A 57,671-nucleotide genomic window follows, 5' to 3' on the forward strand; every position below is an offset into this window, starting at 1 on the left:
GTCCATGGCGTGTCCGTCTTTGGTCGGATGTCATCGGGGCGTCTTCAGGTCGGGCGACTGTTTCACCGGCATCGCCAAAGCGCAATCGCGCAATCGGCGGGTGCGGGAGAGAGGGCGATTGACCGGCCGGACGGCAGAGGTCAGTCTGCCGCCAACCAAGGAGGACCCCATGCCGAGCGGAACTGCATATCCCTATGACGCCGAAGGCACAGCCTGCATCGGCTATCTCGCCCTGCCCGACGGGGAGGGGCCCTTTCCGGGAATCCTCGTCTCCCCGGCCTTTGGCGGGCTGTCGGACATGGACCGCGCGACATGCGATCGACTGGCCGCCGAGGGCTATGTCGCACTGGGCGTCGACTACTACTCCGACGGGCGGCACTCGACGGACCGGGCGCAGGCGGCGGAGTGGATGGCGGAGTTGCAGGGAAACCGCCCCCTGCTGGCCGTGCGGATGCAGGCGGCGCTGCGCACCCTGCGGGAGGTGCCGCAGACCGGCGCGCGGATCGGCGCCATGGGCTATTGCTTCGGCGGCAAGTCGGTGCTCGACCTCGCCCGCTCCGGCGCGCAGTTCGATGCGGGAGTGACACTGCACGGGGTCTATGACGCCCCGCCCGAAGGATCGCAGAAGATGACCCCCGCGCTGCTGATCTGCGACGGATGGGATGACAGCCTCTGCCCGCCCGAGGCCAAGGTGGCGCTGGCGGCGGAGCTGACCGCGCATTGCGACGACTGGCAGATGCTGGCATTTGGCCATACCGGCCACGCCTTCACCAATCCGAAGGCCGCCGTGGGCAATGGCTTCGGCTATTCGGCCTCCGCGGACAGGCGATCCTGGCGGGCTTTGACGGGGTTCTTCGACGAGGTTCTGCGGCCGGAGGGATAGCCCCTACAGCGGCCAGAACACCAGGATCGACGGGATCGACACGGCGATCACGATGATCTCCAGTGGCAGCCCCATGCGCCAGTAATCGCCAAAGCGGTACCCACCCGGGCCGAGGATCAACGTATTGTTCTTGTGTCCGATCGGGGTCAGGAAGGCCGAGGAGGCCGCGACCGCCACAGCCATCAGGAACGGGTCCGGCGAGACGCCCAGCCGGTCCGCCATCTGGATGCCGATCGGCGCGGCGACGATGGCCGTGGCGGTGTTGTTCAGCACATCCGACAGCGACATGGTGACCACCATCAGCGCCGTCAGGATCGCCCAGGCAGGCCAGCCATCGGTTACCCAGATCAGCCAGTCCGCGATCAGCGAGGTGCCGCCGGATGACTCCAGCGCCTGGCCGAGCGGGATCATGGAGCCGAGCAGCACCACCACCGGCCATTCCACGTGATCGTAAAGCTCCCGCAGGGGAATGACCCGCATCAGCACATAGGCGATCACGACGAGGCCGAGGGCGATGGCAAGATCCAGGAGGCCGACACTGGCGAGGGCGACCGCCCCTGCAAACAGCCCGATGGCCGCCCAGGTCTTGGTATCCTGTGTCACCGCAAGGCCACGGTCCGCCAGGGTCAGGCAGCCCAGCCAGTCCGCCACATCCGGCCCGGTGTCCTTCTGCACCAGAAGCAACAGGATGTCGCCCGGCTGCGCCACCGTCTTGCGCACCTGCGAGGTGATGCGCCGCCCCTGGCGGGAGATCCCCAGCAGCACCGCGCGCTGCCGCCAGGACAGGCCGATGGCCTGGGCGGTCTTGCCCGCGATGCGGCTCTCATGGCTGACCACCAGCTCCAGAATGTCCAGGCCCTCACTATCGGCCTTCAGCAGCTCTTCGCGCCGGTCATCGGAAAAGTTCAGCGACAGGGCGGCCCGGAATTCGTCCAACGCTTCGGGCGTGGCCTCCAGCACCAGGGCGTCGCCCTCCTGCAGCACGTTGTTACGCGCATTGCCGTAAAGGCGCTTGCCCTCCCGGATCAGACCGATGATGGCCACATCGGCCTTGTCCGCGGTCTCGGTCAGCTCGCCGACGCGCTTGCCAATCTGCTTGTTGCCTTCCGGCACGGTCAGTTCGGCGACATAGTTGGCCAGATCGGACTGGCGCACCACCGCATCCTCCCGCACCGGGATCAGCCGCCAGCCGATCAGCGCCACGAAGATCAGGCCGACAATGGCCGTGATCCCGCCGACCGGGGCGAAATCGAACATGCGATAGCTTTCGCCCAGGCTGTCATTGCGGATCGTCGCGATGATGATGTTGGGCGGGGTGCCGATCAGCGTGGCCATGCCGCCCAGGATGGTCGCGAAACTCAGCGGCATGAGCGACAGGCCCGGCGCGCGTCCGGCCTTGCGCGCGGTCTGGATGTCGACCGGCATCAAGAGCGCCAGGGCCGCAACATTGTTCATGAAGGCCGAAAGCACGCCGCCGATCCCGCCCATCAGGACGATATGGCCGCCCAGGCGGCGCGAGCTGTCCACCAGTGTCCGGGTGATCAGGTAAACCGCCCCGGACCGCACCAGTCCCGCCGAGACGATCAGGACAAGCGCCACGATCAGCGTCGCCTCATGGCCGAATCCGACGAAGGCGTCGTGTGGGTCCACAGCCCCCAGGACCACCGCCACCATCAGCGCGCCGAAAGCCACGATATCATAGCGCCACCGCCCCCAGAGGAGGAGAGCAAAGACCGCGCCGAAGATGGAAAACAGGATGATCTGATCTGTCGTCATGGCGCCAATCTAACGCGGGATTTCACAAAGGACAGGGGCGCGTTTCAGGCGCCCGCAATCAGGACCTGCACGGCCTCGATCACATTGTCGACGGCGACGGCGGCCAGGACCATGCCCATGACCCGGCTGACAATCGCGGCGCCACTGCGCCGGATCACCCGCAGGATCGGTGCGGCCAGCAGCATGCAAAGCAGCGCAAAGGCCAGAACCACCAGCATGACCGCAGCGGTCACCGCCTGCTCGGGCACGGAAAAGCGGTTGTTGTCCGTCAAAAGCACGATGGCGAGCATGGCCCCCGGCGAGGCCAGAGAGGGCACGGCGAGCGGGAAGATCGCCGGCATCCCCTCGCCCCGCTCCTGGGTGGCCCCCGCCCCGTTGGTCGGCTGGCCGAAAATCATCGTCAGCGCGAAGAGAAAGAGGATCAAGCCCCCTGCGATCTGGAAGGCCGGCAGGGATATGCCGAGCGCGTCGATCAGGAACTGCCCCAGGACCAGGAAGAACCCCAGCACCAGCGCGGCGACCCCCGCAGCCTGCAAGGCGGTGCGGCGCAAGGCCTCCGGGGCCATGCCCGCGGTGACGGCGACAAAGACGGGGATGGTGCCGATCGGGTCGATGACGACCCAGAGCACGACGAATTGTTCGAATATCGGGGCGGGCATGGGGCCTTTTTCTATGATGAAGTCGGGGGGCGTCACAGGCAGATAGCGCGCCTTGCCGACAAGGTCCAACAGCTACCCGCTTGCCTGCCCCCCGACCGGTGAACTATAGAGCAGCGGACCAATTTCCGGGCAATCGAAGGGGACTCCATGGCCGGCCATTCAAAATGGGCAAACATCCAGCACCGCAAGGGCCGTCAGGATGCCGCGCGGTCGAAACTGTTTTCCAAGCTGTCGAAGGAAATCACCGTCGCAGCCAAGATGGGTGACCCCGACCCCGACAAGAACCCGCGCCTGCGCCTGGCGGTGAAGGAAGCCAAGTCGAACTCCGTCCCCAAGGATGTGATCGACCGCGCGATCAAGAAATCGCAGGCGGGCGAAGGCGACGATTACGAAGAGATCCGCTATGAGGGCTACGGACCTAACGGCGTGGCGGTGATCGTCGAGGCGATGACCGACAACCGCAACCGCACCGCCTCCAACGTGCGGTCCACCTTCACCAAGAACGGCGGCAACCTGGGCGAGACCGGGTCGGTCGGCTTCATGTTCGACCGCAAGGGCGAGGTCTCCTACCCGGCGGATGTGGCCGATGCAGATACGGTGATGATGGCGGCGATCGAGGCCGGGGCCGAAGATGTCGAAAGCTCCGAGGACGGGCATTTCATCTACTGCGCCGACACCGATCTGAACGAGGTCTCCTCCGCGCTGGAGGCGGAGCTGGGCGAGTCGGAGTCGACCAAGCTGATCTGGAAGCCGACCACGACGACGGAACTGGACCTGGAGAGCATGCAGAAGCTGATGAAGCTGGTCGATGCGCTGGAGGACGATGACGACGTCCAGCGGGTCACGACCAATTTCGAGGCCAGCGACGAGGTCATGGCGCAGCTCTGACCGCCTTCGCCTTTCTGAAATCCGAAACGCCGGGCCAGGGGTCCGGCGTTTTCCATTCTGCTGTCCCGCTCTAGGCTCCGCCCCGGGCGGCGCGCGCCTCTCCCCGGGAAAGTGCCGACAAAAAAACCCGCGCCCTTGTTTCTCTTTGCCCGAAATATCCCGGGAGGTCCGGAGGGCAGCGCCCTCCGGCGGTGGCAGGTGTCACATCGGCCAGATCAGCGGGATCACGGCAGAGACGATCAACCCCATGGAGAGGTTCAGCGGAATGCCGATCTTCATGAAGTCGGTGAAGCGATAGCCGCCGGGGCCATAGACCATCATGTTGGTCTGATAGCCGATCGGCGTCGCGAAACTGGCGGAGGCGGCCACCATGACCGCGACGACCAGGGGCCGGGGGTCGATGCCGGCGGCCTGGGCCAGACCGATGGCAATCGGGGTGACCACGACGGCAACGGCGTTGTTGGAGACAAGTTCCGTCAGGACCGAGGTCAGCAGATAGATCGCCCAGACGATGAAGAAGGGCGAGAGGCCCATCAACAGCGGGGCGATGGCGTTGACGATCAGCTCCACCGCACCGGAGTGCTCCAACGCCGCGCCGACGGCAAGCATGGCAAAGATCATGGCCAGCAGCCGCCCCTCGACGAAGGAGAAGGCCTCGTCCGCGTCGATGCATCGGGTCAGCAGGACAACCGCCACAGCCAAGAAAGTCATCAGGAAGATCGGCGCGACGCCCAGGCCCGCCAGGGCGACGATGGCGATCAGCGCGACGATGGCGATCGGCGCATGGCCCCGGCGGAAGGCGCGGGCGGCGGGCTGGGTCACGTCGACCATCTCCATCTCGGCCGACAGGCGGCGGATGTCCTCCGGCGCGCCTTCCAGCAGCAGGGTGTCGCCGACGCGGACCACGGTTTCGTCCAGTTGACGGCCGATGTTCTGGTTCCGGCGGTGCACGGCCAGCACGTAGACCCCGTAACGGCGCCGCAGGCGGAGCGAGCCGAGCTGCCGCCCTACCATGCGACAGCCGGGGGCGATCAGCGCCTCGACCGTGGTGGTTTCCACGGCGGAGATCTGGTCGACGCGTTTCAGGCTCTTAGTGGCCTGCAGGCTCAGCAGTTCGGTGATCTGGCTGCGCAGCACCACGATATCGCCGACCTGCAGCACCACGTCCTTGAGGTTGCGGCGCAGCGAGACATCGCCGCGCACCACGTCGATCAGGCGCACGCCCTCCCGTTTGAAGAGCTGGACGGAAAGGACCTCACGCCCGACGAGGTTGGATTCGGGGGGGATGACCGCCTCGGTGAAGAACTTCATCCGCGAGCGGTCCGACAGCATGTCGGCCATGCTGTCCCGGTCGGGCAGCAGCCAGCGGCCCACGACATAAAGGTAAGTCATCCCCCAGAGCACAACGACCAGGCCGATCGGTGTGACCTCGAAGATCGAGAAAGCCGGCAGGCCCCGGGCCTGGGCCACACCATCCACCAGCAGGTTGGTCGAGGTGCCGATCAAGGTCAGCGTGCCGCCCATGATCGCCGCATAGGACAGCGGGATCAGCAGGCGTGAGGCGTTGATGCCGAGGCTGCGCGCCAGTTGCACGAAGACCGGGATCATCACGACCACGACGGGGGTGTTGGCGACGATGGCGGAGGCGACGATGACAAAGGCCATCAGCGCGGCAATCGCCAACTTGGGTCGATGCGTGCGGCGGGTTGCCATCTGGGTGAAGGCGTCCAGCGCCCCGGTGCGCACCAGCGCGCCCATAACGATGAACATCGCGGCGATGGTCCAGGGCGCGGGGTTGGCCAGGACCGGCAACGCGGCCTCGTAGGGCAACAGGCCCAGCACCAGCAGGACGGCCACCCCGGCGATGGCCACGACCTCCGTCGGGTAGACCTCGCGCACGAAGAGGAGGAACATCGCCCCGACGACGGCAAGGGTCAGAACGGCCGAACCGGTCTGCGAAAGTCCGAGTAGCTGGATCACCTGATCGCTCCTGTCCCCGGCGGGAGAGTCGTTGCCCGCGCCGGCGCCTATCTAGGCGTCCGGGGGCACTCCCGGCAAGGGCGGCGTTGTCTCATCGGGGTCGCGCGGCTGCACCAGTGCCATTCCGGCCAGCATCAGCGCAAGCGATGCCCAGATCGCGGGCGCATAGCGTTCGTCCAGCAGGACCATGGACCAGACCATGCCGAAGATGGTGACGAGGTAACTGACCTGCACCGCAAAGACCGGGCCTGCCCGGCCGACCATCCAGACATAGCCGGAATAGACCAGCGCATGCACGGCGGCTGACGTAATCAGCGCCGCCTCGGGCGCGCCGATCGTGCGCGGCAGGATGAACTGGCCGGAGGAGAGTGCTAGCGGCAGCGAGATAACCGCCCCGATCAGCGAGGCGAGGCAGAGCGTCTGCACCGCATCCATGCCCGCGGTGCCGAGGCGGGCGACCAGGTTGCCCTCCAACGCATAGAACGCCGGGGCGACCAGCGCGACGGGGACGAAGATCAGCATGGCGCGGTCCGGCAGGCTGGCCTCCGGCAGGACGATCAGCAGGGTTGCGGCCAGACCCAAAGCGAGGCCCAGAAGGCGGGCGGGCGCGAAACGGTCGGTGCCCATGGCCAGCGCCATGGGAAAGGCCATCATCGGCACGAGCGAGAGCAACAGCGCGATCACCCCCGCAGGCAGATGGGCCGCCGCGCGGTAGGAAAAGGCATTGGGCAGCAGCGTGCCGGTTAGCGCAATTATCAGCGCGATGACCCATTGCGCGCGACTGGGGCGGAAGCGTTTGCCGTTCAACGTCAGGATCAGGCCCAGAAGCGCGGTGCCGATCACGGTCTGCCAGAAGATCAGGCCTATCGGTTGGTAGCCGGTGGAGACGGCGATCTTGGCCAGCGGAATGGTCAGCGCCCAGCCCGCCCCGATCACCAGGAGCGCCGCCCCCAGGAGCAGCGCCCGCTGCATCGCTCAGCCCTTGCCGATCTCGGGCACCGGGGCCGGGCCGGATTGCGAGAGGCGGCCGCCCTGGCGCACCATCTCGACCCGCGTGGCAAGGCCGGTGCGATCATCGGTTTCGACATAGATGCCCGACAGGGTCGCTTCGCCATCGGCCGGTGTGAAGCGCCCCTTGGACATGCCGGTGACAAAACGGCGGAGCGGCTCCGCCTTGTCCATTCCGATGACGGAGTTGTAGTCGCCGCACATCCCCGCGTCGGACATATGTGCCGTGCCGCCGGGCAGGATCTGCGCATCCGCCGTGGCAACATGGGTATGGGTACCCACCACGAGCGAGGCCTTGCCATCGCACCAGTGGCCCATGGCCATCTTCTCCGACGTGGCCTCGCAATGCACGTCGATTATGGAGGCCTGAACCAGCCCGCCCGGGGGATGGGATTTCAGCACCGTCTCAATGGCCGAAAACGGATCGTCATAGGGCCGCGACATGAAGACCTGCCCCAGCACCTGCGCCACCAGAACCTTGCGCCCGCCCGGAGCGTCAAAGATCCGATACCCGCGTCCCGGGGCGGAGCGGGCGAAGTTGATCGGGCGGATGATGCGCGGTTCGCTGTCGATGAAGGACATCATGTCCTTCTGATCGAAGGCATGGTCGCCCAGGGTCAGCACATCGACACCGGCCTCCAGCAGCTTTTTCGCATGGTCCGGCGACAGGCCCGCGCCATTGGTAGCGTTCTCGCCATTGACCACGACAAAGTCGAGCTTCCAGGCCTTGCGCAGCGCAGGAAGGTTTTCGGCAACGGCATTGCGACCGGACCGGCCGACGATATCACCCAGGAAAAGCAGTTTCATGAAGACGGGGTATGTCGCACAGGCGGAAAGGGCAAGAGGGATGCGGCGGCAGAGGCGGGCGTGCAGGTGAACCCCGGCGTGACCTTAACCGGTATTCGGGCCGTCCAGGGTGATCCGGCCATCGTGCAGGAAGCAGCACCGGTCAAAGAGACCCAGGTCCAGGGGATTGGGCAGGCGGATATCTGCCGGCCCCGGCATGGCCTTGACGCTGAGATCAAAGGCGCGATGGACCTGGGACAGCATCAGACATATCGCGCCATGGTCTTTCACCGCTCGGCGCAGGGCCGTGACCTGGGGTTGCAGGGCCGGCGTGCTGCGCCGTTGATCCAGCAGTTGCATGTAGTCGACCGCCAGAACCACCTTGCCATCCGTCCCGGCCAGCCAGCGGATGATGTGATCCGCGTCTATCTCATCCGAGGTGTCGAGATGGATCGGGGCGGCCTTCGCCACCCCCAGCTCCGCCAGGCGCGCGGTCACCTCTGCCTCGTGGTAGTCCAGACTGAAGACCGCCCCCGCACGTCCGATCTCTCCAGCACGGGCGGCCATTTCCAGTGCCAGAAGCGTCTTGCCCTGTCCGGGCCGGGCGGCCATGAGCACCATGTCGCCGGGGCTGAGCCGGGTCAACAGCTGCGCCGCCGGGCTGGTTGCGGTGGCGGCGGCGGAAAGGTGGCTCCAGCTGCGGAACCCGATCCCGGCGGCGGTGCGGTCCAGCGCCTGATGCAAGGGGATCGCGTCCTGACGGGCCAGACGCTTTGCCTGCCGCTTGAGGCGATAGAGGGGGGTGGTGAGATGCATGTCTGATCCTTCCCGCCGGGCCGTCGATGCAATCCCCCCTTATGCAAAGCCCGAAAAGTCAGGTTCAGTTGGTAACGCTCTGCAGGACAGCTGCTTCCCGAACGGAGGGCGGAGGCCCGAGCCGGGCCTGTGAGGACCCTACCCTCCCCCGCCTCCGCGCTCAATATCTCCCGGCGCCTTCCGGTCAGAAATACTTCGGGGGCCGAGGGGCAGCGCCCCTGCCCCGCCTCACCGCAGGATCGGCGGCTTGTCGGGGTCGCTGCCGGGCGCAATCCTCTCGGTCCGCTTGGGCTGCTCCGGTTCGGGCAGGTCAAAACGCAGCCCGTGGCGGGCCAGCGCCGCCGCGGCCGCGTCATGGGCGGCAAAGAACCCCACATCCAGCACCCCGGCCTCCAGCCCCGAAAAGGTCAGCGCCTCGCCCGTGGCCTTGGCCAAGGCGGCTTCCGCCCCCTCTTTCGCATCAATGAAGGCCAACAGATGCCCCTTCGCCCCGCTTTCCGAGGTCGTCCCGACGAGGTAGGCGCTGCGCGCGAGGCCCGCCGCCAAGGCGAGCTTCTGATCGAGGGCCGACAACAGATCCTCCGGCAGCGCCCGGGGGGCGGTGAATTCGGCAATCTTCTCTTCGACCTCCGCCGGGGCGTCGGCCAGCGTCGCGGCCAGCCAGTCGACCGCCGGGGGCGGAATCAGGATCGCCGACGGCGCGACCTCCAGGTTCAGGCCCAGGCCGATCCCCTGCCCCGCCAGCATCCCCGCCAGCGCGCGTCCCGACAGCGCGACATAGGGCACCGGGCGCTCGGCAAAGGCCGACAGCCGTTCTTCGCGGTCGAAGACGAGGGCAAAGGTCGCCTCGGGCAGGTCGAACAGATCGGGCGAGATTTCGTCGTCGCGCGGCTCTTCCTTAAGCATCAGGAACAGCTCGCTGTCGGCCAGGCGTTCGTAGAAACGCAGGCGCGCGGTGTCATTCTCAGGCGCGGCCTCCATCGCCGCATGGGCGGTATCGAGGGCGGTTGTCTCGGTCATGGTGCCTCAATCATTCAGGGCCTCGGCCACACGGGTGCGCAGGACGGGCAGCAGATCGGTTTCGAACCAGGGGTTCCTCTTCAGCCATCCGGTATTGCGCCAGGAGGGATGAGGCAAGGGGATGGTGCCCGGCAGATGGTCGCGGAAGGCGCGGACGGTTTCGGTCATCGGGCCTTTTGCGCCCAGGTGCCAGCGCTGCGCATGAGCGCCGATCAGCAGGCGCAGGCGGATGTCCGGAAGGGTGGCGAAGACGCGGTCGTGCCATGTTTCGGCGCAGATTCTCGGGGGCGGCAGGTCCGATCCCTTGGCGTCGTAGCCGGGAAAGCAGAAGGCCATGGGGATCACGGCAATACGGGTGAGGTCGTAGAAGGTGTCGCGGTCGATCCCCATCCAGTCGCGCAGCCGGTCGCCGGAGCGGTCATCGAAGGGGCGGCCCTTTTCATGCACCTGAAGACCGGGGGCCTGACCGGCGATCAACAGCCGCGCGGTCGGGCGGAACCAGGGCACGGGCCGCGGGCGGTGGCGCGTGGCGGTCGCCGCGAAACGGTCGGCGCAGAGGCGGCAGGCGCTGATGTCGGCGGGCAGGTCGGTCATGGGGTGATGATGCACCGTCGCGAGGTCGGGTAAAGGGGGGCGCGGGATTCGGAGGCTCGGATTGGCGGGAAGAGGTCCCGGCGCGGGGGCCGGGACGGGCGGTGGTCGTGTGTTGCGGGGTCTTGGCGCGGGCCGTTACTCATGTGTTGCGCGGTCCCGGCGCGGGCCGTTGCTAATGGGTTGGGCGGTCCCGGCTCGAGGCCGGGACGTGTCGTGCCCCGGCCTTGAGCCGGGGCCGCTTTCCGTTCAACCACTCCCCCGCGCGGGGACTTCTCCCCATACCACGCCCGGCCCCCGCGCCGGGGCCTCTCGCTATTCAGTCCCCGCCCCCGCGTCACGCCCTCCCCCGCCTGCATTTTCACACCTCTCGAAATATCCCTTGCCGACGCGCCAAAGCTTCGATATTTCTAGAATCATGAAAATGACTCCAGATACAGATCTGCGCCTCGAACGCGCTGCCTCCACCTTTGCCGCCCTGGGGAGCGAACAGCGCCTCACGGTCCTGGGCACTCTTGTCCGGGCCGGGCCCGAGGGGCTGAGCATCGGGGAGCTGGGCGCGCGGTCGGGCGTCACCGGATCGACCCTGACGCACCACATGAAGATCCTCGCCCAGGCGGGGCTGGTGACACAGGAAAAACAGGGCCGCAGCATCATCTGTGCCGCGGTCGCCTATGAGGAACTGGAGGCCCTGGCGGGCTTCCTGCTGAAAGAATGCTGCGCGGATGCAACTTGCGTGGCGGAGGGACATGAGCATGGCTGACACACATACGCACGAACCGGCCGGAGGCGGGCTTGGCCCGATCTGGAAGAAGATCGACAAGGCCTGGCTCGCAACCGGCGTGATCTTTGCGGCAATCGCGTTGTTCGTGCCGGACCGATTGGGCGACAGCGTCACGACAACCCTGCGTGCCCTGCTGAACACCGCGCCGATGATCGCGTTTGCCGTGCTCTCCATCGGATATCTGAAAGCGAGCGGGGCAGAGACCGTCATCGCGAAAGCCTTCACCGGGCGCGAGACCCGGATGATCGTCATGGCCGCGCTGGTCGGCGGCGTCTCTCCCTTCTGCTCCTGCGAGGTCATTCCCTTTGTCGCCGCCATGCTGGCGCTTGGCGTGCCGCTGTCGGCGGTGATGGCCTTCTGGCTGGCCTCCCCCATCATGGACCCCCCGATGTTCCTGATCACGGCCGGCACGCTCGGACTGAACTTCGCGATTGCCAAGACGCTGGCGGCGGTGCTGATCGGGCTGGGCGGCGGCCTGCTGACGATGCTTGCCAAATCCTCGCCGATCTTCGCGGACCCGCTCAGGGAGAAACCGCAGGTCGGCGGGTGCTGCGGCGTGAAGCAGCCGTTTTCGGGCAAGCCGGTGTGGGATTTCCGCGCCGATCCGGAACGGCGCGAGACCTTTCGCAAGGCCACGCTCGAGAACGCGGTCTTCCTGCTGAAATGGCTGACCCTCGCCTATGCGTTGGAATGGGTGATGATCACCTATGTACCGGCGGAGTGGATTGCCGGGGTTCTGGGCGGCACCGGCCCGATGCCGGTCATCCTCGGGGCCCTCGTCGGCGCTCCGGCCTATCTGAACGGCTATGCGGCAGTACCGCTGGTCTCCGGGCTGATCGAGCAGGGAATGACGCAGGGCGCGGCCATGTCCTTCATCATCGCGGGCGGCATGACCTGCATCCCGGCGGCGGTGGCGGTCTGGGCGCTGGTGAAGCCGCGGGTCTTTGCGGCCTACATCGGGCTGGCCGTGATCGGCGCGCTGATGGCCGGCTTCGCCTGGGGCGCGGTGGCCGGGGTTATCTGAGGTCCGGCGTGCAAGGCCCATGAGGGCGGCGTCAGGGATGCCGCCCTTTTTCGTACGCGAGTGCCAGTCTGGCGCGACCGCGCGCCAGGCCGATCACCACTGCACGGCGGTGTCCATCGCCGGGCCAGACCAGCCACCCAATCGCAGGTTGTGACACGGAAACATATGCCCTAATCCATCCTGCACGAACGGGGTGAGGGCCGCATGTATCGCGTCTGGAATTTTCTGACAAACTACTCGCTTTTGCTGATCCTCGGTGCGGTGATGGCGCTGATCTGGGCCAACCTGAACGCCGAGAGTTATCGTGCCTTCGTACACTTCGTCATCTGGGAACACGCGCCGATCGGACATCTGGATGACGGCCACCGGACGCTGACGCTGCACTACCTTGTGAACGATGTGCTCATGGCCCTGTTCTTTGCCATCGCGGCGAAGGAAGTGTGGGAGGCGGTGATCCTCAAGCAGGGGGCACTGAGGGGGCGCAAGGCTGCCACCCCGCTGGTTGCCACCCTGGGCGGGATGCTGGGGCCGGTGGCAGTCTATCTGGGCCTCGCCACGCTCATGGGGTCGGAGACCTATTCCGCCGTGGCCAATGGCTGGGCCATCCCGACGGCGACGGATGTCGCGTTTTCCTATCTGGTCGGACGGATCGTCTTTGGTGCCGGACACCCGGCGGTGCGGTTCCTGCTGCTGCTGGCCATCGCGGATGACGCGGCCGGGCTGATCATCCTCGCGATCTTCTATCCCTCGGCAGAGCTGGCGCCGGAATGGCTGCTGCTGTCGCTGGCTGCTGCCGTCGCTGTCTTTGCCCTGGCGAACTGGCTGCCGCGCAGGCTGGACACTGGCAATCAGGACCGGCCGAATTCGACCTGGGTGCGGCAGAAACTGTCCTTCTGGCCCTATCTCCTGGCCGCCTGCGCCTCCTGGTACGGCTTTCAGGAAGCGGGGATCCAGCCCGCGCTCGGCCTGCTGCCGATCGTGCCGACGATCCCCCATGCGGACCGGGCTTTCGGCCTCTTTGCGGAGGCGGAGCAGTATCTCACCGATCTGCTGAACCATATCGAACACGCGCTGAAACACCCGGTTGAGGTGGTGCTGTTCCTCTTCGGTCTGCTCAATGCGGGGGTGGAGGTCACCGCGATCGGGGATGCCACATGGCTGGTACTAGCCGGCCTCCTCATCGGCAAACCCTTCGGCGTGCTGCTGATGGGATGGCTGGGGGCGCGCGCGTTCAAGTTCGGCCTGCCTGCGGGGATGCGAATTGTCGATCTCTTCGTGATCGGCTGTGTCGCCGCGATCGGCTTTACCGTCTCGCTCTTCATCGCCTCCGTCGCCTTCGATGCCGGACCGGTGCAGGATGCGGCGAAGCTAGGCGCGCTCCTCTCTTTCCCCGTCGCGATCATCGCCGTTGTCGCGGGCAGGCTCGCGGGTGTGGTCAGGGTCGGCAACTGACGTATTGGCGCAACGCTTGTTTGAATGGCCCGGCTATCCGCAGAGGTTGACGGGCTTTTTGCCATATTTTCGTCGTGTTGGCTTGGCATGGCGGGCAAAAATCCGGCATATTGCCCAAAATACAAAGACGCCGTTAACCATGCTCCGCTAAGGCGTGCGGAAGAGCAGACCCCGGAGCGAGCCGATGCTCGAATTCGAGAATGTCAGCAAGTCCTTCTGGACGGGCTCCAGACGCAAGGTGATCCTCGACAAGGTCTCCTTCCGGGTGGAGCTTGGCCGGTCGCTTGGCATTCTCGCGCCGAACGGCACGGGCAAGACCACGCTGATCAACATGATGGCGGGGCTGGAAAAACCCGACGAGGGCGAAATTCGGCGCGGCTGCCGCATCTCCTTCCCGCTCGGGTTCATGGGTGGCACGGTCTCCAAACACTCCGCGATGGAAAACTCGCGCTACATCGCCCGGATCTACGGCCTCGATCCGGACTATATCGAGGCCTACTGCCGCTGGCTCTGCGGGCTGGGCGAATATTTCGATCAGCCGCTCGGCACCTATTCGTCGGGAATGCGGGCGCGGTTCCACTTCTCGCTGATGCTGGCGCTGGATTTCGACATGTATCTGATCGACGAAGGGATGCCGTCGTCGACCGATGTCGACTTTAACCGCAAGGCGGGGGAGATCCTTCAGGAACGGCTGCGCACGACCACGGTTGTGATCGTCTCGCACAAGCCGGATGTGCTACAGAAGTTTGCGAGCGAGGCAGCCGTGCTGATGGATGGCCAGCTGCACATGTTCGACACCTTGGAAGAAGCGAAACAGCTCTATGACTATGAAACCCAAGGCTAGGAAGTTCCGCATCACGCGGACCGCCGGACCCGACCAGACCCGCCCCGAGGCTGAGGACGACAGCGGGGAGGAGGCCGTGGAGGACACCCGGGATCAGGCGTCGCAGGACGGCGCAACGTCGGCTGAGGGGAACCACGCCGAGGCGGGCCGGGCAGGCAGCGATGTCGCCCGCCGCCGCGCCGCAGCCCTGGCCGCGCTGAAAGAGGGCAAGGTCACCCGAAACGCCGCAGGCGAGGCACAGACACAGACCCGGTCCGGAGAGGTGTCGTCCGCCACCGAAGTACGAGCCGAAACGGATCTGGACGCGATCAAGCAGGAGGGGCTGACCGGTCGCCAGCTGCGCATGGCGCGGCGCGTGGCGCAGAAGCACGGGCTTGCCCCGACCTCCGACTATGACGCGGTACGACAGCTGCGCGCCAAGGGGATCGACCCGTTCAAACCGACCAACATGCTGGAATTGGTGGTGCCCGGCTCCGGCGGTCAGGCGGGCGGGGACGAGGCCCGCACGGGCGAGGCGGGCCTTCCGGCCAGAACGCAACAGACCCTGCCGCGGACCGTCCCGCTGGATCAGGCGCAACTGCCCTCGACGGAGGTCAACCCGGCCGACCGGCGCGCGCGGGAAATCATGGAAGTCCAGCGCGATATCGCCCGGCGGCGGCGGCGGCGGCTCATGCTGCTGTTCACGCGGCTGGCCTTCTTCGTCTTCGCCCCGACGGTGCTGGCCGCCTATTATTTCTATGCGGTGGCAACGCCGATGTATGCCTCCAAGGCGGAGTTTCTGATCCTGCAGGCCGACAATGCAGGCGGAACGGGTATCGGCGGGCTGTTGCAGGGCACGCAGTTCGCCACCAATCAGGACGCCATCGCGGTGCAGAGCTATCTGCAATCTAAGGACGCCATGGTGCGGCTGGACGATGACATGGGGTTCAAGGCCCATTTCAGCCAGCCGACCATCGACCCGATCCAGCGGCTGAGCAGCGATCCGACCAATGAAGAGGCCTACAAGGTCTACAAGAAATACGTGAAGATCAGCTACGACCCCTCCGAAGGGGTGATCCGGATGGAGGTTTCCGCCGCCGATCCGCAGGTGGCCGCGGGCTTTGCCAGCCACCTAATCACCTTCGCCGAGGCCCGGGTGGACGAGCTCTCGCGCCGCAAGCGCGAGGACAGCATGCGCACCGCACGGGAAAGCCTGGAAGAGGCCAAGATCGACCGGCGCGAGGCGCAAGAGGCCCTGGTGAAGCTGCAGGAAGACAACTTTGTCGATCCCGAAGGCTACATCGCGTCGCTGCGCCAGCAGATCAACAATTACGAGGTGCAGCTGCAGGAGAAGGAGCTGCAGCTGCAGGCCCTGCTCGACAATGCCCGCCCGAACCAGAGCCGGGTCGAAGGGGCCCGCGGCGACATCCGGCGGTTGCAAGCGCTGCTGGACGAGCTGAACTCCAAGATGACAGATGCCACTACGGGCGAGACCTCCCTGGCCGAAAAGGCCGCGCGGATCCAGATGGCCCAGGCGGACCTCGCGACGGCGGATCTCTTCCTGCAATCGGCGCTGCAGAACGAAAAGCAGACCCAGCTGGAGGCGAACCGCCAGGTCCGCTACCTGACCACCTCGGTCAACCCGGTGGCCGCCGAAGACCCGAGCTATCCGCGCAAGTTCGAGAACACCCTGCTCGCTTTCCTTATCCTGTCGGGCGTCTACCTGATGTTCTCGCTCACCGCCTCTATCCTGCGGGAACAGGTGTCGGGTTGACGATGAATTTCCCGGCACCCCGTCCAGTTTCGGGGCGCCGGTACCAAAATGGCGTCCGATGCAGCGCCGGGGCCCGCCCCCGGAGTGGATCTGACCCGGATTGTACAAGACCAAGAGGCAACCCTGCTGCGGGTGCCTGACAGAGAGAAGTGAGATTGACGTGACCAAACCGATTGCCGACGTGACCCCCAACTCATGGGAATTCCTGCGCGACCCGATGATCAAGCCGACGGGCTTTCGCGAATACGACGCGCGCTGGAAATACCCCGAGGAGATCAACCTGCCCGGCATGACGGCCCTGGGCCTGGGCCTCGGCACACAGATGATGAAACGCGGGCTGAAGCCGGTTATCGCGGTCGGCAACGACTATCGCGACTATTCGCTGACTATCAAGAACGCGCTGATCCTCGGGCTGATGCGCGCGGGCATCCAGGTCAAGGACATCGGCCCCTGCATCACCCCCATGGCCTATTTCAGCAGCTTCCACCTCGGCGGCTGCGCGGTGGCGATGGTCACCGCCTCGCACAACCCGAACGGCTGGACCGGGGTTAAGATGGGCTTCGACATGCCCCTGACCCATGGCCCGGACGAGATGGCAGAGCTGAAGGACATCGTGCTGGAGGACAAGGGCGAGGCGCGCGAGGGCGGCTCGTATGAGTTCGTCGACGGCGTCTGGGATGCTTATATGGACGACCTCGTGGGGGATTTCAAAATGTCCCGCAAGCTCAAGGTCGTCTGTGCCACCGGCAACGGCACCGCCTGCGCCTTTGCCCCCGAACTCTTCCGCCGGATCGGGGTGGAGGTGGTCGAAAGCCACAACACGCTCGACTACACCTTCCCGAACTACAACCCGAACCCCGAAGCGATGGAGATGCTGCACGACATGTCGGACAGCGTGAAAGCCTCTGGCGCGGATTTCGCACTTGGCTTTGACGGCGACGGCGACCGCTGCGGCGTGGTGGACGACGAGGGGGAGGAGATCTTTGCCGACAAGGTGGGCGTGATAATGGCCCGCGATCTCAGCAAACTCTATCCGGGTTCGACCTTCGTGGCGGATGTGAAATCCACCGGCCTCTTCGCGTCGGACCCCGAACTGATCGCCAATGGCGTGAAGGCCGACTACTGGAAAACCGGCCACAGCCACATGAAGCGCCGCGTGCACGAACTTGGCGCGCTGGCGGGCTTCGAAAAATCGGGCCACTACTTCATGGCCGACCCCGTCGGGCGCGGCTACGACGACGGGATGCGCGTGGCGGTGGAGATCTGCAAACTGATGGACCGCAACCCCGACAAGACCATGTCGGACCTGCGCAAGGCCCTCCCCAAGACCTGGTCGACACCGACGATGTCCCCTTATGCGGCGGATACGGAGAAATACGACATTCTCGACCGGCTGGTTGAAAAACTGGTCGCCAAGGGCGAGGCAGGCGAGACTTTCGCGGGCCGTGCGATCAAGGAGGTCGTGACGGTGAACGGCGCTCGAGTGATCCTAGACAACGGATCCTGGGGTCTGGTGCGGGCCTCTTCGAACACGCCGAACCTCGTTGTGGTCTGCGAAAGCTCCGACTCGGAGGAGGAGTTGCGCGCGATCTTCAAGGAGATCGACGATGTGATCCGCACCGAACCCGGCGTCGGCGACTACGACCAGACGTTCTGAAGTAAGGGGGCCTTGCCCCCCCGCGCTGCGCGCTCCCCCCAAGATACTTCCGGCAAAAAGAAACGCCGGGCGCCCGTCTTTCTTTTTGCCTCAAGTATCTCGGGGGTCCGGGGGCAGCGCCCCCGGCTGTCTCCGCCGCGCGAAGAACACCTTCAACAGCGCCTCGGCCTCCTCGGCGCAGATGCCGTCCAGTACCTCGGGCCGGTGGTGCGCCTGCGGATGCGAAAAGACCCGCGCGCCGTGGGCCACGCCGCCGGATTTCGGGTCCTCGGCCCCATAGACCAGTCGCGCGATCCGCGCGGCGGCGATGGCGGCGGCGCACATGGCGCAGGGTTCCAGCGTGACATAGAGCACATGACCGGGCAGCCGTTCTGACCCGGCGGCGGCGCAGGCCTGCCGGACCACCAGCATCTCCGCATGGGCGGAGGGGTCCGAGAGTTCGCGGGTCCGGTTGCCCGCCCGCGCCACGACCTGCCCCTGCGGGTCGAGCAGCACGGCGCCCACAGGCACCTCGGCCCGGGCGGCGGCGGCGCGGGCCTCCTCCAGCGCGGTGGACATATGCGATGTAAAGCTCATCCCACTTCCCTGCCCCACGATCCGCGCTTCCGCAAGCGCGGGAAAGCGGATAAGCCGGGGGTATGAGCCAGGATGCCCCCAAACCGAAAAAATCCCCCCCCGGTGACCGGATCGCCAAGGTGCTGGCGCGGGCAGGCGTGGCCTCGCGCCGGGATGCAGAGAAGATGATCGTTGCGGGGCGCGTGTCGGTGAATGGCACGGTCATCGAGAGCCCGGCGCTGAACGTCACTGCGCGCGACCGGGTGGAGGTCGACGGTCGGCCGCTGGATGCGCCGGAACCGGCGCGGCTCTGGCTGTATCATAAGCCGACGGGGCTGGTGACCACCGCCAAGGACGAACAGGGGCGGCCGACGATATTCGACGACCTGCCCGAGGACATGCCGCGGGTGATGTCAGTCGGGCGGCTCGACCTGAATTCCGAGGGGCTCTTGCTGCTGACCAATGACGGCGGGCTCAAGCGGCGCCTGGAACTGCCCTCGACCGGCTGGCTGCGGCGCTACCGTGTGCGGGTGAAGGGCAATCCGACCGATGCCACGCTGGAGCCCCTGCGCGAGGGGATCGTGCTGAACAAGGAAGAATTCCAGCCGATGCAGGTGGTGCTCGACCGGCAGCAGGGGGCGAATGCCTGGCTGACGGTGGGCATCCGCGAGGGCAAGAACCGCGAGATCCGCCGCGCGATGGAAAGCATCGGGCTGAGCGTGAACCGCCTGATCCGGATTTCCTACGGCCCGTTCCAGTTGGGGCCCCTGCCCGTTGGCGAGGTGGAGGAGGTGCGGCGGCGCGTGCTGCGCGATCAACTGGGGCTGGAGGCGGAAGACGGCCCGGCCAAGCCGCGCCCGACGCGACAGCGAGGCAAGGGCGGCGGTCCCGAGTCCCGGCCCCGCGCCGGGACCCCGCCGGGCGGCAAGCGGGGTGGTGCGAAGGTCGCCGGAGGCCCCGGCGCGGGGGCCGGGGCAAGGGGTGCGGGCGGTCCCGGCGCGGGGGCTGGGGCTGCGAAACCGGCAAAACGGGATGCGAAACCTGGTCGCGGCAAAGCTAAGGGGAGTGATGCGCCCTGGGAAACGGGCAAACCCCGGCTCACCCGACGTCGTCCGAAAAAGGACTGAGGCTTTGCAGGGGTATGGCATTGGTGTATGCCTTCCCTATATGTACCGGGACGCCGAAATGACGAGGGTGGCATGACCGGAAGCGGTTTACAGAAACTGGCCTTTTTCCTGCTGGTGGCCCTGATGCTCTATGCAACGCTGACGGCGTCGGGGGTGTGATGGCACAGCGGTACGGCGGAGAGCACAGCCCCCAGGGACGCGCATCGGGCGCTCCCGACCCTCATATCGAAGCCACATCCGATTTCCGCGGCGCCCGCCGGTCGCGCGCGGGCGGGCGGGTGAACCTGCTGTTCCTCGCCCCCTTCCCGCTGGCCTGGAAGGCCTTCCTGTCGCCGCCGGTCATCATGGCCCAGCACCTCGTCGCCTTCGGCCTGCTGATCCTGGCCGCCTGGCTGACCCGCGAGGGGATCAAGGCGGAGGAGGCCTATGACGCCCGCAAGGTCGCCCGTCGCCCGGCCCTGCCGCGCAAGATGCTGGCCTCCGCCCTGACGGGGCTGGGCCTCGGGCTGGTCGGGTTTGCCGGTCACGGGGTGATCGAGGCGGGGATCTTCGCTGTCCTCGGCGTTGCGCTGCACGGCATGGCCTTTGGCCTCGACCCGTTGCGTGACAAGGGGATGGACGGCGTCGACCTGCATCAGACCGACCGTGTGGCCCGCGCTGTGGACCGGGGGGAGGCAAATCTGAACGCCATGGCCGAGGCCATCAAACGCTCCCACGACCGGCATCTGGAGGCGCGGGTGGAGCGGTTCGCGGGCGTGGCGCGCGACCTGTTCCGGACGGTGGAGAATGATCCGCGCGATCTGTCGGCGGCGCGCAAGTATCTGGGCATCTACCTGCAGGGCGCGCGGGACGCGACCGTCAAGTTCGCGGATCACTACAGCCGCAGTCGTGACCCCAAGGCGCGGTCGGATTACGAGGCATTGCTGACGGATCTTGAGCAGAATTTTGCGGCCCGGACGGACAGGCTCTTGTCCGATGACGCCGGAGACATGACGGTGGAAATAGAGGTGCTGCGCGAGAGGCTGCAGCGTGAGGGCGTCCGCCCGCAATAGTGGAGTGAATTGATGTCGGAAAACATTCGCGCCAAGGCGGCGGAAACCCTCAAGCAGGTCGAAGAGGTGACGGCGGTCGTCCTGCCAGAACCGAAAGCCCATGATGCGCTGGTGCCCCTGGCCGAGGCGGATGAACCGACAAGCGCCGAGATCGAGAAGCGGATTGGCGAGCTCGACATGGGCGACACCGGGTCGATCGTTCGGTTTGGCTCGGGCGCGCAGGCGGAGTTGCAGACGATTTCCCAGGCCATGCTGGCGGATGTGCGCAACAAGGACGTCGGGCCTGCCGGCGACAGCCTGCGCAATATCGTGACGACGATCCGCGGCTTTTCGGTCAGCGAGTTGGACGTGCGGCGCGAGCGGACCTTCTGGGAGAAACTCCTGGGCCGCGCCGCGCCCTTTGCCAAGTTCACCGCGAAGTTCGAAGAGGTGCAGGACCAGATCGACCGGATCACCGAAGAGCTGCTGAGCCATGAGCATACGCTGCTCAAGGACATCAAGTCGCTTGATATGCTCTATGAAAAGACGCTGGATTTCTACGACGAGCTGGCGCTCTACATCGCCGCAGGCGAGGAAAAGCTGAAGCGTCTGGACGAGACGGAGATCCCGGCCAAGGAAGCCGAGGTCAACGCGTCGCCCGAGGGCGATCAGGTGATGAAGGCGCAGGAGCTGCGGGATATCCGCGCCGCGCGGGACGACCTGGAACGGCGCGTGCATGACCTGAAGCTGACGCGGCAGGTGACGATGCAGTCCCTGCCTTCGATCCGGCTGGTGCAGGAGAATGACAAGTCGCTGGTCACCAAGATCAACTCGACCCTCGTCAACACCGTGCCGCTGTGGGAAACGCAGCTGGCGCAGGCTGTCACCATCCAGCGCTCGGCCGAGGCGGCGGCGGCGGTGCGCGACGCCAATGACCTGACGAACGAGCTCTTGACCTCCAACGCCAAGAACCTGCGCGACAGCAACAGGATGATCCGGCAGGAGATGGAGCGCGGGGTCTTTGACATCGAGGCCGTGAAACAGGCCAATGCGGACCTGATCGGCACGATCGAGGAAAGCCTGCAGATCGCGGACGAAGGCAAGGCCAAGCGCGTCGCGGCGGAAGAGGACCTGAAAAAGATGGAGGCCGAGCTGCGCGACACGCTGGCGTCGGCCAAGGCACGGGCGGACGGGACCGGCGACAATGTCGCGACGGCGGTCCCCAAAAACTGATCACGTCCGGGGAGGGCGGCTGGTGAAATTGCGGTATTGCCTATGGCCCGCGCTGGCGGCTCTGGTCGCCCTGGCGGGATGCCAGTGGACGGAGACCCCGGTGTCTCTCAAGCCGCAGGCGCGCCCGGCGGGGGCTGCTGTCGTGGCGGAGGCCGGACCGTCGGAGGCAAGCCAGGCGCTGAGCCGGTACTACGCGAGTTTCCAGGCGGATCTGCTGGCCCAGGGTCTGCTGCGCCGCGATGGCGGCGGGCCGGACACGCCCTATTCGGCCGTCGATCTGGCGCGGAATTTCGAGCAGATCGTCTTTTACGACGAATACGTCCGGGGCGGCGGGTTGCGTGGCGCGCGCGACAGCGCAGCGCGGTTGCGCCGCTGGCCCGACCCGGTGCGGATCGCGGTGGAATTCGGCGACTCCGTCCCGGACGACATCCGGCGGGAGGATATGGCGACGATCCGCGACTACACCGCACGGCTGAACCGCGTAACGGGGCATCCGATCAGCCTTTCCACTGCCGGGGCCAACTTCCATGTTCTGGTGATGGGCGAGGATGACCGGCCCGAGGTCGTGCGGCGGGTGAAGGAGATCGTGCCGGATATCTCTGCAACCTCCTTGGGGATCTTCCAGCGCCTGCCCAAGGCGATCCATTGTCTGGTCGTGGCCTTTTCCAAGGACGACAGCACCGAAGGCTATGGCGAGGCGATCGCCCTGGTCCGCGCCGAACACCCCGATCTTGTCCGCCGCAGCTGCTATCACGAGGAAATGGCGCAGGGGCTGGGCCTGGCCAATGACAGCCCAAGGGCGCGGCCGTCGATCTTCAACGACGACGACGAATTCGCCCTGCTGACCAGCCATGACGAGATGCTGCTGAAAATGCTCTACGACCCGCGCCTGCGGATCGGGATGAGCGCGGAGGAGGCGCGGCCGATCGTGTTGCGCATGGCACGGGAGCTGAAGGGCGGCGAGAGTTGAGAAAAGGATTTTGACATGGGTATTCTGGATTTCCTGAGCGGACAGTTCATCGACGTCATCCACTGGACGGATGACACGCGCGACACGCTGGTCTGGCGGTTCGAGCGCGAGGGGCACGAGATCAAGTATGGCGCCAAGCTGACAGTGCGCGAGGGTCAGGCGGCGGTCTTTGTCCATGAGGGGCAGTTGGCGGATGTGTTCACGCCCGGGCTCTACATGCTTGAGACGAACAACATGCCGATCATGACCTCGCTCCAGCACTGGGACCACGGGTTCAAATCGCCCTTCAAGTCGGAGATCTACTTCGTCTCCACCAACCGCTTCACCGACCTCAAGTGGGGCACCAAGAACCCGATCATGGCCCGCGATCCGGAGTTCGGGCCGGTCCGACTGCGCGCTTTCGGGACGTATTCGATCCGCGTCACCGACCCGGGCCGCTTCCTGACCGAAATCGTCGGGACGGACGGCGAATTCACCATGGACGAGATCAGCTTCCAGGTGCGCAACATCATCGTGCAGGAGTTCAGCCGCGTAGTAGCGGGGTCCGGCATTCCGGTGCTGGACATGGCCGCCAACACCGCCGATCTGGGCAAGCTGGTCGCGAAGGAGATCAGCGCCACCATCGCCGAGTACGGGATGGAGCTGCCGGAGCTTTATATCGAAAACATCTCCCTGCCGCCCGCGGTGGAGGAGGTGCTGGACAAGCGGACCTCCATGGGCATCGTCGGCGATCTGGGCCGCTACACGCAGTTCTCCGCTGCCGAGGCGATGAGCAAGGCCGCCTCCAACCCCGGCGGGGATGGCGGCATGGGCGCGGGCCTTGGCATGGGGATGGGCATGGCGATGGCCAACCAGCTGTCGCAGACTGGCCCCTGGGGCGCACGCCCGCAACAAGGGCACACCCCGGCCCCCGCGCCGGGGCCTCACACCGCCCCGCCGCCGCCTCCCCCGCCGGTCGAACACGTCTGGCATATCGCCGAGAACGGCCAGACCACGGGCCCTTTCTCCAAGGCTCGATTGGGCCGGATGGTGACCGAGGGTGGGCTGACCCGTGACACGATGGTCTGGACCGCCGGTCAGGATGGCTGGAAGCGGGCCGAGGATGTGCAGGAGCTGGCACAGCTTTTCACCGTGATGCCGCCGCCGCCACCGCCGGGGGTGTGATGCCTGAAGACCCGGAGGTCACCACTTCTGGCGATTGCGGGAACTCGCCAAAGAACGCCCGGGCGCAGGATATCGCGCTGGCCCTCATGGGGGCCGGTACGCTTGATTCCGACCTGCTGGCCGAAAACGCGGTCTGGGAACGGCCCGGCGGCGCGGTCACCGGGCGCAAGGCTATCCTCCGGGCGTTGCAACGGGCCAAGGCCCCGGTGCGGATCGAGGTGGATCAGGTGGTGACCCATGGCAAAAGCGGCTCCGTTTCGGGCCGGTATGTGCTGGCGGAGGGGGAAGAGCGGCTGTTCTGTCATGTGCTGCGGTTCACCACGGCCACCATGCGGGAGGTCGCGCAGATGGTGAGTTTCGAACATCGCGTGAAGGCGCGGTGATACGGGGTGCCATACGGAACGGCGTCTTCCCCTGACTTGATCAGAGGATCTCCCCCCACCCCGCGCCGCCTGTGGCTGGAGATCCTCGGGTCAAGCCCGAGGACGACGGGGTGCATGGTGTGGCGTTCAGGCAAAACAACAACCGAAATCACGGTTTTCCTCCGCCGCCATGCACACTAGCTTGGCCCTGCATCAACCGGGACCCGTTCATGACCGAAGAGCATCGTTTCCCCTGCCCCCAATGCGGCGCCGATTATCGTTTCGCCCCCGCCCAAGGCCAGCTGATCTGCGACCATTGCGGCCATTCGGAGCCCCTCGCCGAAGAAGAGCGGCCCACGGGCGGCATTCCGGAGCTGGATTTCCGCGCCGCTATCGAGGCACGCCTGCCGGAGGCGGAGATCGAGGAGACCCGGGTTTCCAAATGCCCCAACTGCGGCGCGCAGGTGGAGTTCGACGCAAATACGCACGCCAAGGAATGCCCCTTCTGCGCCACCCCCGTTGTCACCGACACCGGCACGCACCGCCATATCAAGCCGCGCGGTGTCCTGCCCTTCGCGCTGAACGAACCGGAGGCGCATGACGCCATGGCACAGTGGCTGAGTCGGCTGTGGTTCGCACCGAACGGGTTGAAGGATTACGCCCGCAAGGGGCGCAAGATGGACGGGATCTACGTGCCCTACTGGACCTTCGACGCCGATACCAAATCGAGCTACCGGGGCGAGCGCGGCACGGTCTATTACGTCACTGAAACCGTCATGCGGGATGGCAAGCGGGAACAGGTGCAGCGCCAGAAGATCCGCTGGCGGCCGGCTTCGGGCCGGGTGGCGCGGTTCTTTGACGATGTGCTGGTGCTGGCCTCGAAATCCCTGCCCAAGACCTACACCGACGCGCTGGAACCCTGGGACCTGTCGGAGCTGAAACCCTATGCGCCGGAGTTTCTGGCCGGGTTCCGGGCCGAGGGGTATCAGGTCGAACTGTCGGACGGCTATGCCGAGGCCCGGGCGATCATGGACAGGACCATCGACCGGGATGTCCGTTTCGACATCGGCGGCGACCGGCAGCGCGTGCATGACATCCAGACGCAGGTGTCGGATGTGACCTTCAAGCATATCCTGCTTCCGGTCTGGATGGCCGCCTACAAGTTTCGGGGCAAGACCTATCGCTTTGTCGTCAACGGGCGCACGGGCCGGGTGCAGGGCGAGCGGCCCTGGTCGGCCTGGAAGATCGGTTTTGCCGTGGTGCTGGGCCTGATCGTGGCCGGGGTGGTCGGTTATTTCTACGCGCAGAACGGGGGCTGAGATGAGCGATTTTGAGACCTTGATGGGCCTGCTGACGGCCCGTCACTCCTGCCGGGGATTTCTGGAAAAAGAGGTGCCGGAGGATCTGATCGCGCAGGTGGCGACCGCGGCGGGCCGCGCGCCCTCCTGGTGCAATGCCCAGCCCTGGCAGGTGATCGTCACGCGCGGCGCGGAGACGGAACGGCTGCGCAGCGCGCTGGTGGAGGCGGCCACGACGCGGCCGGAGAGCCCGGACGTGCCGGGGCCCGAAGGCTATTCCGGGGCGCATCGCGACCGTCGGCGCACCTGCGGCTGGCAGCTTTATGATGCGGTCGGCGTGGAAAAGGGCGACCGTGCGGGATCGGCCCGGCAGGCGCTGGAGAACTTCCGCCTTTTCGGCGCACCGCATACGGCGATCCTGACCTCGGGGCGCGAACTGGGGGCCTATGGCGCGCTGGACAGCGGCGGCTTCCTGCTCAGCTTCTGCCTCGCCGCGCAGGCGCTTGGCCTGGCGACGGTGCCGCAGGCGGCGGTGGCCTTCCACTCTGGCGTGGTGCGGGAGGTGCTGGGGATCCCCGAAGACCGGCTGATCCTCTGCGCCATCACCTTTGGCTACGAAGACCCCGACCACCCCGCCAACGCGTTCCGCACGGAACGGGCCGATCTGTCGGAGATCATGGAGATCCGAGGCTGATGCGCGCGCTGCTGCAACGGGTGAGCGAGGCGCAGGTGCGTGTCGACGGCGCGGTGATCGGGCAATGCGGGCCGGGTTTGATGATCCTCGTCTGCGCGATGCGCGGCGATACGGAGGCCGATGCGGAGGCGCTGGCCGCCAAGATCTCGAAATGCCGGATTTTCCATGACGACGCAGGCAAGATGAACCGGTCGGTATTGGATATCGGCGGATCGGCCCTGGTGGTGTCGCAGTTCACGCTGTCGGCCGATACTTCGCGCGGGAACCGGCCCGGCTTCTCGACCGCCGCCGCGCCGGAGGAGGGCAAGCGGCACTATGAGCATTTCGCCGTGGCGCTGCGCGATCTGGGGGTGCCGGTGGAAACCGGTCAGTTCGGGGCTGACATGAAGGTCTCGTTAATCAATGACGGGCCCGTGACGATCTGGATGGAGGTCTGATCCGGTTCGAGCGGCGGGGTGCCCCCCTGCTGCGCCGACATCCGTCCAGGCTTTCGGGCAACCAATCGGCGCCTGGGACGTTGGTCCTCTGACGCAGAGAGAACGGAGACCCCCATGAACCGCATCATCTATATCGTCGGCCTTGTCGTTATCGTGTTGGCAATCCTGAGCTTTGTCGGCCTGGGCTGACGGGCAAAGGTGCGGTCCCGCGCCCGTAATCCATAAGATGTAGGATGGGTGCTCTGCCCCCATGCAACCGGAGGAGAGATGGGTGCAGAGCACCCATCCTACGGAAACCGTAGCCAGGCGCGGCCTTATACCGACACTTCCGCCATCAGCTGATCCTTGGTCAATTCCGCCTTGCCGCCGGAGGTCGTCACCGCCCCGCGCCGCATGACGTAGAAGCTATCAGCCAAGGCATAGGCAAATTCGAAATACTGCTCCACCAGGATGATCGCCATGTCCCCCCTGTCGCGCAGGTATTCGATCACGCGGCCGATCTGCTGGATGATGTTGGGCTGAATGCCCTCCGTCGGCTCGTCCAGCAGCAGGAGCTTCGGCTTGGTGATCATGGCCCGCGCGATGGCCAGCTGTTGCTGCTGCCCGCCCGAGAGGTCACCGCCCCGCCGGTGCAGGAAGTCCTTCAGGATCGGAAAGAGCTCGAAGATCTCATCCGGGATGTGGTGTTCGGAGCGCGGCAGGCAGGCATAGGCCGTCTGCATGTTCTCCTCCACCGTCAGCAGTGGAAAGATCATCCGGCCTTGCGGCACATAGCCGATCCCCTTGTGGGCTAGGGTATGGGCAGGCATCCGGCCCAGGTCCTCGCCATCCAGCGCCATCGTGCCGCCGGATCGGGGATGGGTCCCCGAAATCGCCTTGAGGAGCGAGGTCTTGCCCACCCCGTTGGTGCCCATGATGCAGGTCACCTTGCCGGTCTCCGCCGCGAGGTCGATGTCGTGGAGGATCTGGCTTTGGCCGTAGTGGAGGGTCAACCCCTTGATATCCAGCATGATCTAGCGCCCCAGATAAACTTCGATGACCTGCGGGTTCTTGGTCACATGGTCGAGCGAGCCCTCGGCCAGGACCGAGCCTTCGTGCAGGACGGTGACCTTGCACTCCAGGCGACGGACAAACTCCATGTCATGTTCCACCACGACAACGGCGCGTGTCCTGGCCGCCTCTTTCAGCAGGTCGGTTGTGTGTTCGCGTTCGGCCAGCGTCATTCCGGCGGCAGGTTCGTCGACCAGCAGCAGCCGCGGCTCCTGCGCCAGCAGCATACCGATCTCCAGCCATTGCTTCTGCCCATGGCTCAGCTCGCCCGACTTACGGTTCAGCTGGTCGGACAGGCCGACCTCCTCCGCCAGTTCCTCGACCCTTGTCTGATCCGGGCGGGACGGGCGATAGAAAAGGCAGGGGAAGGCGCCACGCGGGTTGCGCACCGCCATCAGCAGGTTGGCATGCACCGTCTGATCCTCAAAGACCGTGGGGCGCTGGAACTTGCGCCCGATGCCCTCCTGCGCGATTTTGGCTTCGTTCATCTTGAGCAGGTTGACGGAGCGTTCGCCCCAGATCACGCGGCCCTCGTCGGGGCGCGTCTTGCCGGTGACGATATCCATGAAGGTGGTTTTGCCCGCGCCGTTCGGCCCGATGATGGCGCGGAGTTCCGCGTCGCCGATCTGGAAGGACAGGTTCCGGATGGCCTTGTAGCCGTCAAAGGTGACGGAGACGCCGGAGACCTCGAGAAGCGTGCTCATCCCCGGCCCTCCTCTTCTTGCAGGCTGCCCTTGTCGGGCCCGTAATCCGCGCCGTGGCGGTTCGGGGCGAGGCGTCCGGAGATCAGGTCAAACAGCCCGCCGATCCCCTTGGGGGCAAAGAGCGTGACCAGCACGAAGGAGAGACCGAGCAGGACGAGCCACCAATCGACCCAGTCGACCGTATAGAAGCCGAGCGGGATGGAGGGCACCTGCCCGCCGGTGAACCAGGTCGAGACGAGGGAGACCAGCGCCGCCCCGATGACCGCGCCATAAAGCCGCCCGCGGCCCCCGATGGCGACCCAGACCGCGAGGTAGATCGAGGCGATCGGCGCGACTTCGCCCGGGTTGATGATCCCCGCCTGGGGGTAATAGAGCGCCCCCGCAATAGCGGCGATGATGGCGGTGAAGGTGAAGATGAAGAGCTTGTACCCCTCCACCGAATACCCCAGGAACCGCACCCGCGCCTCGTCATCGCGGATGCCGCGAATGACCGAGCCGAATTTGCCCGAGACAACCCAGGCCGAGACGACATAGCCGATGCCGAGCGCCAGCGCGGAGGCCCAGAGGAACCAGACCGACACCACCGCCTGCGACGCGGTCACGCCCGGCAGGTTCTGCAGGCCCGACAGGCCGTTGTTGCCGCGCAGACCACTTTCGTTCTGGAAGAGGTAAAGCGAGAGGGCCAGCGTCATCGCCTGGGTCAGGATCGACAGGTAGACGCCGGTGACGCGCGAGCGGAAGGCGAGCCAGCCGAAGATCAGCGCCAGAAGGCCCGGGACCAGTACGACCAGCAGCAGCTGCGCCGGCAGCGAGGCGGCGAAATACCAGATCAACGGGAAATCCGACGAGCCCACAACGCCGAAGATCTGGGTGCCGATGGCGTCGACGACCTCCTGTTCTGTGGGCGGGATGGCGGCGTTGGCCATTGATTCCGCAACGATAATTTCGGTTCTCGCGTACATCAGCCACATGCCGATCATGTAGCCGCCCAGACCGAAGAAGGCGAAATGGCCGAGGCTGAGGATGCCGCAGTACCCCCAGACCAGATCCATGGCGAGGGCCACGAGGCAGAGGCAGAGCGTTTTCCCTAAGGTCTTGACGAAGCTGGTGGATATCATGTCGGCGCCGAAGGCCTCGGACATGAGGGTCACGGCCAGGGTGAAGATCGCCAGCAGGGCCAGAAAGATCAGGATTGACGGATTTCTGAGGAGGAAGGGGCGGGTCATGCGCGGCCTCTTGTCCGGGGGGCGACGGGGGCGAAATCCACGTCGGTGTCACGTCGGTATTGCGTCGGTATCACGTCGGTATTCTTGTCTGTACGTCCTGCGGCCCGTTCGGGGACCAGCGGGCGGGGAGAGGTGAGAGCGGGGAGACGAAAACCATACATCGGTTCAATCCCCCGCCGCGCGGCCCTTGAGCGCGATGATGCCGCGCGGCCGGAACTGGATGAAGATGATGATGAAGACGATCATGTAGGTCTGGGCCGCCAGCGTATTGGACGGGTTCAGCCATTCGATCCCCTTCTGCAGGAAGCCGATCATGGTCGCGCCCAGAAGCGTGCCCCAGATATTGCCGACACCGCCGACAACCACGGTCATGAAGCTTTGCACGATGTAGTCGGAACCAAGCTCCGAGGTCACCTTGGCGTAGAGGCCGATGGCGACGCCCGCAATGCCCGCAATGCCGGAGCCGAGGCCAAAGGTCAGCATGTTCACCCGGTCGGGGTTGATGCCCATGGAGGCTGCCATTTTCGGGTTCTGCGTCACGGCGCGGGTTTCGAGCCCGAGGCGGGTCTTCTTCATCAGGAAGAGGAAGAAGGCGAGGAAGATCAGCGCCAGAACAAAGATCGCGATGCGGATGTAGCTGATTGAGACCACGTCGTTCATGATCCAGGCCCCGTCCAGCCAACCCGGAGAGGTCAGCGGGCGGGCCTGGGTGCCAAAGACGTTCTTGGCGATCTGCTGCAGCGCGATGGAGATGCCGAAGGTGGCCAGCAGGGTTTCCAGCGGGCGGGAATAGAGCCAGCGGATCACCAGCCGCTCCATCGCCACGCCGGCGGCGAAGGTCACGGCAAAGGCCACCGGGATCGCAACGAGGATCGACACGGTGTAGTTCGGGATGACCTGCTGGATCACGTAGCCGGTATAGGCGCCCATCATGATGAACTCCCCATGGGCCATGTTGATCACCCCCATCACGCCGAAGGTGATGGCGAGGCCGATGGCGGCCAGAAAGTAGATCGAGGCGAGCGAGAGCGCGTCGAGCGACAGGTCGAAAAACTGGTTCATCCCGACCTTGAGCTCGATCGCGTTAAGGGCCTCCTGCGCAGCGGTGGTGACGGCCTCGTCCCGCTCCGCATAGGTTTCGAAGAAGACGTGATCGGCGATGGATTGGTCCACATCCGCTTCGGTGGCAGCGGCTTCGGCGAGGCCGGCGTCGACCAGGGCGGCATAGGCGGTGTCGCGTACTGTCGGATCGAAGAGAGCGCTGACCGGCACGCCGCCGACCTTGCCCTCGATGATATTGGCCTGCAGCGCCTGGCGCTGCGCATCCCGGGTCAGCCGTTCCGGGGCGAGGTCGGCGGCGACCAGCAGATCATAGGCTTCCTCCGGCTCTAGATCGCGGCCGACGCGCAGCACGCGGGCGATGTTCATATTCTCCGGCAGCTCCGTCGCGGCGCGGCGTGTCGTGGCCACCAGCGGGTTGAGCGCGGCGCGGGCATCGACGCCGAGGTCGCCCTCGAACGCGGAGATCGCTTCGATCCGTTCTTCGGCCGTGGCACCGTAGGAAATGGTCAGCAGCCGCTCGATCCGCTCCTTGCGCGCCTTGATGGCGGCGTCGGGTTCGTCGGCGATGCTGTCGCGCAGGACGGGCAGATGGCTTTCATTGCCGTTGCGCTCCAGCGCGGTGAGCGCGGCGAGGCGATTTTCCGGATCGGGGTCGGAGAGCTGGAATTTCACCAGGGCGGAGCCGATCAGCCCCCGGATGCCTGAGTTCGGCTTGATCTGGTCGTAGGTTTCGTCCGGGACCTCGCCGATCGCTTCGCCGGTGGCAAAGTCGAAGATGCGCAGGGTGTCGCGGTTGACCTCTTCGGCATAGACGAAAAGACCGGTCGCCTCGTCCAGCCACATTTCGCGTGCGGCCCATTTCTCCAGCACCAGCTGTGCTTCGCCGAGACCGCTGTCGCGGATGGCATCGATGGCGGGCTGGATCGTGCGGCGCGAAGACGACTGGATGATCTCGCTATGCTCTTGCAGCAGTTGCTGGATCGGCGCGTCGGCATCCTGAGAGGTGCCGGGGCCAGCCATCGCAAGCGATAGGGCCAGGGCCGCGAATAGGCGAAGGATCATGGGGGAAGACCGGACTTGATTGGCTGGATGGGCGGGGCCTTGGGTGGCCCTCGCCCGTGTGCGGTCGGGGGCCGCTGGCGGCCCCCGCTGTCAGATCAGTAGTTGGATTCGATCTGGACGCAGGTGGAGGTGTCGGTGTTGTACATGCCGCACTCCAGCTCTTTCCAATCGGACTTGAGCACTGCGGATTCCGGCAGGAAGTCGGTCCATGCATCGCCCGGCACCGGATCGGTGGCGGAGATGATGTCGAACTGACCGTCTTCGAGGATTTCACCGATCAGCACCGGCTTGGACAGGTGGTGGTTGGTGCCCATGACGGCGGTGCCGCCGGTCAGGTTCGGGTATTCCTGGCCCCACATGGCTGCGCGCACGGCGTCGACATCGGTGGTGCCGGCCTGTTCAACCGCGTTCACCCACATGTTGAAGCCGATGTAATGTGCTTCCATCGGGTCGTTGGTCACGCGGTCTTCACCGGCGAAGGCCTTCCACTTCTCGATGAACTCCGCATTGGCGTCGGATTCGGCAGACTGGAAGTAGTTCCAGGCAGCGAGGTGGCCGACGAGGTTGGAGGTGTCGAGGCCGGAAAGCTCTTCTTCCCCGACGGAGAAGGCGACAACCGGGATATCCTCGGCGGAGATGCCCTGCGCGGCCAGTTCCTTGTAGAAGCCGATGTTCGCGTCCCCGTTGATGGTGGAAATCACGCCGACCTTCTTGCCGTCTGCACCAAGGGCCACCACATCGGCGACGATCTTGGACCAGTCGGACTGACCGAAGGGCGTATAGTTGACGAAGATGTCCTCTGCCGGGATGCCCTTGTCCTTGAGGTAGCTTTCAAGAATGTTGTTGGTCGTGCGCGGATAGACGTAGTCGGTGCCGAGCAGGGCGAACTTTTCGACGCCCAGTTCTTCCAGGAAGTAATCGGTGGCCGGGATCGCCTGCTGGTTCGGCGCGGCGCCGGTGTAGAAGACGTTCTTGGAGCTTTCTTCACCCTCGTACTGGACGGGGTAGAAGAGCAGGCCGTTCAGTTCCTCGATGACGGGCAGCACGGATTTGCGGGACACGGAGGTCCAGCAGCCGAACATCACGTCGACCTCGGACACGGTCAGCAGCTCGCGCGCCTTTTCGGCAAAGAGCGGCCAGTCGGAGGCGGGGTCGACGACCACGGCTTCCAGCTGTTTGCCCATGACACCGCCTTTTTTGTTCTGCTCTTCGATGAGCATCAGCATGGTGTCCTTGAGCGTGGTTTCGGAAATCGCCATCGTCCCGGAGAGCGAGTGCAGGACGCCGACCTTGATGGTGTCGTCCGCAGCAACGGCGGCGGTGCTGAGCATCAGCGAACCGGCCGCCGCGCCGAGCATGGATTTCAGGAAATGCGACATGGATTAGTCCCCTTTGGTGTCAGTCGCATCGGGCACGGGGCCGGATTGCAAAATGCCTCCTCCCCACCTACATGCCTGTCAGCGACAGCAATGTTGCTTGCGCGTGGCGGAGACCGGACTGGCGAATGGTATTCCGTCGCGCGCTTTCTTTTCGCCCCTTCATGGGCTGGCCACACGAAATCCGCTTTGACGGTCGGACGGAATTTTTTCGGCGAAATCCTGATGGTCAAAGATGTATCTGCACAATTAATGGGCTGATTTTTGCGTGAATTGCCCGCGTTGCCGCATTATTGGGCGGACAGTCGGCGCCTCTGCCTGCCATTTCACCGCCGACGCCAGAGTTGCCGTCGGCTGGAATCGGGCGACGGGGCGTGCGCCACGGGCATGACCCCCAAGGTCGCTGGCGGCCTGCCATGCGCCGCAGACCGCCACGCCTGCGCGCCCGCAGCCTCTATCCTGAATGGTGTATCCAGGCAGGGACCCCCATGAACGTCACTCCCCCTCCCGGGCGTAATATCCCTCACCGGCCGGTCGAGTCTGGCGCGGCACCCCTGATGCATGCCGCGCTCTCGCTCCCGCTCGACCGCACGATCCTCTTGCCGATCGACCTGCAGGAGGAACACCGCCGCGACCCGCGCTATCTGGTGGAGGGCTATAACAAGGTTCTGGCCAATACTGCGGCGCTGATTGCGGCGGCGCGGGCGGGTGGCAGCCCCGTGGTCCACGCCGGGTTCCGCCGGGACTTCACCCGGGTCCCGCCCCGCCCGTTCGAGCCCATGAGCCCCGATGGCACCCCCGTCTTTTCCGACCCCGCATCCCCCGACATTGCCATCTGCCCGGAGGTCGCCCCGGAGCCGGGCGAGGCGGTGCTGTGGAAGAACGACCTGAGCTGTTTTTCCGACCCGGCCTTCCCCGCCATGATCGAGGCGGCGGAGTGGCTGGTCGTCTGCGGGGTTTGGACCGAGGCCTGCGTCGCCGCCACGGTGCGCGACGCCATCGCCCGTGGCATCCGGGTGCTGCTGGTCAAGGATGCGGTCGGTTCGGGGACGCTGGCCATGTCGCAGAGCGGGGTGATCACCCTGGCCAACCGGCTTTATGGCGGGGCGGTCTGTGACACGTCAGCTGCGGTGGACCTCCTGTCCGGGGCGGAACGGCAGGTCTGGCAGTTGGTCGGCTCGGCCCCGCTGCGCTATTCCGGGGCGGACATTGCCAAGGTCTGGGCAAGCCTCTGACCTGCCCCAAAAGATTGCCTTGGCGTCAGGGGCCGCCTAATCTCAACATCGGAACCGGGGCAGCGTCGATCCCGGGCGGGTGACAGGAGAAACAGATGGGAACAGTGCTTCGCTGGCTGCCGCAGGTCGGGCTGATGGTGGTGGTCTTCGTCCTCCTGCTGATCTCCAACCCGAGGGAGGATCTGGCGACGGTGGCCGCGATCTATGCCGGGATGCTGGCCTTCTCCTCCATATCGCTCAACCTGCTGCTCGCGGCGCGGCTGAAACCGGTGGAGCGGCTCTTCGGCGGCATGGACAAGATGTTCCTGCAGCACCGGCAGTTCGGTTATCTCGCCCTGGCGGCGGCGCTGGTGCACTGGCTCAACCCGCCGTCCTTTCCGCAGTTCCTCGCCGCCTGTGACGACCTGTGCAAATCGGCAATCCAGAGCGGCGAGATCGGTTTTTATGTCCTTATGGTCCTCGGACTGCTGTCCTGGGTGCGGCGCAAGACCTTTGGCGGCCGGCGCCTGCCCTACCATTGGTGGAAATTCACGCATTACTTTCTGCTGGTGGCCTGGTGGCTGGCCTTCTTCCACCTGATGCAGAACCGCAAGATGCCCGCCGTCTATCAGGACATGGCGGAGATCATCGGCCTGACCGGCGCGGCGATGTTCCTGCTCTACCTTCTGGGCTGGGTGATGCGGATGTTGCGGAGGCAGAGCTATGTTGTCGAAACCGTCACCCGCGATGGCGGTGTCACCGGCATCCGCGCGCATCCGAAGAAACGCGGCATCCGGCACCGCGCCGGGCAGTTCGCCTTCATCCACGCCAGGAAACCGGGGCTGAGGGAGGCGCATCCCTTTACCATCTCCGGCGGCGAGGATCGCGACGGCGTGGTGCAGTTCAACATCAAGGGGCTGGGCGATTTCACCCGACGCTTGCATGAGGACCTGAAGGAGGGCGACACGCTGGTCGTCGAAGGCCCCTATGGCGATTTCCGCTATCCGCAGGCCGAGGGCAAACAGGTCTGGGTCGCCGCGGGCATCGGGATCACGCCCTTCCTGTCCTTCGTCCGCACCCTGCCCGACGACCTGCGGGCGGAGGTGGACATGGTCTATCTCGTCCGCAATCCCGAGGAGGCCGTCGCGCTGGACGAGTTTCAGGCCGCCGCCGAGCGGGTGGAGAAGTTCAACTTCGTCCTGCACGCCTCCGAAGAGAAGGGCCGCTGGCCCGGGCTGACGCCGGACGGCGATCTGAAGGCGGTTCTGTTCTGCGGGCCGCCGGTGCTGCGCGACATGCTCAAGGCGCAGTTCGGACGGAAGTTGCGGTTCGAATACTTCGAATTCTAAGCGCGCGCCCCGGCTTCATCTTTCCCGAAATACTCCCGCCGGAGGCCTCCCCCCCCCGGGCGGACCTTCACCGTCGCGGCTTGATCCCGAGATAGGCCATGAGCGCGTCCAGTATCTCTTTCTGGTCCTCGACCCGGCCGTGTTCGACCTCGATATTGTAGTAATCGCCCAGGTTGTTCAGCTTCACATGGAAGGAAAAAGAACAGTCGTTGGTGTTTGTCCGGACGTGTTCGTAGATCATATTGATCCCCTTCCCGTCCAGATAGGCGGCCAGTTTCTGCGCCTTGGCGTTCTGCTCGAACGGCACGGTCCCGGCGGTCAGCACGGCGTTGTCCTCGTCCGATAGGGTGCCGCGCGGATTACCCGTCATGATCCCCTTCATCGTGGCTGACGTCCGCGCGGCAGAGATATGGCCCGCGCCACCGTTGCCGACATGGCCGTTTTCATTGCTGTGCATGGTCAGCACGGGATAGCGGCGGTCGAAATGGCGGTTGATCGCCGCAGTAAAGGCCGGGGCGGGACGGGAGGCCATGTTGCGGCAAGGGGCTGTCAGGCCCTTGTCCGCGCCGAAATTGCGGTTCGGGTCCTGGCCGTTGAAACTGCGACCTTCGCCGGTTTCCAGCGCCACCATCTTGCCGCCATAGCGCGAGACGGAATAGAGCGCGGCGTCAAAGGCGCTGTCCTCGTTGTCATGCAGGATCGCCCAGATCGGGCCGCGCCGGGCCTTGCGGTTGGCGATGATGACCATGTGCCAGCGGCGGCCGTGCTCGGCAAACCGCTCCTCCGAAATGCAGAGGTTGGGATCGACCTCGAAGGCGCCCAGGTTGCGCTGCACGTCGCGGTCGCGGATCGCGGCGGGATCGGAACAGATCTGGCCGACCTCCTCCGGTTGCAGGGACAGAGCTTCGGGGCGCTGGCGCGGGCGGATCAGCGGGGTGGCGGCGGCGGTCTGCACGACCTCGGGCGCGGAGGGCTCGCCCTGCTCGGTCGGGACCTCGGCGTCCTCCTCGGCGGTCTCTGCCGGGGCCGTCTGGTCCAGGGCGAAGGCGGCGGCGCGGCTTTCGGCGCTCTCCTCCGTCTCCGGGGCGGCGCTGTCCGCGACGGGTTGGGGCTCTGCCATGTCCGTCGGCGACTCCACGGTCATCGACGGCGTGTCTTCGTCCTCGGGCGCGGCCTCCTGCCCGACGGATATCCCGGCTGCGGCCTCCAGATCGGCCTGTGGGAACAGGCTGGCCGCGCCAGAGCCGGTCGCAGACCCGGCGGCCGGTTTCTTGGGGAAGAGGCTGGGCGACTCCTGCGCCATCACGGGCTCGTGGGCTGCGCTCAGCAGCAGCGCCGCGAGGGCGGTGCGGATCATCGGCGTCATCCTGCGGTTCCTTCTGCTCGGTCCGGCGTAGTTGTCACATCTGGAGCCGGAAATATCCGTTGCCGCAATAGCCGGAGTACATCCGCGCCTCCGTCAGCGGACCTTCGATGGTAAAGGGCGTCCGGGACTGCGGGCTGAGGCCGGTCCGGTCGATGCGGACATTGCCGCTCTGGTCGATCGAGCCGGTGAAGGTCCGGCCGTCGGACCAGAACTGGATCGTGCCGTTGTCGATCTGCGCGGTAAAGCTGTAGCGGCCCAGGCATTCCTTGGAGGGCGAGCGGCGGCCGCCATCGGTATAGCCGCGCCAGCCCGAGTAGCTGCCGTTGAACTTCGCCAGCGGATCGACCGGATCGGCATAGGCGCTTTGCAGGTCGGCCAGGTAATCCTCCGCCTCGGCGCGGTTCGGGTCGTTCATTGCCGCGCGGGAGAGATACTGGTTCAGGCAGGTGATGGTGTCTTCGGTCCGGGCCTCGGCGCGGATCTGGCGCTCCGCCTCGCCGATGCAGGTCAACAGCGCGTCGTAGTGATCGCCGCCGCCGTCGCTCTGCGTCAGTTCGCGGAACCAGCGGTCGCCCTCGGCGCTGCCCTGCTTAGCGGCGCGTTCGTACCATTGCGCCGCCTTCTTCAGGTTGGGGCCACCGTGGGCGCCCAGACGCCAGGCCTCGCCGATCTGCAGGGCGACCTCGGCCTCGTTCCACTTGCTGAAGACCATGTCGTAGATCGCGCCGGGATCGACACGCCCCGCCCGCCCTTCCGGGATGGTCTTGGCATGCTCCAGCAGGCCGCGCGGGGTGCGGTCGATCTGGACGATCCGGCGGTAGGCATCGGTGGCCAGATGGGCCGATCCCAGCTCGTCATACAGCGCCGCGATGCGGTAGAGGGAGGCGACCATATCCGGGGCCGAGATCGACTGCATCTTGGTCGCGCGTTCGTACCAGGTCAGCGCCTGGTTCAGGTCGCGGGTCAGGAAGCCCGCGTTTTCGCTGGAGTAGTAGTCGCCCAGACGGATCGCCGCCTTGGGATAGTCGGAAATCGCCGCGTTGGAGAGCAGCTCGACCGCCTGCGTCCAGTCGGCCTGCTGCCCGGTGGCCAGCAACAGCTCTGCCCGTTTGAAGCCCAGCTCATAATCCGTGGGCCGCGCGTTGGAAGCGGCGGCGCAGCTTTCGGTGGCGGCGGCCAGGTCGTTCGGGGGGATGTTGGTGTTGCCGAAGCTGAGCTGGCGGTAGATGCTTTCGCAGATGCCGATGTGATGCGCCTGTTCGGCCGGGGACAGGACCTTGCAGGCCTCGGCCTCGCGCGCTCTGGCATTGGCGGCATGGGCGGAGGTGGGGAAGTTGCGCAGGTAGTTGCGGTAGGCATCGCAGCTGTCGGCATTCGTGGTGCTGTCCCAGTTCACCGTGGCAATCCGGTCGTCGATCGCAACGCGCAGGCCGGTGCAGCTGAAATAGGTGTCACGCTCGCGGCGCAGTTGCCCCAGATCGGTGATCGTCGCCAGTGTCGACCGGATCGGGGCGTTTTCGCAGAACCCTTCGGCGACCTCGGCCCCACCACCGCCGCCGACCTTCAGCCCCTCGCGGCCGGTGCAGCGCGGCTTGCCACCGACCATGACCGACGCCAGGCAGAATTCCTTGTTTTCGGAATTGGAATAATCGAGCTTGTCCTCGTAGACCGGCTTCTGGCTGTGGCCGCCGGCGCGGGTCCGGGCCATCGTCGTGACCTCGCCCTGGACCTGGCTGTGCAAATCGGACAGCCGGATCGAGGGGTTCTGCGACAGCTGGCTGACCAGAACGCGGGTATAGAGCGACAGGTGCACATCGTCTTGCGGGCCGAGCGAGGCGAGCGAGGTCTGCCCGGTGGAGGCGGAGTAGAACATCGCCGTGCCCTCGATCTTGGCCGGGACGAAACTGTCGGATCGGCCGACCGATTTGGTCCCGTCAGACGAGGTGACGGGAGAGTTACGGCAGGCATCGTAGAAGACGACGACCCCCTTGGGGCCTGCGCTTTTGATGATGCCCAGCACGTCCTTGTTGAAATTGACCGACCGGCGCTTGAACAGCAGTTCCTTGGCCTGGGCATTGGGGGCGGAGACCTCGGGGTTCATGTCCACCGGAACGACATAATTCGACGGGTCGTCGTCAAAGCTGATGCCGTGGCCGGAGTAGTAGACCACCACCGATGAGTCCCGGGTCAGCGTGGAAGCGAAGAAGAGCACCTGCTCTTCCAGCGTGTCCTTGTCGCCGTTGGCGATGACCTTGATGTTCTCGGGCGGGTAGCCCATCCCCTCGAACAGCTTCTGCACGGCCTTGGCATCGTTTTCCGTCACCGGCAGATCGCTGATGCCCGCATGCTCATATTCCGAATTGTAGATGATCAGCGCGTGGTTGTCGCCCGAGAGCTCGCGCGCGATAGGGCCGGTGACCTGCACTTCGGAAAAGTTCTTGAACAGGACCGACTGGGCCGAGGCCGCCCCTGTGAAACAGAGGACAGCGGTCAGGATGGCGGGGATAAGGCGGCGCATGGTCAGTCTCTCACTTCCACATCATTTGCACTGGCCGTTGGCATCGAGGCGGGAGCGATCCTCCGCAATCGAGAACCGGACGGTTGCGGTGACGGGGGCCAGCGGATCTTCGTCCTCCGCACCGGTGGCGGGGCGCTGTGCAAAGGTCTGTTCGGTCACGTTCGACACCACCTCGGAGAAGTTCTTGGTCCGGCCCTGGGTGGCCTGATACTGCTCCAGCGTCTTGAGGAGATCGGACCCAAGCTCTGCATAGCTGCCGAAGCCGGGGTAGCAGTTGATCGCGATGTCCACGCCAGACGAGGGGGTGTGCGATTGCAACTCGCGGCCCGGCTGCGGGATCTGGCGGACCTCCCCCGGCATCAGGATCGGCGCGCCGATGGCGGCCTCCGACAGGCGGAAGAAGGTGCCTGCGCGGGTGTCGGGATAGATCACGTCCAGCAGGCAGGCGCGGTCTGTCTGGACCGTGAACCGTGCCCCTTCGCAGACCTTGAGATGCGGGTTTTCGACCCGGACGGTCAGGCCGTGACGCTGCGGGGCGGCAGCGCCGGGTTGGGCCGCGACGGTGCGCGGCGCCTCTTGGGTGCGGGGGGCCGGTGCGGGGACCGGCACATGGGTGCTGACGGGCGAGGTCGCGGCGACATGGGTGGGCTGGTAGCTGGCGGTCTGCGGCACCGCATGGCCATGCTGCGGACGCGGCGTCGTCAGGTAGAGCGCGGCGGAGACGATCTGGAAGCTCTCCTCCACCTCGTAGCGTTCGACCAGACCGCGCGCCTCGATATCCGCGAACCAGGCGTGCAGCCTATCCTTGGCGGCGGAGAAGGGCAGCGTCCTGGCCCGCTCCTGCAACTCGTCGTAGGTCAGGCCGAATTCGGCGGCCAGCAGCTCCTTGTCGAGCTCGTCGAAGTACTTGGCGATGGTGTTGGTCACCGGCTCGTGGTGATAGCGGCCCGGGCCCTCGGGGATGTTGTAATCGCCGCCCGCCTTGTTCAGCGCGTCGAGATACCGGTTGGTATCCTCGGCATAGGCGGCGCGCAGGGCGTCGTCCTCGGCGTAGATGTCGCGTACGATTTCCAGTGTGACACGGTCGATGCCCTGGTTCTCCACCGCCTCGCGGATCTGGTCGTAACCTTCGATCGGGCCGTTCAGGTGGCAGGTCATACAGGCCGATCCGTTGGAGATCGTCGCGCCAGAGACCGGGCTTTCGCCCTTGAAGAAGACGACGGAGGTCGGGCCGTCGGGGATGAAATTGCCCGGGCCGTCGGTCAGGTAATAGCCCTGCAACCCGTTCGGCAGGGTAAAGATCATCTCGCCACCGTCGCCGTCAAAAACCTCCTGATGCGGCGGATAGGCTTCGTGCGGACCGAGGGGGCGCTGCTTCAGCCGCTTGTCGGCGGCGACAGCGCGGTCGAAGTCGTAGGAAATCCAGTAGTACCCACCCGTCGGCTGCACCATCCGTTCGATCAGGCGGTTGTTCTGGCTGACGCCCGAGCCGCCTTCGAGGAACCCGGCGCGCATCACGTCGCGGCGCTGGATGGCGCCGATGCGGTCGACGCGCAGAAGGTGGGTTTCGAACTCCTGCGCGGTGTCGGGCAGGTTCAGCATGAACTTGTAGTAGAAGGGCTCGCCCGCGTTGGCGACGAACCAGTCCCCGCGCATGACCGGGACGGAGGTGCCGGTGATCTGTGCGATCTGGGTCAGGTTCTCGTCCCGTTCCGCGCCAAAGGGATCAAGGCCATAGGGATAGGGCTGCGCCTCGTCCAGGCCGGGGATCTGACCGGCGATCAGGGCCTCCCACTGGTTGTGGGTCCAGCCGTAGTCGCGGATGTCGATGGCGTAAATCCCCATGCCCTCCTCGATCGGTTCGACCTGGGTGATGCGCGGCTCCCAGGACAGGGAATTCACCAGCTTGTTCAACCCGGCGAGGTAGCCGTTCATGTGCTGTTCAAAGAAGTCGTCCATCGACTGGCAGGGCAGCTGGCCGTTCTGCAGGTGGCGGAAGGTGAAATAGCGCATGAAGGGGCGGTCATCGTCGTCCTGCGCGACCAGGTGCTGCTGGACCAGGCGGTTTTCTTCGGCAAAGCCCATGTGCATCCGGCTGCCGTCGCGCGGCGGGTCCTTCTTCTCGGCCGTCAGGAACTCCTTGTCGACGGCGAGGCCGGAAATCCAGTCCTCGACCAGCTTGCGGTCGGCGTCGGAGGCGGCGTTGCCCGGCGGCATGGTGGCGAGCGAGCGGTAGAGGCCGGAGGTGGACGGGTCGCCCGGCGTCACCAGCGAGGTGTCGGAAGCCACGCGGGAGGCCGAGGCCAGCACCGCCTTCGACGCGGCGGAGGCGCCGCGGACGTGGCAGCTCTTGCACTGGCGGGAAAAGAAATCGTCGACGGCGGAGGTCAGTTCCGGCGAGGCGTCGTTGACCGGGGACTGCGGGGCGTCGCAGGTCATTTCGACCACCGGTTTGGGCAGGTCCTTGAGATCGGCGAGGTATTGGTAGATCGCGACCCGGTCGCCCTCCTCGGCCTCGGCCAGCATGGCGGAGACGCGCTGCATCGTGCCCTGCACCATGGTCGATCCGTCAAGGCCCGCGCCTTGCGCGATGATGTCGTGGAACCCGTCCGGACCCAGGCCGGAGATCGCCGCCTTGGTGATATCGCCCGCGACCTCGCCCAGGGGGCTGATGCCGCCCTTGTTGGTCTGGCTCTGATCCAGGATGAAGGCGGAGTTGCGCGGCGTATGGCAGGCGCCGCAGGCCGCGACGCTCTCGGTCAGGTACTTGCCCCAGGCGATGGCATCGTTCTGATTGTCACCCTGCCCGTCATAGGCCGCCGGTTCGAAGGAAAAGCGCCAGGGCGTCTTGCCGAAGAGCCGACGGGTCAGCAGGATCGAATGCTTTTCCGACCGGCGGTCGGACTTGGGCGCGGATTGCTTGATGTATTCGAAGAGGTCCACGACATGTTCGGGCTTCATCTTCGCGTAGAATTCATAAGGGAAGAGCGGCATGTACTGGCCGCCATCCGGGGACACCCCGTGCAGCATCGCGTTCAGGAAGTCGCCCCGGCTCCAGTCGCCGATGCCCGCAGACGATCCGGTGATATTGGGCACGCGGATGGTGCCGAAGGTGGGGCTGTCGATCTCCATCCCGCCGCCAAGGACCGGCGCGGCGGGGTCCAGCGTCGCGCCCTGCTCCAGATGGCAGGAGGCGCAGGCGCCCACCTCGAACAGGCGTTCGCCGCGGGCCAGGTCCGGCGCGTAGGTTGAAAAACTGCTGTCATCAAAGGTCTGTGCGGTCAGGGGCGCGGCAAGAAGAGCGGTCAAAATGGCTGAGAGCAGGAATTTCATAATAAATCCGTCGTGGCTGAACGAGGCTACAATAGAAAACTAACGCGCATTCTCAAAACACTTTAGGCAGGATTTCCTGACCTTTTGGACCATGACGGGATTTGTCACCTGCCCGGAAAACCGTTTGATCAGAGCAGTTTGTTGCCGGAACGTCGTCAGTGGGCGGAATCCGCTGGAACTTGCCACGCGCGCGACTACTTTGTCAGTGATGCCACCCAAGCTGCGGACTGCCGTTTCATGATGCCCCTCGATCTCCGATCGGTGCGCCGTGCCCTTGCCGGGCTGGCGGTGCTGGCCCTTGTCGCAACGCGCCCCGCGTTGGCGGTCGAACTGCGCGTGACCGCGCCGGAGCCCCTGGCCGGGGATCTGCGCGCCGCGTCACTGACCCAAACGGTGCTGGACGAGGGCGACACCACCCCACAAGACCTGGTGGCAGCCGCGCAGGCGGATTACCGGCGCGTTCTGGCCGTGCTTTACGAGCAGGGGTATTTCGACGCGGAGGTCCATGTGCGGATCGACGGGCGCGAGGCATCGCGCGTGGATACGCTGCGCCCGCCCGGACGGGTCGATGTGATCGAGATCGCCGTGACCCCCGGCCCCGGCTTCACCTTTTCCGAGGCGCGCATCGCCCCCCTGCCCCCTGCAACCGTGCCCGCGCCGGGCTTCGCTGCCGGAGAACGGGCTGGGACCGGCATCCTGCGCGAAGCCGCCGAGGCGGGGGTGGACAGCTGGCGTCAGGTCGGCCATGCCAAGGCCGCCGTCACCGGACAGGAGATCGTGGCGGATCACCGGGCGCGCACCGTGGCCGCGCGCTTTGCCATCGCCCCCGGCCCGCGTCTGACCTTTGCCCGTGCGCGGATCGCCCCGGAGAGCGCGGACAGCAAGGTTCGGCCGGAACGCATCCGGGCCATCGCGGGTATACCCGAGGGCGAGGTCTACGATCCCGAAGACATCGAAAAGGCCGAACGTCGGCTGCGTCGGACGGGCGCCTTCCGCTCCGCCGTGGTTAGCGAGGATGACGCGATCGGCCCGGGCCAGACGCTTGGTACGGAAATCGCGGTGGAGGATGCCAAGCCGCGCCGCTTTGGCGTGGGGGCGGAAATTTCCACGGTGGAGGGGCTGCGGCTGACCGGGTTCTGGCTGCATCGCAACGCCTTTGGCGGCGCCGAACGGCTGCGGTTCGACGCCGAGGTTGCCGGGATCGGCGGCCAGACCGGCGGCATCGACTATGCGCTCGGGGTGAGCCTGACCCGCCCGGCCTTTCGCCATCCGGACGCCCAGCTGATCTTTTCGGCCCAGTTGGAACGCGCTGACGAACCGAACCACGTGACGGACTTCCTCCGGGTCGGGGTCGGGGTGGAGCGTATCGTGTCGGAACGGCTGACCTTGAACGCCGCGACCGCCTTTCGCCTCGCGCGGAGCGAGGACACCTTCGGCACCCGGGAATTCCGCCACCTCCTGCTGTCCGGCGCGGCGATCTGGGACAACCGGGATTCCTCGTCAGATCCACGCAGCGGGACCTTTGCGGAGGTCGAGGTGCTGCCCTTTATCGGTTTCAGTGGCTCTGCCTCCGGCGTGAAGACGACGGCCGACCTGCGCGGCTATCGCAGCCTCGGGGATCGCCTGGTCGTGGCCGGGCGCGTGCAGCTTGGGTCGGTCGTGGGCTCTTCGATCGCGGCCACCCCGCCGGATTTCCTGTTCTATTCCGGCGGCGGCGGTACGGTGCGGGGCCAGGGGTATCAATCGCTTGGCGTCGGAACGGCGCCGAACAAGACCGGCGGCCGCTCCTTCGCGGCCCTCAGCACCGAACTGCGCGCCGATCTGAGCGGCAATTTCGGCGCGGTCGCCTTTGTCGACTACGGCTATGTCGCGGCGTCCAGCAGCTTCAACGGCGGGGCCTGGCACGGCGGTGCCGGGATCGGGGTGCGGTACAAGACCGGGATCGGACCGATCCGCGCCGACCTGGCCGTGCCGATCACCGGGTCGGGCAACAGCGTCAGCCTCTACGTCGGGATCGGGCAGGCCTTCTGATGCGTCACGTGACCAGACACACCTTGATGACCCGGATCGCCGCGCTTCTGCTTGGGCTTGTATTGCTGCTTCCTCTGCCCGCCGAGGCACAGGAGGACGGCCAGGGCTTCCTGACACGGCTCTTGCAGGACAGCCTGTCGGACGCCGGCCGCAGCGTGCAGATCGAGGGGTTTCGTGGTGCACTCAGTTCCCGGGCCACGCTGGACCGGCTGACCATCGCGGATGACGAGGGCATCTGGCTGGAGCTTACCGGCGCGGTGCTGGACTGGAACCGGTCGGCCCTGCTGCGCGGGCGGCTGGAGATCAACGAACTGACGGCGGATACGCTGACCCTGACCCGCCTGCCCGAGGGGGACGGTGGACAGGCCGAGGCCTCCGGCTTTGCCATTCCCGAACTGCCTGTGGCGGTCGATATCGGGCAGCTCTCCATTGGACAGCTGGTCCTGGAAGAGCCGGTAATCGGCGAACGGGCGGTGCTGGCCTTTGGCGGGCGGGCGCTGCTGGACGACGGGCATCTGGAGACGGAATTGTCGCTGGACCGCATCGACCGGGCGGGGCAGATCACCCTGCTTGTCGATTTCGACCCGGTGGAAGAGCGCCTGATGCTGGACATCGCGGCGGAGGAGCCGGAGGACGGCATCACCGCGCGCCTGCTGGATCTGCCCGGGCGGCCCTCACTGGCATTGTCGGTTCAGGGCGAGGGGCCGCTGGACGATTTCACCGCCGATCTTCGCCTCGCCTCGGACGGGGCGGACCGGCTGGCGGGTCAGGTCACGCTGCGCGGCACGGTGGATGGCGCACGGGCCTTCGCCGCCGATCTGGGGGGGGACCTGACCCCGGTCCTGCTGCCGCGCGCGCAGGAGTTTCTGGGCGACGAGGTCCAGCTCAGCCTCGAAGGACGGCAGGCCACGGATGGCGCGCTGTCGCTGGACCGGCTGGAGCTGTCGGCGGCGCGGCTGTCGCTGTCCGGATCGCTGGCGACCACGGCCGAGGGGCGTCCGCAACGCTTCGATCTGACCGGGCGGATCGCCGCCCCGGACGGCGCGCCGGTGCCGTTGCCCTTTGGCACGGATCTTTCGGTCGGCACTGCGGATATCACGGCCCGCTTCGATGCGGCGGAGGGGGAGGACGTCAACGGACGGATCGCCCTCTCGGCCCTGTCGACACCGGAGGCGACAGTAGACAGCGGGACGCTGGAGATGTCCGGCCGTCTGGACATCGAAAACACCCCCTCCGTCGATCTGGATCTGGTGGCCGCGCTAACCGGCGTGCAGTTTGCCGATGCCGGGCTACAGCAGGCGCTCGGCTCGGAGCTGACGGCGCGGACCGAGGTTCTGTGGACCGAAGAGGGCACGGCGCTGGAATTGCGGGGGCTTGACCTTCAGGGCACGGGCTATGGCGCACAGTTCGATGCCAGCCTGGTCGGTGGCGGCCGCACCTCGATCCTCACTCTTGAGGGGCGGGCGGAACTGGAGGATCTGTCGCGTTTTGCCCTGCTGTCGGGGCAGGATCTGTCCGGTCAGGCAGACCTGGCTGTCGATCTGTCGGCGGATCTTCTGGGCGGCAGCTTCAGCCTGGAGACAAATGGCACGACGACCGCGCTGGCCCTGGGGATCGACGCGCTCGACCCCGCAATCGGCGGCGATGCCGAGTTGGCCCTGGCGGTCAGCCGCAGTCCGGAGGGGATATCGCTCGATACCTTCGATCTCTCCAACGACGAGATCACGCTGGAGGCCTCCGGAACGCTCTCCAACGAGGCGGGGCAGATCGACTATGCCGCACGACTGCGCAACTCCGGCGTCTTCACCGGGGTGGACGGCGGGCCGGTCGAGCTGTCGGGGCGCGTCGATCGCAGCGGCGAGACCTTTGTCGTCACGCTGGACGGCGGCGGGCGCGATCTGACCACGGGCATCGACCAGGTGGATCGGCTGCTGCGTGGCGAGGCGGCGGTCGCGGCGCGGCTGACGATCAATGACCAGATCATGCTGGACCGCGCCGAGGTGACCACCCCGGGGCTGGAACTGCGCGCGGCGGGCGAACTGACCGCGGGCGCGCGACAGCTCACCGCCACGGGTCGGGTCGCCGACAGCGGCGACCTGACCGGCGCGCCGAGCGGCCCGCTGCGGTTCAGCCTTGAGGCGCGGGAAGTGGGCGACAGTTATCTCGTCACCCTCGACGGCACGGCGACGGAGTTGCGGACCGGCGTGGACCAGGCCGACGCGCTGTTGCGGGGCACGACAACACTCGTGGCGGAGGCGGATATCGGGTCCGAGCTTCTGCTGAACCGGTTGGACGTGTCGAACCCCGCGATCCGGGCGCAGGCGACCGGCGTGCTGACCGAGGGGGCGCGCGATGTGACCCTGACAGTGCAGATGCCCGACAGCGGGGTACCGCTTGGCGCGAAAGGCGGGCCGCTGGAGCTGCAATTGCAGGCGGTGCAGGACGGAGCGGGCTATCTGCTGGACCTGCAGGGCGGGGTCGAGGATCTGGGCACCGGGCAGGCCCTTGCGGATTCGCTGCTGGCCGGGCGGACGGAGATCACGGCCCGCGGCCGGTTCGAGGGCGGCGCGCTGCGGCTCGACATGGCGGAGGTGGACGGGCGCAGCCTCACAGCCTCGGCCAGCGGTACGATTGCGGATGGCGAGACCGCGCTGGAGGTCTCGGCGCGCTTGGCCTCCCTCGCCGGGGTGGTGCCACAGGCGCCCGCGGGGCCGGTCAGCGGCCGGGGCACCGTTGCGCAATCCTCCGAGGGGGGGCTGCGGCTCGACCTGACCGCCGATGGTCCGGGCGGAACCAATGCCCGTGTGGCAGGCCGCGTCGGCCTGCCCGGCGGGGCGGTGGCCCTCGACATTTCCGGCACGGCGCCGCTGGCCCTGGCCAACCCCTATATCCGCCCGCGCAGCCTGACCGGAACGGCGCGTTTCGACCTGGCAATGTCCGGCCAGCCCGGCCTGTCGGCGCTGAGCGGGCAGGTCACGCTGGTCGAAGGGCGGGCCGCTGCGCCGCTGCTTGGGCTGGCGGTGGACGGGATTTCCGGCCGGATCGGTCTGAGCGGGGGCCGCGCGCAGCTGGATGTCACTGGCCGGATCGGTGACGGCGGGCTCAGCATCAATGGCCCCGTCACCCTGTCCGGCAGCTATCCCGCCGATCTGCTGGCGACGCTGACCAATGTGCCGATCACGCGGCCCGGCCTTGTTAGTACGCGGGTCAACGGCCAGGTCACGGTCCAGGGCGGGCTGACCGGCGGCGGGGTCATCGGTGGCCGCATCGGCCTGCGCGAGACGGAGTTGCGCATCCCCTCCGGCGGCTTCGGCGGGGCGGAGGCGATCCCGGAGATCCGCCATGTGAACGAAGGCGCCGCAAGCCGCGAGACCCGCGCGCGCGCCGGTCTGACCGGCGGCGCGGGCGGTGGCGGTGGCGGCGCATCGGGCGGTCTGGGCCTGGCGCTGCGGATCGAGGCGGAGACACCCGTCTTCCTGCGCGGGCGCGGTGTCGATGCAGAGCTGACCGGCGGGCTGACCCTGGAAGGCACGACGAACGATATCCGCCCGGTCGGCCAGTTCGATCTGGTCCGGGGCCGGATCGACATCCTGACCAAACGCCTGACCCTGGACGAGGGCCGCGTGCGTCTGGTCGGCAGTTTCGATCCGGTGGTCCGGCTGGTCGCCGAAAGCCAGGCGGGGGAATATGCGGTGCAGATCATTCTGGACGGCCCCGTGGCCGAGCCCGAGGTTCTGTTCACCTCGCGCCCGGAGTTGCCGGAGGACGAGGTTCTGTCGCAGCTCTTTTTCGAGCGGGACATCACCTCGCTCTCGCCCTTCCAGGCGGCACGGATGGCCCTGGCCATAGCCGAGCTGACCGGCCGGGGCGGAGGCGGTCTGGTCGGGTCGATCCGCGACGGGGCGGGGCTGGACGATCTGGACGTCAGCCAGACCCGCGACGGGGAAACTGCGCTGTCGGCGGGCAAGTACATCTCCGAAAATGTCTATTCGGAGGTCGAGGCGACCTCCGGCGGCAAGACCAGCCTGTCGATCAATCTCGACATCTCCAAGTCGCTGACCGCGAAGGGCAAGGTGGGGTCGGACGGGGACTCAAGCCTGGGGCTGTTTTTCGAGCGGGATTACTGAAGCCCCCTCTCCCTAGCCCTCTCCCCCGCAGGGGAGAGGGAATACCGTTGCGCGTTTAGCGTCCTTTGTCCCTAGGTATCTGCGCGGTGCTGTGAATTTTCGTCCAAACGAAACCGAATAGCGCAACCGTTCCCTCTCCCCCCGGGGGGGGGAGAGGGCTAGGGTGAGGGGGAAACCGCAACCGCCTCCTCCTCCGCCGTCCCGTAGGCAACCTGATCGTACAGATGCCAGGTCGCATGGCCGAGCAACGGCAGCACGAAAAAGAGCCCCATGAAGATCGGCAGCATCGCCAGGAAGGTCAGCCCCACGATCAGCGCCGCCCAGGCCAACATCGGCCCCGGGTTCGCCGTGACTGTCTGGAACGACGTGATCATCGCCGTGACGAAATCCACCTCGCGGTCCAGCAGCAGCGGCAGGGCGATCACCGTGATCATGTAGAGCAGCAGGGCAAAGAGCGCGCCGACCACCGTGCCGACCGTCAGCATGGTCAGCCCGTTCGGCGTCAGGAATACTTCGTAGGACGAGGAGATATTGGTCATCACCGACAGCCCCATGAAGAGCGCAAAGATCATGTGGCCGATGAAAAACCAGACCAGGAAGAGAAAGATGATGATGGCCGACATCGAGGGCAGCTGCCGTTTCGACTGGCGCAGGATCACCGGCAGGATCTCCGAGGCGCTCAGGGGGCGACCCTGCTCCAGCCTGCGCGACACATCATAGAGGCCCACGGCCGCGAAGGGCCCGATCAGCGGGAAGGAGACGGCGGCGAAGATCAGCCAGTAGCTCTGCCCCGTGGCCCAGGTGACCCAAGCCAGGACCCAGCCGATCAGCACATAGGTAAAAGCAAAGAACATCCCCCAGAGCGGCGCGCGCTTCATGTCCTGCGCCCCGCGCCGGATCGCACGGGCCAGCATGTCGAAGGTCACGGGCCGCAGATCGGGCACTCCGGGCTGTGGCGTGTCGGGCATCGGGTTCTCCTCCCCGTTCGGGTCAGGACAGGAGAGCGGGAAAATCCCTTTTGATCAAGTGTATCGTCGATACATCTACGCGCGCAGCGCCGGGCGCTTCGCGGGCCAGCCCGTTGCCTCGTGCCAGCCCTGGGCCAGTTGCAACACGCCCAGATCGTTCCTGTAGCGGCCGATGATCTGCAGCCCCATGGGCAGGCCGTTCGGGCCGAACCCCGCAGGCACCGCCGCCGCGGGCAGGCCGATCAGCGAGGCGGGGATCACGCATTCCATCCAGCGGTGGTAAGTGTCCATGGCCCGGCCCGCGATTTCCTTCGGGTGCATCTGGTCGACCGGGAAGGGCCAGACCTGGGCCGTGGGGGCGATGAGGGCGTCGTATTGGTCAAACAGCTCCGCAGCCTTGCGAAACCAGGCGGAGCGGGTGGCGCTGGCGCGCTGGATCTCCACCGGGGTCAGGGCGCGGCCGCGCTCCAGCTCCCACACGGCATCCTCGCGCAGCTGCGGACGATAGGCCGGGTTGTCGTAAAGCGGCCCGGTGCTGCCCGCCACGGCGAAGGAGCGCAGGTCGATCCAGGCCTGCCACATTGCCGCCGCGTCGAAGGGCGGGGCGATCTCTACCACCTCCACCCCGAGGTCTGCGAAAGTGGCGAGCGCGGCCTCGCAGGTCTCCCGCACGCCCTCCTCCATCGGCCAGGCGCCGCCCCAGTCGCCCAGCCAGGCGACGCGTTTGCCCGACAGATCGGCCTTCAGCCTGCCCGCGAACCCCGGGCCGTCATGCGACAGCGGCACCCGCGGGTCTGCCCCGGACTGGATGTCCAGCAGGGCCGCCATGTCCTCCGGGCTTTTCCCCATGGGGCCGGAGGTCGCCAGCGGATGCAGGTAGAGGTCCCGCTCCACATCGCCGGGCACCAGGCCGAAACTGGGGCGGAAGCCATAGACGTTGCACCAGCCGGCCGGGTTGCGCAGGCTGCCCATCATGTCCGATCCATCGCAGACCCACTGCATCCCCGCCGCCAGCGCCGCGGTCGCCCCGCCGGAGGAACCGCCGGCAGAGCGGGTCAGATCATAGGGGTTGCAGGTCGCGCCATAGACCGGGTTCACCGTGTGCGAGCCAAGGCCGAATTCCGGCGCATTGGTCTTGCCGATGAAGATCGCGCCCGCCGCCCGCATCCGACCCACGAAGAGGTCATCGCGCTTCGGCACGAAGTCCTTGAGGATGGGCGAGCCGAGGGTCGTCCTGATCCCCCTGGTATTGGCCAGATCCTTCACCGCCAGCGGCACCCCATGCAGCCAGCCACGCCGCTCCGTCCGGTCGGCGGCGCGGGCCTCCTCCAGAAGTTCCTCCCGGTCGCGCAGGGCGACCACCGCGTTGACCGCACCATTGACCGCCTCGATCCGGTCGAGGCAGGCGGTCATCGCCTCCTCCGCCGTGACCTCGCCGCGCTGCATCGCCGCGACCAGGGCCGTGGCATCCAAGTCGATCAGGTTCATCGCATTCCCCCCTGTTTCGGACAGGATGGCGGGGAACGGCGCGGGTCGCCAGCGGTTTCGGCTTTGGCCCCGGCGCGGGCTGGGCTACCCTGCCCACGTTCGCTGTCAGAAAGGTTTCCCGATGCGCCCCCTCCTCGCCGCCCTTGTCCTCGCCGCCCTGCCCTCTTTTGCCGCCGCTGCGCCCTGCGGCAACACCTCCCAGGGGTTCGAGGCCTGGAAGGTCGCCTTCGGGCAGGAGGCCGCCCGCAAGGGCATCGGCCAACGCGGGCTGCAGGCGCTGGCCGGGGTGCAATATTCGCGCGGCACCATCGCGGCGGACCGCAACCAGAAGGGGGTGAAATATTCGCTGTCGGACTTCCTGCGCATCCGGGGTGTCGATGCCATTGTGGCCGGCGGGCGCAAGCGCAAGGCGGCGAACGCGGCGTTCTACGCGGCGCTGGAAAAGGGCTACGGCGTGCCTGCGGGCATCCTGCTGGCGATCCACGGGATGGAAAGCGGTTTTGGCAGCTTCATGGGCAAATACAACGTGCTCAGCTCCAACGCGACGGTGGCCTTTGACTGCCGCCGGTCGGAGTTCTTCAGCGCCCATATGCTGGCCGCGCTGGAGCTGGTGGACCGCGGATGGCTCTCGCCCAATGCCATCGGCGCCGCGCATGGCGAGATCGGACATACCCAGTTCCTGGCCGGGAATGCGCTGGAGTATGGGCAGGACGGCAATGGCGACGGGCGGATCGACCTCTATGATCTCAGCGATGCGATGGCCTCCACCGCCTATTACCTGCGCAAGAAGGGCTGGCGACCGGGCAAGCCCTATGGCGAGGGGACGCGCAATTTCCGCGTGCTGAACGAATGGAACGCGGCGACGGTCTATCAACAGGCCATCGCCATCGCCGCCGCAAGGATCGACGGCTAGGGGTCTCTCCGATCAGGCCAGAGTGACCGACCAGCGAAACCGCGCGGTCTTGCCCGGGGCCAGGATCAGGCTGCCGGGCCTCTCGGCGATCTCGGTTCCCGCCCCGTCCTGCGCCGCCATGCCGTGCCAGGGCTCGATGCAGATATAGGGCGCGCCCGGTTTCTGCCACAGCGCCAGATTGGGCAGCCCCTCGAATTCGAACTCCAGTCTCGGCCCGCCCTCGGCACCATAGCGCAGCGCCGTGCCCGCGCCTTCGGGGAAGATCATCGCATCCGCCTCGAACTGCGCCGGGTCGAGGCGGAGCTTTCCCGCGGTGAAGGGCGACGGCAGGCGCGTGTCGGTCATCAGCCCGTCACGCAGCCGGGCCAGTGCCGGTTCGCCCCGGTTGGCCAGGGTGATGCTGTGATCCTTGCCCTGCGCACCCGGCAGGGGCCAGAGGAAGGCCGGGTGGAACCCCAGACCGAAGGGCAGCGGCGCGCGGCCGGGATTGGCCACCAGCGCGCTGACATTGAGGGTCGGGCCGGAGACCGCGTGGGTCACGCTCAGCGCGAATGGGCGGGGGTAGGCGGCGTGGGTCTCCACCGTGTCGGTCAGGCTGTGCATCACCCGGCCCGGCTCCGCCCGCACCCGGTCAAAGACCATGCGGCGGGCGAAGCCATGCTGGCGCATCTCGCCGCCCTTGCCATCCAGGGTCACGCGGTCGCCCGGGGCCTTACCGACGATGGGAAAGAGGATCGGGGACCGCCCCGACCACCAGGCCGGGTCGCCCTGCCAGAGGTATTCCTCCCCCTCCTTGGTCAGGCTCTGCATCTCCGCCCCCAGGTCGGAGACCGTGACCGACAAAACATCGCTTTCGATCCGGGTCAGCCTGCCGGGCTCCTGTCCATCCATTCCGCGCCTCGTGTTCGTCTTTTGGCGGAGTCTTGCAGGAATTTTCCGGATGCCAACCGCCTTTCCGCCTCATGCGCAGGGTTCCACCGACTGGCCGCCCGGATGGGCAAACCGCCGCTTCTTCTGGTTGGAAATATCTCGGGGTGGCGCGGGCGCCGGGGGCAGAGCCTCCGCCCTGCCCCGCCCGCCCAATAGTCTCAAGCCTGCGCCTTCTCCGGCTCCTCCACCGAGGGCGGCTCCCCGGCCCGCCAGGCCATCAGCAGCGGCACCACCGCGATGGCCAGCCCCAGCACCGTGGTCAGCGTATGGCTCAGCCCCGCGACCCCGCCCATGGGGGCCGCGATCAGCAGCCCGGCAAGGAAGAGCGCGAGGCGCAGGACCATCCCCAGGGCCCCGCGGCCAAGCGTGCCGATCAGGCTGACATGTCCCTGCAGCGCGGAGGAGATGAACCAGATCCCGACCAGCGCGCAGGCCAGCACGAACAGCACCTCTCCGGTGCCCGCCTGGCCGATCAGCGCCGGGTTCAGCACGAAGAAGAAGGGGGTGATGTAGATGACCCCGCCCAGGCGCATCGCCTCGAACCCGGTCTTGATCGGGTCCGCGCCAGCCATCGACGCCGCCGCAAAGGCGCCAAGCGCCACCGGCGGGGTGATGTAGCTGACCATGCCCCAGTAGAGGATGAAGAGGTGCACCGCCAATTCGTTCAACCCCGCCTGCACCAGCGCAGGCGCAAGGATCACGGCGAGGAAGATGTAACAGGCCGTTACCGTCATCCCCATGCCAAAGACAAAGGCCGTCGCGGCCCCCATGATCAGCAGCAGGGGCACCGAATTGCCCGCCAGCGACACCAGTTCCCCGGCCAGCGGCCCGGTCAGCCCGGTCGCCTGAAAGGCCCCGACGATCATGCCGATGCCCAGAAGCACCGCCACCAGTTCCGCCAGGATGCGCCCCACGGAGGCGATCATGTCGGCAAAGCCCGACAGGGTGAAGCGCGGCCCGAGGATCTGGTTCACGACCAGCAGCAGGGCGATGGTGTAGAAGGGCGCGGTGCGTTCCCATCTGAAGGCCACCATCAGATAGATCAGCAGGGCGAAGACGAAGATGTAGATCCAGCCGGAGCGGAAGGTCTGACCCAGGGCCGGCAGGACCTCCCTGGCCATGCCTTTCAGCCCCCGGCGGGCAGCATAGCTGTCGATCTGGGTGAAGAGGCCGAAGTAATAGAGCAGCGAGGGGATCGCCGCGGCCAGCATGATCTCGGAATAGGGCATGCCCAGCCACGACGCCATGACAAAGGCCGTCGCCCCCATGATCGGCGGCATCAGTACCCCCCCGGTGGAGGCGCAGGCCTCCGTCGCGGCGGCGTACTTTGGTGAAAAACCCGACCGCCGCATCGCGGGGATCGACACCGCGCCGGTCGTCAGCACGTTGGAGATGACCGAGCCCGACATCGACCCCATGAACCCGCTGGCAAAGATCGCCACCTTGGCCGATCCGCCCCGGTAACGCCCGACCAGCGCCAGGGCGAGGTCGTTGAAGAACTTGCCCCCGCCGGTGAACTGCAGCACCGCCCCGAAGAGGATGAAACCGATGACGAGCGAGCCGAAGGCGCTCATCGGGATGCCGAAGCTGGCCTCCGCCGAGTAGACGAAGAAGGGCACGACATCGCGGAAGGGCTGGGCAAAACCGCTCAGCGGGTCGGGCATCTTGTCGGCGAAGGTCGGGTAGAGCGAGAAGAGCAGCACCACAACAAACAGCACATTGCCCCCCGCACGCCGCACCCCTTCGAGGACCAGCAGGTAAAAGGCGATGGACATCCAGACGCCCAACTCCGGCGCGGCATATTCCCAGCCATAGGAGGTCGCGGTGTCGGCGGTGAAGAAGATATAGCCCGAAACGCCCAGGGTGATGGCGAAGAGGAGCCAGTCATACCAGGGCACGACGGCCGTCTGCGGCCCGCGCGCCCGGAAGGTCAGAAAAGTCAGACACAGGAACAGCCCCGCCAGCAGGTTCAGGTACATCCCGTCCAGCATGGCATAGCCGCCGATGCGCAGATTGAAGAGCTGGTTGATGGCCGCAAGAATGGCGACGGTGGTGAATCCCACGATCATCCATCTCGCCGGGCCAGTGAATTTCATCTTTTCCTGCGCGCGCTCCGCCTCGATCGCCTGCGCGCCACGGCTTGCGGCCGCCTTGTCGTCTTTGTCCATGGTGTCTCCCCACACGGCCAGGCCCGATCACCGGGTTGCGCCGCGTCTCCCCGCGAGGAAGGGGCGGATCTGGGCCCGCCCCCCGTTTGAGATCACTCGTAGCTGATCTGCATGCCTTCGGCCGACAGCGCCTCGCGGCGCTTGGCGTCCCAGGCCTCTTCCCAGTTGTCGGCACCGGCGGCCTTCAACTCTTCCCAGGCGGCCTGCAGAACGTCCTGCCGTTTGATCAGCATGTCGTTATGGGCCTGTGCCTCATCCGACCAGACCCCCGCTTCCTTGTAGTAGCGGACCGCGCCCTCATGGTAGGGCACCACCCAGTCGAAGACCTGGTTTTCCAGCGCCCAGCCCGTGGCCCCCGGGGCGCCGTCCTTGTATTTGTCAAACAGCGCATACATGGCCGCCGTCATGTTGTAGACGACATCGGCGTCCTGCGTGTCATAGGCCATCAGGATCGGATAGGGATAGCTGGCGCTCATCTGCCCGTCCGTATCGTCCAGATTGGCCCCGACGGTCGCCTTGACCGGCACGAAATAGGCGGCCTTTTCCTTCAGGCGGCCCATGGCTTCGGCATCGTTCGGATCAATCGGCGGCCAGTAGAGGCCGTTCGGACCCGACGCCGCCTCATAGGCGTTGCCGGAAGTGGTGATGCCGAAAGCCGCATGGGCGGAGCCGTCGATCACGGCCTTCCAGCTGGCGCCGTAACCGCCGAACTCGATCACCTCGACATCGTCCCAGGTCAGCCCGCCATAGGCCAGATAGGCCGCCATATTGGCGTTCAGGCCCGGTCCGCCCTTGATGTAGACGATCTTCAGGCCTTTGAGGTCCGAATATTCGAACCCTTCGCAACCGGGCTTGCCCGCCGCCTCACAGGCCGGTTCGTTGACCGCGACGGCCAGCGCCGAACCGGACCCGACGTTGTTCATCAGCAGGCGCACCCGCTGCGGGCCCCAGCTTTCGGCGGCGAAGTCAAAGACGCCCTCCTGCGCCAGATAGGTCCCCACCCCGTTGGCGGAGAAGGAGACCTTGCCCTGACGGACCGGCTCCAGTCGGCTGAGGTCGTTCTTGCCGGGCAGGATCCGCAGGTTCACACCCGCCTCGTCCTGCAGCGCCTTGCCGATCGCGACGGCCTGGTTGTAGCCGGACGATCCGGTGGCATAGGCGGTCCAGGTGACGGTGGACGGCAGTTCATAATCTTGGGCATAGGCAGCCCCGGCGGCCATCCAGATGGCCGCGCCAATAATTGCTTTACGCATATTTTCCTCCCTTATGACCGGTTACTTACCGGTCGGTAGGAGGATGGTCGCATGGGGCAGCGAAAATCTCAACAATTGGATTCCGGCGGGCTCAGCCCTCCGCGTTGGCCTCCGCCCGGCTTTTGCCGGAGACATCCATCGCCAGGGTGGCGGCCATGAACTCATCCAGCGCGCCGTCCAGCACGCCCTGGGTGTCGGAGGTCTCGTGGCTGGTCCGCAGGTCCTTCACCATCTGGTAGGGCTGTAACACGTAGGACCGGATCTGGTTACCCCAGCCCGCGGAGCCCTTGTTTTCATGGGCCTCGTTGATGGCGGCGTTGCGGCGGTCCAGCTCCAGCTGGTAGAGCCGCGATTTCAGCGCCTTCATGGCAATGTCACGGTTCTGGTGCTGCGACTTCTCGGAACTGGTCACGACAATCCCCGTGGGATGGTGGGTGATCCGGACGGCGGAGTCGGTGGTGTTCACGTGCTGCCCACCCGCGCCCGACGACCGGAAGGTGTCGATGCGGATATCCGCCGGGTTCACCTCGATCTCGATATTGTCGTCGACCACCGGATAGACCCAGACCGAGGCGAAGGAGGTCTCGCGCGTGCCCTTGCCGAAGGGGCTGATCCGGACCAGGCGGTGCACGCCGCTTTCGGATTTCAGCCAGCCATAGGCGTTCGGGCCGCTGATCTTGTAGGCGCAGGATTTGATCCCCGCCTCGGCGCCCGCTTCCTCGGATTGCAGTTCCACCTTGT

At 66.2% G+C, this 57,671-nt stretch carries 46 protein-coding genes (2 of these 46 cut by a window edge); 22 read left to right on the forward strand and 24 right to left on the reverse strand.

Annotation, left to right across the window (positions count from 1 at the left end; translation table 11 throughout):
- Positions 1 to 6 carry the start of a LysE/ArgO family amino acid transporter gene (locus ACFC2Y_RS13675; RefSeq protein WP_375175651.1) on the reverse strand. The gene continues 594 nt to the left of window position 1, outside the view, so the window shows 6 of its 600 coding nt (coding positions 1-6); the start codon lies at positions 4 to 6; its stop codon lies beyond the left edge, outside the window.
- Between the two features lie 163 nt (positions 7 to 169).
- Between ACFC2Y_RS13675 and ACFC2Y_RS13680 the strand changes: the two genes are divergently transcribed.
- The gene (locus ACFC2Y_RS13680) at positions 170 to 883 is read left to right on the forward strand and encodes a dienelactone hydrolase family protein (protein ID WP_375175650.1); all 714 of its coding nucleotides are present in this window, start codon (positions 170 to 172) and stop codon (positions 881 to 883) included.
- A gap of 3 nt (positions 884 to 886) precedes the next feature.
- On the opposite strand, the gene ACFC2Y_RS13685 is transcribed toward ACFC2Y_RS13680, so the two are convergent.
- Both ACFC2Y_RS13685 and ACFC2Y_RS13690 read right to left on the reverse strand, forming a co-directional pair.
- Positions 887 to 2,659 (reverse strand): SLC13 family permease, encoded by a 1,773-nt coding sequence (locus ACFC2Y_RS13685; protein ID WP_375175649.1) that lies wholly within the window; start codon positions 2,657 to 2,659, stop codon positions 887 to 889.
- 44 nt (positions 2,660 to 2,703) lie between these two features.
- The gene (locus ACFC2Y_RS13690) at positions 2,704 to 3,318 is read right to left on the reverse strand and encodes a MarC family protein (protein WP_375175648.1); all 615 of its coding nucleotides are present in this window, start codon (positions 3,316 to 3,318) and stop codon (positions 2,704 to 2,706) included.
- 147 nt (positions 3,319 to 3,465) lie between these two features.
- Here ACFC2Y_RS13690 and ACFC2Y_RS13695 point away from each other — a divergent pair, with 147 nt between their 5' ends.
- Positions 3,466 to 4,206, forward strand: a complete 741-nt coding sequence (locus tag ACFC2Y_RS13695; protein WP_375175647.1) for a YebC/PmpR family DNA-binding transcriptional regulator — start codon at positions 3,466 to 3,468, stop codon at positions 4,204 to 4,206.
- 201 nt (positions 4,207 to 4,407) lie between these two features.
- Here ACFC2Y_RS13695 and ACFC2Y_RS13700 read toward each other — a convergent pair whose 3' ends face one another.
- The 6 genes from ACFC2Y_RS13700 to ACFC2Y_RS13725 all read right to left on the reverse strand — a co-directional run bounded on the left by ACFC2Y_RS13700 (position 4,408) and on the right by ACFC2Y_RS13725 (position 10,410).
- On the reverse strand, positions 4,408 to 6,183 hold the full coding sequence (locus ACFC2Y_RS13700; protein WP_375175708.1) for an SLC13 family permease: 1,776 nt from the start codon (positions 6,181 to 6,183) through the stop codon (positions 4,408 to 4,410).
- Between the two features lie 54 nt (positions 6,184 to 6,237).
- Complete coding sequence (locus ACFC2Y_RS13705) at positions 6,238 to 7,158, reverse strand: DMT family transporter (protein WP_375175646.1); 921 nt, start codon at positions 7,156 to 7,158, stop codon at positions 6,238 to 6,240.
- A gap of 3 nt (positions 7,159 to 7,161) precedes the next feature.
- Positions 7,162 to 8,001 carry a TIGR00282 family metallophosphoesterase gene (locus tag ACFC2Y_RS13710; protein WP_375175645.1) on the reverse strand — a complete coding sequence of 280 codons (840 nt, stop codon included), beginning with the start codon at positions 7,999 to 8,001 and terminating at the stop codon, positions 7,162 to 7,164.
- A gap of 84 nt (positions 8,002 to 8,085) precedes the next feature.
- Positions 8,086 to 8,796 carry a DNA helicase gene (locus ACFC2Y_RS13715; RefSeq protein ID WP_375175644.1) on the reverse strand — a complete coding sequence of 237 codons (711 nt, stop codon included), beginning with the start codon at positions 8,794 to 8,796 and terminating at the stop codon, positions 8,086 to 8,088.
- A gap of 228 nt (positions 8,797 to 9,024) precedes the next feature.
- Positions 9,025 to 9,816: an SseB family protein gene (locus tag ACFC2Y_RS13720; protein ID WP_375175643.1), complete on the reverse strand. Its 792-nt coding sequence runs from the start codon at positions 9,814 to 9,816 to the stop codon at positions 9,025 to 9,027.
- Between the two features lie 6 nt (positions 9,817 to 9,822).
- Positions 9,823 to 10,410 carry a uracil-DNA glycosylase family protein gene (locus ACFC2Y_RS13725; RefSeq protein WP_375175642.1) on the reverse strand — a complete coding sequence of 196 codons (588 nt, stop codon included), beginning with the start codon at positions 10,408 to 10,410 and terminating at the stop codon, positions 9,823 to 9,825.
- Positions 10,411 to 10,825: 415 nt separating this feature from the next.
- Between ACFC2Y_RS13725 and ACFC2Y_RS13730 the strand changes: the two genes are divergently transcribed.
- The 6 genes from ACFC2Y_RS13730 (at position 10,826) to ACFC2Y_RS13755 (ending at position 17,921) form a co-directional block, all read left to right on the forward strand.
- A complete protein-coding gene (locus tag ACFC2Y_RS13730) occupies positions 10,826 to 11,170 on the forward strand; it encodes an ArsR/SmtB family transcription factor (RefSeq protein WP_375175641.1) in 345 nt (114 codons plus the stop codon).
- Positions 11,163 to 12,215: a permease gene (locus ACFC2Y_RS13735; RefSeq protein WP_375175640.1), complete on the forward strand. Its 1,053-nt coding sequence runs from the start codon at positions 11,163 to 11,165 to the stop codon at positions 12,213 to 12,215. Before ACFC2Y_RS13730 ends, ACFC2Y_RS13735 begins: the two co-directional genes overlap by 8 nt.
- 204 nt (positions 12,216 to 12,419) lie before the next feature.
- Positions 12,420 to 13,667: a Na+/H+ antiporter NhaA gene (locus tag ACFC2Y_RS13740; RefSeq protein ID WP_375175639.1), complete on the forward strand. Its 1,248-nt coding sequence runs from the start codon at positions 12,420 to 12,422 to the stop codon at positions 13,665 to 13,667.
- A 184-nt stretch (positions 13,668 to 13,851) separates the two neighbouring features.
- Positions 13,852 to 14,511 (forward strand): ABC transporter ATP-binding protein, encoded by a 660-nt coding sequence (locus ACFC2Y_RS13745; protein WP_375175638.1) that lies wholly within the window; start codon positions 13,852 to 13,854, stop codon positions 14,509 to 14,511.
- The gene (locus tag ACFC2Y_RS13750) at positions 14,489 to 16,264 is read left to right on the forward strand and encodes a capsule biosynthesis protein (protein ID WP_375175637.1); all 1,776 of its coding nucleotides are present in this window, start codon (positions 14,489 to 14,491) and stop codon (positions 16,262 to 16,264) included. Before ACFC2Y_RS13745 ends, ACFC2Y_RS13750 begins: the two co-directional genes overlap by 23 nt.
- A gap of 160 nt (positions 16,265 to 16,424) precedes the next feature.
- The gene (locus ACFC2Y_RS13755) at positions 16,425 to 17,921 is read left to right on the forward strand and encodes a phosphomannomutase/phosphoglucomutase (RefSeq protein ID WP_375175636.1); all 1,497 of its coding nucleotides are present in this window, start codon (positions 16,425 to 16,427) and stop codon (positions 17,919 to 17,921) included.
- Positions 17,922 to 18,011: 90 nt separating this feature from the next.
- On the opposite strand, the gene ACFC2Y_RS13760 is transcribed toward ACFC2Y_RS13755, so the two are convergent.
- Complete coding sequence (locus ACFC2Y_RS13760) at positions 18,012 to 18,497, reverse strand: nucleoside deaminase (RefSeq protein ID WP_375175635.1); 486 nt, start codon at positions 18,495 to 18,497, stop codon at positions 18,012 to 18,014.
- A gap of 62 nt (positions 18,498 to 18,559) precedes the next feature.
- Between ACFC2Y_RS13760 and ACFC2Y_RS13765 the strand changes: the two genes are divergently transcribed.
- The 9 genes from ACFC2Y_RS13765 (at position 18,560) to dtd (ending at position 26,792) form a co-directional block, all read left to right on the forward strand.
- Positions 18,560 to 19,603: a pseudouridine synthase gene (locus ACFC2Y_RS13765; RefSeq protein ID WP_375175634.1), complete on the forward strand. Its 1,044-nt coding sequence runs from the start codon at positions 18,560 to 18,562 to the stop codon at positions 19,601 to 19,603.
- Between the two features lie 158 nt (positions 19,604 to 19,761).
- On the forward strand, positions 19,762 to 20,655 hold the full coding sequence (locus tag ACFC2Y_RS13770; RefSeq protein WP_375175633.1) for a 5-bromo-4-chloroindolyl phosphate hydrolysis family protein: 894 nt from the start codon (positions 19,762 to 19,764) through the stop codon (positions 20,653 to 20,655).
- A 12-nt stretch (positions 20,656 to 20,667) separates the two neighbouring features.
- A complete protein-coding gene (locus ACFC2Y_RS13775) occupies positions 20,668 to 21,867 on the forward strand; it encodes a toxic anion resistance protein (protein WP_375175632.1) in 1,200 nt (399 codons plus the stop codon).
- 22 nt (positions 21,868 to 21,889) lie between these two features.
- A complete protein-coding gene (locus ACFC2Y_RS13780; RefSeq protein WP_375175631.1) occupies positions 21,890 to 22,837 on the forward strand; it encodes a DUF2927 domain-containing protein in 948 nt (315 codons plus the stop codon).
- 15 nt (positions 22,838 to 22,852) lie between these two features.
- On the forward strand, positions 22,853 to 24,001 hold the full coding sequence (locus tag ACFC2Y_RS13785; RefSeq protein ID WP_375175630.1) for an SPFH domain-containing protein: 1,149 nt from the start codon (positions 22,853 to 22,855) through the stop codon (positions 23,999 to 24,001).
- Positions 24,001 to 24,384, forward strand: a complete 384-nt coding sequence (locus tag ACFC2Y_RS13790) for a nuclear transport factor 2 family protein (protein WP_375175629.1) — start codon at positions 24,001 to 24,003, stop codon at positions 24,382 to 24,384. The genes ACFC2Y_RS13785 and ACFC2Y_RS13790 overlap by 1 nt, the downstream gene beginning before the upstream one ends.
- Positions 24,385 to 24,593: 209 nt before the next feature.
- Positions 24,594 to 25,682 carry a TFIIB-type zinc finger domain-containing protein gene (locus ACFC2Y_RS13795; RefSeq protein WP_375175628.1) on the forward strand — a complete coding sequence of 363 codons (1,089 nt, stop codon included), beginning with the start codon at positions 24,594 to 24,596 and terminating at the stop codon, positions 25,680 to 25,682.
- A 1-nt stretch (position 25,683) separates the two neighbouring features.
- Complete coding sequence (locus ACFC2Y_RS13800) at positions 25,684 to 26,355, forward strand: nitroreductase (protein ID WP_375175627.1); 672 nt, start codon at positions 25,684 to 25,686, stop codon at positions 26,353 to 26,355.
- On the forward strand, positions 26,355 to 26,792 hold the full coding sequence (gene dtd / locus ACFC2Y_RS13805; RefSeq protein ID WP_375175626.1) for a D-aminoacyl-tRNA deacylase: 438 nt from the start codon (positions 26,355 to 26,357) through the stop codon (positions 26,790 to 26,792). The genes ACFC2Y_RS13800 and dtd overlap by 1 nt, the downstream gene beginning before the upstream one ends.
- Positions 26,793 to 27,106: 314 nt before the next feature.
- Here the strand turns inward: dtd and urtE are convergent, their stop codons facing one another.
- The 5 genes from urtE to urtA all read right to left on the reverse strand — a co-directional run bounded on the left by urtE (position 27,107) and on the right by urtA (position 33,275).
- A complete protein-coding gene (urtE, locus tag ACFC2Y_RS13810) occupies positions 27,107 to 27,802 on the reverse strand; it encodes an urea ABC transporter ATP-binding subunit UrtE (protein WP_375175625.1) in 696 nt (231 codons plus the stop codon).
- A 3-nt stretch (positions 27,803 to 27,805) separates the two neighbouring features.
- Complete coding sequence (gene urtD / locus ACFC2Y_RS13815; protein ID WP_375175624.1) at positions 27,806 to 28,546, reverse strand: urea ABC transporter ATP-binding protein UrtD; 741 nt, start codon at positions 28,544 to 28,546, stop codon at positions 27,806 to 27,808.
- Positions 28,543 to 29,772: an urea ABC transporter permease subunit UrtC gene (gene urtC, locus ACFC2Y_RS13820; protein WP_375175623.1), complete on the reverse strand. Its 1,230-nt coding sequence runs from the start codon at positions 29,770 to 29,772 to the stop codon at positions 28,543 to 28,545. The genes urtD and urtC overlap by 4 nt, the downstream gene beginning before the upstream one ends.
- Before the next feature lie 165 nt (positions 29,773 to 29,937).
- A complete protein-coding gene (urtB, locus tag ACFC2Y_RS13825; protein WP_375175622.1) occupies positions 29,938 to 31,896 on the reverse strand; it encodes an urea ABC transporter permease subunit UrtB in 1,959 nt (652 codons plus the stop codon).
- 95 nt (positions 31,897 to 31,991) lie between these two features.
- Positions 31,992 to 33,275 (reverse strand): urea ABC transporter substrate-binding protein, encoded by a 1,284-nt coding sequence (gene urtA / locus ACFC2Y_RS13830; RefSeq protein WP_375175621.1) that lies wholly within the window; start codon positions 33,273 to 33,275, stop codon positions 31,992 to 31,994.
- Between the two features lie 554 nt (positions 33,276 to 33,829).
- On the opposite strand from urtA, the gene ACFC2Y_RS13835 reads away from it, so the two are divergent.
- Positions 33,830 to 34,507, forward strand: coding sequence for an isochorismatase family protein (locus ACFC2Y_RS13835; protein WP_375175620.1), 678 nt, complete (start codon positions 33,830 to 33,832; stop codon positions 34,505 to 34,507).
- Positions 34,508 to 34,602: 95 nt separating this feature from the next.
- Complete coding sequence (locus tag ACFC2Y_RS13840) at positions 34,603 to 35,835, forward strand: ferric reductase-like transmembrane domain-containing protein (protein ID WP_375175619.1); 1,233 nt, start codon at positions 34,603 to 34,605, stop codon at positions 35,833 to 35,835.
- 67 nt (positions 35,836 to 35,902) lie between these two features.
- Here the strand turns inward: ACFC2Y_RS13840 and ACFC2Y_RS13845 are convergent, their stop codons facing one another.
- The 3 genes from ACFC2Y_RS13845 to ACFC2Y_RS13855 are packed head-to-tail and all read right to left on the reverse strand — an operon-like array spanning position 35,903 to position 43,052.
- A complete protein-coding gene (locus ACFC2Y_RS13845) occupies positions 35,903 to 37,192 on the reverse strand; it encodes a hypothetical protein (protein ID WP_375175618.1) in 1,290 nt (429 codons plus the stop codon).
- A 43-nt stretch (positions 37,193 to 37,235) separates the two neighbouring features.
- On the reverse strand, positions 37,236 to 39,719 hold the full coding sequence (locus tag ACFC2Y_RS13850) for a caspase family protein (RefSeq protein ID WP_375175617.1): 2,484 nt from the start codon (positions 39,717 to 39,719) through the stop codon (positions 37,236 to 37,238).
- A gap of 21 nt (positions 39,720 to 39,740) precedes the next feature.
- Positions 39,741 to 43,052, reverse strand: a complete 3,312-nt coding sequence (locus tag ACFC2Y_RS13855; RefSeq protein ID WP_375186448.1) for a c-type cytochrome — start codon at positions 43,050 to 43,052, stop codon at positions 39,741 to 39,743.
- 237 nt (positions 43,053 to 43,289) lie between these two features.
- Between ACFC2Y_RS13855 and ACFC2Y_RS13860 the strand changes: the two genes are divergently transcribed.
- Complete coding sequence (locus tag ACFC2Y_RS13860) at positions 43,290 to 45,083, forward strand: autotransporter assembly complex family protein (RefSeq protein WP_375186449.1); 1,794 nt, start codon at positions 43,290 to 43,292, stop codon at positions 45,081 to 45,083.
- Positions 45,084 to 45,091: 8 nt separating this feature from the next.
- A complete protein-coding gene (locus tag ACFC2Y_RS13865; protein WP_375175614.1) occupies positions 45,092 to 49,210 on the forward strand; it encodes a translocation/assembly module TamB domain-containing protein in 4,119 nt (1,372 codons plus the stop codon).
- Between the two features lie 158 nt (positions 49,211 to 49,368).
- On the opposite strand, the gene ACFC2Y_RS13870 is transcribed toward ACFC2Y_RS13865, so the two are convergent.
- Positions 49,369 to 50,178 carry a DUF2189 domain-containing protein gene (locus ACFC2Y_RS13870; RefSeq protein ID WP_375175613.1) on the reverse strand — a complete coding sequence of 270 codons (810 nt, stop codon included), beginning with the start codon at positions 50,176 to 50,178 and terminating at the stop codon, positions 49,369 to 49,371.
- A gap of 75 nt (positions 50,179 to 50,253) precedes the next feature.
- Positions 50,254 to 51,666, reverse strand: coding sequence for an amidase (locus ACFC2Y_RS13875; RefSeq protein ID WP_375175612.1), 1,413 nt, complete (start codon positions 51,664 to 51,666; stop codon positions 50,254 to 50,256).
- A gap of 121 nt (positions 51,667 to 51,787) precedes the next feature.
- Between ACFC2Y_RS13875 and ACFC2Y_RS13880 the strand changes: the two genes are divergently transcribed.
- A complete protein-coding gene (locus tag ACFC2Y_RS13880; RefSeq protein ID WP_375175611.1) occupies positions 51,788 to 52,579 on the forward strand; it encodes a lytic transglycosylase domain-containing protein in 792 nt (263 codons plus the stop codon).
- Between the two features lie 12 nt (positions 52,580 to 52,591).
- Here ACFC2Y_RS13880 and ACFC2Y_RS13885 read toward each other — a convergent pair whose 3' ends face one another.
- From ACFC2Y_RS13885 to prfB, 4 genes are all read right to left on the reverse strand, one after another.
- Positions 52,592 to 53,470, reverse strand: coding sequence for an aldose 1-epimerase family protein (locus ACFC2Y_RS13885; RefSeq protein ID WP_375175610.1), 879 nt, complete (start codon positions 53,468 to 53,470; stop codon positions 52,592 to 52,594).
- A gap of 197 nt (positions 53,471 to 53,667) precedes the next feature.
- Positions 53,668 to 55,677, reverse strand: a complete 2,010-nt coding sequence (locus ACFC2Y_RS13890; RefSeq protein ID WP_375175609.1) for a TRAP transporter permease — start codon at positions 55,675 to 55,677, stop codon at positions 53,668 to 53,670.
- Between the two features lie 92 nt (positions 55,678 to 55,769).
- Positions 55,770 to 56,930, reverse strand: a complete 1,161-nt coding sequence (locus ACFC2Y_RS13895; RefSeq protein WP_375175608.1) for a TAXI family TRAP transporter solute-binding subunit — start codon at positions 56,928 to 56,930, stop codon at positions 55,770 to 55,772.
- Positions 56,931 to 57,021: 91 nt separating this feature from the next.
- Positions 57,022 to 57,671, reverse strand: the 3' portion of a protein-coding gene (prfB, locus tag ACFC2Y_RS13900; RefSeq protein ID WP_375175607.1) for a peptide chain release factor 2. 475 nt of this gene lie beyond the right edge of the window; 650 of the gene's 1,125 nt are visible here — the last part of the coding sequence; the start codon falls outside the window, past its right edge; the stop codon is at positions 57,022 to 57,024.

The sequence above is a fragment of the Pseudooceanicola sp. genome, assembly GCF_041987405.1.
In the GTDB taxonomy this organism is placed as follows: domain Bacteria; phylum Pseudomonadota; class Alphaproteobacteria; order Rhodobacterales; family Rhodobacteraceae; genus Pseudooceanicola.

Coding starts and splice junctions, on each gene's coding strand:
- ACFC2Y_RS13680 (WP_375175650.1), top strand. CDS start 170: ATGCCGAGCGGAACTGCATATCCCTATGACGCCGAAGGCACAGCCTGC.
- ACFC2Y_RS13685 (WP_375175649.1), bottom strand. CDS start 2,659: ATGACGACAGATCAGATCATCCTGTTTTCCATCTTCGGCGCGGTCTTT.
- ACFC2Y_RS13690 (WP_375175648.1), bottom strand. CDS start 3,318: ATGCCCGCCCCGATATTCGAACAATTCGTCGTGCTCTGGGTCGTCATC.
- ACFC2Y_RS13695 (WP_375175647.1), top strand. CDS start 3,466: ATGGCCGGCCATTCAAAATGGGCAAACATCCAGCACCGCAAGGGCCGT.
- ACFC2Y_RS13705 (WP_375175646.1), bottom strand. CDS start 7,158: ATGCAGCGGGCGCTGCTCCTGGGGGCGGCGCTCCTGGTGATCGGGGCG.
- ACFC2Y_RS13710 (WP_375175645.1), bottom strand. CDS start 8,001: ATGAAACTGCTTTTCCTGGGTGATATCGTCGGCCGGTCCGGTCGCAAT.
- ACFC2Y_RS13715 (WP_375175644.1), bottom strand. CDS start 8,796: ATGCATCTCACCACCCCCCTCTATCGCCTCAAGCGGCAGGCAAAGCGT.
- ACFC2Y_RS13720 (WP_375175643.1), bottom strand. CDS start 9,816: ATGACCGAGACAACCGCCCTCGATACCGCCCATGCGGCGATGGAGGCC.
- ACFC2Y_RS13725 (WP_375175642.1), bottom strand. CDS start 10,410: ATGACCGACCTGCCCGCCGACATCAGCGCCTGCCGCCTCTGCGCCGAC.
- ACFC2Y_RS13730 (WP_375175641.1), top strand. CDS start 10,826: ATGAAAATGACTCCAGATACAGATCTGCGCCTCGAACGCGCTGCCTCC.
- ACFC2Y_RS13735 (WP_375175640.1), top strand. CDS start 11,163: ATGGCTGACACACATACGCACGAACCGGCCGGAGGCGGGCTTGGCCCG.
- ACFC2Y_RS13740 (WP_375175639.1), top strand. CDS start 12,420: ATGTATCGCGTCTGGAATTTTCTGACAAACTACTCGCTTTTGCTGATC.
- ACFC2Y_RS13745 (WP_375175638.1), top strand. CDS start 13,852: ATGCTCGAATTCGAGAATGTCAGCAAGTCCTTCTGGACGGGCTCCAGA.
- ACFC2Y_RS13750 (WP_375175637.1), top strand. CDS start 14,489: ATGACTATGAAACCCAAGGCTAGGAAGTTCCGCATCACGCGGACCGCC.
- ACFC2Y_RS13760 (WP_375175635.1), bottom strand. CDS start 18,497: ATGAGCTTTACATCGCATATGTCCACCGCGCTGGAGGAGGCCCGCGCC.
- ACFC2Y_RS13765 (WP_375175634.1), top strand. CDS start 18,560: ATGAGCCAGGATGCCCCCAAACCGAAAAAATCCCCCCCCGGTGACCGG.
- ACFC2Y_RS13770 (WP_375175633.1), top strand. CDS start 19,762: ATGGCACAGCGGTACGGCGGAGAGCACAGCCCCCAGGGACGCGCATCG.
- ACFC2Y_RS13775 (WP_375175632.1), top strand. CDS start 20,668: ATGTCGGAAAACATTCGCGCCAAGGCGGCGGAAACCCTCAAGCAGGTC.
- ACFC2Y_RS13785 (WP_375175630.1), top strand. CDS start 22,853: ATGGGTATTCTGGATTTCCTGAGCGGACAGTTCATCGACGTCATCCAC.
- ACFC2Y_RS13790 (WP_375175629.1), top strand. CDS start 24,001: ATGCCTGAAGACCCGGAGGTCACCACTTCTGGCGATTGCGGGAACTCG.
- ACFC2Y_RS13795 (WP_375175628.1), top strand. CDS start 24,594: ATGACCGAAGAGCATCGTTTCCCCTGCCCCCAATGCGGCGCCGATTAT.
- ACFC2Y_RS13800 (WP_375175627.1), top strand. CDS start 25,684: ATGAGCGATTTTGAGACCTTGATGGGCCTGCTGACGGCCCGTCACTCC.
- dtd (WP_375175626.1), top strand. CDS start 26,355: ATGCGCGCGCTGCTGCAACGGGTGAGCGAGGCGCAGGTGCGTGTCGAC.
- urtE (WP_375175625.1), bottom strand. CDS start 27,802: ATGCTGGATATCAAGGGGTTGACCCTCCACTACGGCCAAAGCCAGATC.
- urtD (WP_375175624.1), bottom strand. CDS start 28,546: ATGAGCACGCTTCTCGAGGTCTCCGGCGTCTCCGTCACCTTTGACGGC.
- urtC (WP_375175623.1), bottom strand. CDS start 29,772: ATGACCCGCCCCTTCCTCCTCAGAAATCCGTCAATCCTGATCTTTCTG.
- urtB (WP_375175622.1), bottom strand. CDS start 31,896: ATGATCCTTCGCCTATTCGCGGCCCTGGCCCTATCGCTTGCGATGGCT.
- urtA (WP_375175621.1), bottom strand. CDS start 33,275: ATGTCGCATTTCCTGAAATCCATGCTCGGCGCGGCGGCCGGTTCGCTG.
- ACFC2Y_RS13835 (WP_375175620.1), top strand. CDS start 33,830: ATGCATGCCGCGCTCTCGCTCCCGCTCGACCGCACGATCCTCTTGCCG.
- ACFC2Y_RS13840 (WP_375175619.1), top strand. CDS start 34,603: ATGGGAACAGTGCTTCGCTGGCTGCCGCAGGTCGGGCTGATGGTGGTG.
- ACFC2Y_RS13845 (WP_375175618.1), bottom strand. CDS start 37,192: ATGATCCGCACCGCCCTCGCGGCGCTGCTGCTGAGCGCAGCCCACGAG.
- ACFC2Y_RS13850 (WP_375175617.1), bottom strand. CDS start 39,719: ATGCGCCGCCTTATCCCCGCCATCCTGACCGCTGTCCTCTGTTTCACA.
- ACFC2Y_RS13855 (WP_375186448.1), bottom strand. CDS start 43,052: ATGAAATTCCTGCTCTCAGCCATTTTGACCGCTCTTCTTGCCGCGCCC.
- ACFC2Y_RS13860 (WP_375186449.1), top strand. CDS start 43,290: ATGATGCCCCTCGATCTCCGATCGGTGCGCCGTGCCCTTGCCGGGCTG.
- ACFC2Y_RS13870 (WP_375175613.1), bottom strand. CDS start 50,178: ATGCCCGACACGCCACAGCCCGGAGTGCCCGATCTGCGGCCCGTGACC.
- ACFC2Y_RS13875 (WP_375175612.1), bottom strand. CDS start 51,666: ATGAACCTGATCGACTTGGATGCCACGGCCCTGGTCGCGGCGATGCAG.
- ACFC2Y_RS13880 (WP_375175611.1), top strand. CDS start 51,788: ATGCGCCCCCTCCTCGCCGCCCTTGTCCTCGCCGCCCTGCCCTCTTTT.
- ACFC2Y_RS13885 (WP_375175610.1), bottom strand. CDS start 53,470: ATGGATGGACAGGAGCCCGGCAGGCTGACCCGGATCGAAAGCGATGTT.
- ACFC2Y_RS13890 (WP_375175609.1), bottom strand. CDS start 55,677: ATGGACAAAGACGACAAGGCGGCCGCAAGCCGTGGCGCGCAGGCGATC.
- ACFC2Y_RS13895 (WP_375175608.1), bottom strand. CDS start 56,930: ATGCGTAAAGCAATTATTGGCGCGGCCATCTGGATGGCCGCCGGGGCT.